Source organism: Psychrobacillus syltrankelensis (genome assembly GCF_055454035.1).
Window position 1 is genome coordinate 807,403 of the sequence record NZ_CM144227.1, and the last position, 57,163, is coordinate 864,565.

General features: G+C 33.5%; 68 protein-coding genes (2 of these 68 running past the window's edge). 8 read left to right on the plus strand and 60 right to left on the minus strand.

The genetic code is table 11. The features are described 5' to 3' along the window. The 4 genes from ACTSKG_RS04165 to ACTSKG_RS04180 form a co-directional block, all read right to left on the minus strand. Positions 1-2,056: the 5' portion of a 2-oxoglutarate dehydrogenase E1 component gene (locus tag ACTSKG_RS04165; protein ID WP_464756886.1), read on the minus strand. 749 nt of this gene lie to the left of the window's left edge; the window shows 2,056 of its 2,805 coding nt (coding positions 1-2,056); the start codon lies at positions 2,054-2,056; the stop codon falls past the left edge of the window. Positions 2,057-2,333: 277 nt separating this feature from the next. Continuing rightward, positions 2,334-3,698: a sensor histidine kinase gene (locus ACTSKG_RS04170; RefSeq protein ID WP_464756887.1), complete on the minus strand. Its 1,365-nt coding sequence runs from the start codon at positions 3,696-3,698 to the stop codon at positions 2,334-2,336. Further along, positions 3,695-4,366 (minus strand): response regulator transcription factor, encoded by a 672-nt coding sequence (locus ACTSKG_RS04175; RefSeq protein WP_464756888.1) that lies wholly within the window; start codon positions 4,364-4,366, stop codon positions 3,695-3,697. Before ACTSKG_RS04175 ends, ACTSKG_RS04170 begins: the two co-directional genes overlap by 4 nt. Before the next feature lie 34 nt (positions 4,367-4,400). After that, entirely contained in the window at positions 4,401-6,071 is a 1,671-nt protein-coding gene (locus ACTSKG_RS04180) for a diguanylate cyclase domain-containing protein (RefSeq protein WP_464756889.1), read from the minus strand. 355 nt (positions 6,072-6,426) lie between these two features. Between ACTSKG_RS04180 and ACTSKG_RS04185 the strand changes: the two genes are divergently transcribed. After that, entirely contained in the window at positions 6,427-6,972 is a 546-nt protein-coding gene (locus ACTSKG_RS04185) for a GNAT family N-acetyltransferase (RefSeq protein WP_464756890.1), read from the plus strand. A gap of 45 nt (positions 6,973-7,017) precedes the next feature. Here ACTSKG_RS04185 and ACTSKG_RS04190 read toward each other — a convergent pair whose 3' ends face one another. Beyond that, positions 7,018-8,094: an undecaprenyldiphospho-muramoylpentapeptide beta-N-acetylglucosaminyltransferase gene (locus ACTSKG_RS04190; RefSeq protein WP_464756891.1), complete on the minus strand. Its 1,077-nt coding sequence runs from the start codon at positions 8,092-8,094 to the stop codon at positions 7,018-7,020. Positions 8,095-8,140: 46 nt separating this feature from the next. On the opposite strand from ACTSKG_RS04190, the gene ACTSKG_RS04195 reads away from it, so the two are divergent. Next, on the plus strand, positions 8,141-9,502 hold the full coding sequence (locus ACTSKG_RS04195; protein WP_464756892.1) for an MATE family efflux transporter: 1,362 nt from the start codon (positions 8,141-8,143) through the stop codon (positions 9,500-9,502). A gap of 113 nt (positions 9,503-9,615) precedes the next feature. Here ACTSKG_RS04195 and ACTSKG_RS04200 read toward each other — a convergent pair whose 3' ends face one another. The 10 genes from ACTSKG_RS04200 to ACTSKG_RS04245 all read right to left on the minus strand — a co-directional run bounded on the left by ACTSKG_RS04200 (position 9,616) and on the right by ACTSKG_RS04245 (position 19,462). Further along, a complete protein-coding gene (locus ACTSKG_RS04200; protein WP_464756893.1) occupies positions 9,616-10,680 on the minus strand; it encodes a Ger(x)C family spore germination protein in 1,065 nt (354 codons plus the stop codon). Then, complete coding sequence (locus ACTSKG_RS04205; RefSeq protein ID WP_464756894.1) at positions 10,673-11,698, minus strand: GerAB/ArcD/ProY family transporter; 1,026 nt, start codon at positions 11,696-11,698, stop codon at positions 10,673-10,675. Before ACTSKG_RS04205 ends, ACTSKG_RS04200 begins: the two co-directional genes overlap by 8 nt. Then, positions 11,691-13,109 (minus strand): spore germination protein, encoded by a 1,419-nt coding sequence (locus ACTSKG_RS04210; RefSeq protein ID WP_464756895.1) that lies wholly within the window; start codon positions 13,107-13,109, stop codon positions 11,691-11,693. The genes ACTSKG_RS04205 and ACTSKG_RS04210 overlap by 8 nt, the downstream gene beginning before the upstream one ends. Before the next feature lie 829 nt (positions 13,110-13,938). Then, positions 13,939-14,097, minus strand: coding sequence for a hypothetical protein (locus ACTSKG_RS04215; RefSeq protein WP_464756896.1), 159 nt, complete (start codon positions 14,095-14,097; stop codon positions 13,939-13,941). A gap of 396 nt (positions 14,098-14,493) precedes the next feature. Further along, positions 14,494-15,348, minus strand: coding sequence for a CAP domain-containing protein (locus tag ACTSKG_RS04220; RefSeq protein WP_464756897.1), 855 nt, complete (start codon positions 15,346-15,348; stop codon positions 14,494-14,496). A 159-nt stretch (positions 15,349-15,507) separates the two neighbouring features. Next, the gene (locus tag ACTSKG_RS04225; protein ID WP_464756898.1) at positions 15,508-15,768 is read right to left on the minus strand and encodes a hypothetical protein; all 261 of its coding nucleotides are present in this window, start codon (positions 15,766-15,768) and stop codon (positions 15,508-15,510) included. Beyond that, the gene (locus ACTSKG_RS04230; RefSeq protein ID WP_464756899.1) at positions 15,761-16,666 is read right to left on the minus strand and encodes a CobW family GTP-binding protein; all 906 of its coding nucleotides are present in this window, start codon (positions 16,664-16,666) and stop codon (positions 15,761-15,763) included. Before ACTSKG_RS04230 ends, ACTSKG_RS04225 begins: the two co-directional genes overlap by 8 nt. 181 nt (positions 16,667-16,847) lie before the next feature. Next, positions 16,848-18,329 carry a lmo1851 family serine protease gene (locus tag ACTSKG_RS04235; protein ID WP_464756900.1) on the minus strand — a complete coding sequence of 494 codons (1,482 nt, stop codon included), beginning with the start codon at positions 18,327-18,329 and terminating at the stop codon, positions 16,848-16,850. 135 nt (positions 18,330-18,464) lie between these two features. Next, positions 18,465-19,169, minus strand: coding sequence for a purine-nucleoside phosphorylase (gene deoD, locus ACTSKG_RS04240; RefSeq protein WP_464756901.1), 705 nt, complete (start codon positions 19,167-19,169; stop codon positions 18,465-18,467). A gap of 71 nt (positions 19,170-19,240) precedes the next feature. After that, positions 19,241-19,462 carry a YozE family protein gene (locus tag ACTSKG_RS04245; protein WP_464756902.1) on the minus strand — a complete coding sequence of 74 codons (222 nt, stop codon included), beginning with the start codon at positions 19,460-19,462 and terminating at the stop codon, positions 19,241-19,243. 121 nt (positions 19,463-19,583) lie between these two features. Here ACTSKG_RS04245 and ACTSKG_RS04250 point away from each other — a divergent pair, with 121 nt between their 5' ends. Continuing rightward, positions 19,584-21,443, plus strand: a complete 1,860-nt coding sequence (locus tag ACTSKG_RS04250; protein ID WP_464756903.1) for a methyl-accepting chemotaxis protein — start codon at positions 19,584-19,586, stop codon at positions 21,441-21,443. Positions 21,444-21,949: 506 nt separating this feature from the next. Here ACTSKG_RS04250 and msrB read toward each other — a convergent pair. The 30 genes from msrB to ACTSKG_RS04400 all read right to left on the minus strand — a co-directional run bounded on the left by msrB (position 21,950) and on the right by ACTSKG_RS04400 (position 40,970). Continuing rightward, positions 21,950-22,360 carry a peptide-methionine (R)-S-oxide reductase MsrB gene (gene msrB / locus ACTSKG_RS04255; protein WP_464756904.1) on the minus strand — a complete coding sequence of 137 codons (411 nt, stop codon included), beginning with the start codon at positions 22,358-22,360 and terminating at the stop codon, positions 21,950-21,952. Further along, positions 22,357-22,842, minus strand: a complete 486-nt coding sequence (gene msrA / locus ACTSKG_RS04260; protein ID WP_464757968.1) for a peptide-methionine (S)-S-oxide reductase MsrA — start codon at positions 22,840-22,842, stop codon at positions 22,357-22,359. Before msrA ends, msrB begins: the two co-directional genes overlap by 4 nt. Before the next feature lie 51 nt (positions 22,843-22,893). Further along, the gene (locus ACTSKG_RS04265; protein WP_464756905.1) at positions 22,894-23,466 is read right to left on the minus strand and encodes a YpmS family protein; all 573 of its coding nucleotides are present in this window, start codon (positions 23,464-23,466) and stop codon (positions 22,894-22,896) included. A gap of 12 nt (positions 23,467-23,478) precedes the next feature. Then, entirely contained in the window at positions 23,479-24,285 is an 807-nt protein-coding gene (locus ACTSKG_RS04270; protein ID WP_464756906.1) for a GDSL-type esterase/lipase family protein, read from the minus strand. Positions 24,286-24,788: 503 nt separating this feature from the next. After that, positions 24,789-25,628 carry a DegV family protein gene (locus tag ACTSKG_RS04275; protein WP_464756907.1) on the minus strand — a complete coding sequence of 280 codons (840 nt, stop codon included), beginning with the start codon at positions 25,626-25,628 and terminating at the stop codon, positions 24,789-24,791. 216 nt (positions 25,629-25,844) lie between these two features. Then, positions 25,845-26,333 (minus strand): dihydrofolate reductase, encoded by a 489-nt coding sequence (locus ACTSKG_RS04280; RefSeq protein ID WP_464756908.1) that lies wholly within the window; start codon positions 26,331-26,333, stop codon positions 25,845-25,847. A 22-nt stretch (positions 26,334-26,355) separates the two neighbouring features. Beyond that, a complete protein-coding gene (locus ACTSKG_RS04285; RefSeq protein ID WP_464756909.1) occupies positions 26,356-27,300 on the minus strand; it encodes a thymidylate synthase in 945 nt (314 codons plus the stop codon). An 83-nt stretch (positions 27,301-27,383) separates the two neighbouring features. After that, on the minus strand, positions 27,384-27,959 hold the full coding sequence (locus ACTSKG_RS04290) for a YpjP family protein (RefSeq protein ID WP_464756910.1): 576 nt from the start codon (positions 27,957-27,959) through the stop codon (positions 27,384-27,386). A 277-nt stretch (positions 27,960-28,236) separates the two neighbouring features. After that, positions 28,237-29,019, minus strand: coding sequence for a class I SAM-dependent methyltransferase (locus ACTSKG_RS04295; RefSeq protein ID WP_464756911.1), 783 nt, complete (start codon positions 29,017-29,019; stop codon positions 28,237-28,239). After that, on the minus strand, positions 29,016-29,453 hold the full coding sequence (locus tag ACTSKG_RS04300) for a BrxA/BrxB family bacilliredoxin (RefSeq protein ID WP_464756912.1): 438 nt from the start codon (positions 29,451-29,453) through the stop codon (positions 29,016-29,018). The genes ACTSKG_RS04295 and ACTSKG_RS04300 overlap by 4 nt, the downstream gene beginning before the upstream one ends. 249 nt (positions 29,454-29,702) lie before the next feature. Continuing rightward, on the minus strand, positions 29,703-30,077 hold the full coding sequence (locus ACTSKG_RS04305) for a YolD-like family protein (protein WP_464756913.1): 375 nt from the start codon (positions 30,075-30,077) through the stop codon (positions 29,703-29,705). Beyond that, positions 30,077-30,298 carry a transcriptional regulator gene (locus ACTSKG_RS04310; RefSeq protein WP_464756915.1) on the minus strand — a complete coding sequence of 74 codons (222 nt, stop codon included), beginning with the start codon at positions 30,296-30,298 and terminating at the stop codon, positions 30,077-30,079. Before ACTSKG_RS04310 ends, ACTSKG_RS04305 begins: the two co-directional genes overlap by 1 nt. 109 nt (positions 30,299-30,407) lie before the next feature. After that, positions 30,408-30,920 (minus strand): hypothetical protein, encoded by a 513-nt coding sequence (locus tag ACTSKG_RS04315; RefSeq protein ID WP_464756916.1) that lies wholly within the window; start codon positions 30,918-30,920, stop codon positions 30,408-30,410. 10 nt (positions 30,921-30,930) lie between these two features. Next, a complete protein-coding gene (locus ACTSKG_RS04320) occupies positions 30,931-31,839 on the minus strand; it encodes a DUF6731 family protein (protein WP_464756917.1) in 909 nt (302 codons plus the stop codon). A 172-nt stretch (positions 31,840-32,011) separates the two neighbouring features. Next, on the minus strand, positions 32,012-32,221 hold the full coding sequence (locus tag ACTSKG_RS04325) for a hypothetical protein (RefSeq protein ID WP_464756918.1): 210 nt from the start codon (positions 32,219-32,221) through the stop codon (positions 32,012-32,014). A 113-nt stretch (positions 32,222-32,334) separates the two neighbouring features. Beyond that, positions 32,335-33,102: a peptidoglycan recognition protein family protein gene (locus ACTSKG_RS04330; protein ID WP_464756919.1), complete on the minus strand. Its 768-nt coding sequence runs from the start codon at positions 33,100-33,102 to the stop codon at positions 32,335-32,337. Continuing rightward, on the minus strand, positions 33,102-33,275 hold the full coding sequence (locus ACTSKG_RS04335) for a phage holin family protein (RefSeq protein WP_464757969.1): 174 nt from the start codon (positions 33,273-33,275) through the stop codon (positions 33,102-33,104). Before ACTSKG_RS04335 ends, ACTSKG_RS04330 begins: the two co-directional genes overlap by 1 nt. Positions 33,276-33,279: 4 nt before the next feature. Further along, positions 33,280-33,486: a phage holin family protein gene (locus ACTSKG_RS04340; RefSeq protein WP_464756920.1), complete on the minus strand. Its 207-nt coding sequence runs from the start codon at positions 33,484-33,486 to the stop codon at positions 33,280-33,282. An 84-nt stretch (positions 33,487-33,570) separates the two neighbouring features. Further along, a complete protein-coding gene (locus ACTSKG_RS04345; RefSeq protein WP_464756921.1) occupies positions 33,571-34,221 on the minus strand; it encodes a hypothetical protein in 651 nt (216 codons plus the stop codon). Between the two features lie 453 nt (positions 34,222-34,674). Further along, positions 34,675-35,400: a hypothetical protein gene (locus ACTSKG_RS04350; RefSeq protein ID WP_464756922.1), complete on the minus strand. Its 726-nt coding sequence runs from the start codon at positions 35,398-35,400 to the stop codon at positions 34,675-34,677. 54 nt (positions 35,401-35,454) lie between these two features. Further along, positions 35,455-36,387: a hypothetical protein gene (locus tag ACTSKG_RS04355; protein ID WP_464756923.1), complete on the minus strand. Its 933-nt coding sequence runs from the start codon at positions 36,385-36,387 to the stop codon at positions 35,455-35,457. Further along, positions 36,308-36,661: a hypothetical protein gene (locus tag ACTSKG_RS04360; protein WP_464756924.1), complete on the minus strand. Its 354-nt coding sequence runs from the start codon at positions 36,659-36,661 to the stop codon at positions 36,308-36,310. The genes ACTSKG_RS04355 and ACTSKG_RS04360 overlap by 80 nt, the downstream gene beginning before the upstream one ends. Next, on the minus strand, positions 36,654-37,490 hold the full coding sequence (locus ACTSKG_RS04365; RefSeq protein ID WP_464756926.1) for a terminase small subunit: 837 nt from the start codon (positions 37,488-37,490) through the stop codon (positions 36,654-36,656). The genes ACTSKG_RS04360 and ACTSKG_RS04365 overlap by 8 nt, the downstream gene beginning before the upstream one ends. A 100-nt stretch (positions 37,491-37,590) precedes the next feature. After that, positions 37,591-38,106, minus strand: coding sequence for a hypothetical protein (locus ACTSKG_RS04370; RefSeq protein WP_464756927.1), 516 nt, complete (start codon positions 38,104-38,106; stop codon positions 37,591-37,593). A gap of 169 nt (positions 38,107-38,275) precedes the next feature. Then, positions 38,276-38,749: a sigma-70 family RNA polymerase sigma factor gene (locus ACTSKG_RS04375; protein ID WP_464756928.1), complete on the minus strand. Its 474-nt coding sequence runs from the start codon at positions 38,747-38,749 to the stop codon at positions 38,276-38,278. An 84-nt stretch (positions 38,750-38,833) separates the two neighbouring features. Further along, on the minus strand, positions 38,834-39,016 hold the full coding sequence (locus ACTSKG_RS04380) for a hypothetical protein (protein WP_464756930.1): 183 nt from the start codon (positions 39,014-39,016) through the stop codon (positions 38,834-38,836). 44 nt (positions 39,017-39,060) lie between these two features. Next, positions 39,061-39,246, minus strand: coding sequence for a hypothetical protein (locus ACTSKG_RS04385; protein ID WP_464756931.1), 186 nt, complete (start codon positions 39,244-39,246; stop codon positions 39,061-39,063). Positions 39,247-39,277: 31 nt separating this feature from the next. Beyond that, on the minus strand, positions 39,278-39,916 hold the full coding sequence (locus ACTSKG_RS04390; protein WP_464756932.1) for a hypothetical protein: 639 nt from the start codon (positions 39,914-39,916) through the stop codon (positions 39,278-39,280). 179 nt (positions 39,917-40,095) lie between these two features. Continuing rightward, entirely contained in the window at positions 40,096-40,779 is a 684-nt protein-coding gene (locus ACTSKG_RS04395; RefSeq protein WP_464756933.1) for a hypothetical protein, read from the minus strand. After that, entirely contained in the window at positions 40,776-40,970 is a 195-nt protein-coding gene (locus tag ACTSKG_RS04400) for an XtrA/YqaO family protein (protein WP_464756934.1), read from the minus strand. The genes ACTSKG_RS04395 and ACTSKG_RS04400 overlap by 4 nt, the downstream gene beginning before the upstream one ends. Before the next feature lie 771 nt (positions 40,971-41,741). Here ACTSKG_RS04400 and ACTSKG_RS04405 point away from each other — a divergent pair. Both ACTSKG_RS04405 and ACTSKG_RS04410 read left to right on the plus strand, forming a co-directional pair. After that, a complete protein-coding gene (locus tag ACTSKG_RS04405) occupies positions 41,742-41,879 on the plus strand; it encodes a hypothetical protein (protein WP_464756935.1) in 138 nt (45 codons plus the stop codon). A 313-nt stretch (positions 41,880-42,192) separates the two neighbouring features. Then, entirely contained in the window at positions 42,193-42,516 is a 324-nt protein-coding gene (locus ACTSKG_RS04410; protein WP_464757970.1) for a tyrosine-type recombinase/integrase, read from the plus strand. 235 nt (positions 42,517-42,751) lie between these two features. Here ACTSKG_RS04410 and ACTSKG_RS04415 read toward each other — a convergent pair whose 3' ends face one another. From ACTSKG_RS04415 to ACTSKG_RS04435, 5 genes are all read right to left on the minus strand, one after another. Then, positions 42,752-43,177, minus strand: coding sequence for a hypothetical protein (locus tag ACTSKG_RS04415; RefSeq protein WP_464756936.1), 426 nt, complete (start codon positions 43,175-43,177; stop codon positions 42,752-42,754). Positions 43,178-43,805: 628 nt separating this feature from the next. After that, positions 43,806-44,057, minus strand: a complete 252-nt coding sequence (locus tag ACTSKG_RS04420) for a hypothetical protein (RefSeq protein WP_464756937.1) — start codon at positions 44,055-44,057, stop codon at positions 43,806-43,808. A 284-nt stretch (positions 44,058-44,341) separates the two neighbouring features. Then, positions 44,342-45,454 carry a conserved virulence factor C family protein gene (locus tag ACTSKG_RS04425; RefSeq protein WP_464756938.1) on the minus strand — a complete coding sequence of 371 codons (1,113 nt, stop codon included), beginning with the start codon at positions 45,452-45,454 and terminating at the stop codon, positions 44,342-44,344. A gap of 27 nt (positions 45,455-45,481) precedes the next feature. Further along, entirely contained in the window at positions 45,482-47,362 is a 1,881-nt protein-coding gene (locus tag ACTSKG_RS04430; protein WP_464756939.1) for an ABC-F family ATP-binding cassette domain-containing protein, read from the minus strand. Further along, the gene (locus tag ACTSKG_RS04435; RefSeq protein WP_464756940.1) at positions 47,359-47,994 is read right to left on the minus strand and encodes an HD domain-containing protein; all 636 of its coding nucleotides are present in this window, start codon (positions 47,992-47,994) and stop codon (positions 47,359-47,361) included. The genes ACTSKG_RS04430 and ACTSKG_RS04435 overlap by 4 nt, the downstream gene beginning before the upstream one ends. Positions 47,995-48,281: 287 nt before the next feature. On the opposite strand from ACTSKG_RS04435, the gene cspD reads away from it, so the two are divergent. Then, positions 48,282-48,485, plus strand: a complete 204-nt coding sequence (cspD, locus tag ACTSKG_RS04440) for a cold-shock protein CspD (RefSeq protein ID WP_387580464.1) — start codon at positions 48,282-48,284, stop codon at positions 48,483-48,485. A gap of 38 nt (positions 48,486-48,523) precedes the next feature. On the opposite strand, the gene ACTSKG_RS04445 is transcribed toward cspD, so the two are convergent. Continuing rightward, the gene (locus ACTSKG_RS04445; RefSeq protein WP_464756941.1) at positions 48,524-48,706 is read right to left on the minus strand and encodes a zinc-finger domain-containing protein; all 183 of its coding nucleotides are present in this window, start codon (positions 48,704-48,706) and stop codon (positions 48,524-48,526) included. A 421-nt stretch (positions 48,707-49,127) separates the two neighbouring features. On the opposite strand from ACTSKG_RS04445, the gene ACTSKG_RS04450 reads away from it, so the two are divergent. Beyond that, positions 49,128-49,520 (plus strand): reverse transcriptase-like protein, encoded by a 393-nt coding sequence (locus ACTSKG_RS04450; protein ID WP_464756942.1) that lies wholly within the window; start codon positions 49,128-49,130, stop codon positions 49,518-49,520. A gap of 59 nt (positions 49,521-49,579) precedes the next feature. Here the strand turns inward: ACTSKG_RS04450 and ACTSKG_RS04455 are convergent, their stop codons facing one another. The 7 genes from ACTSKG_RS04455 to ACTSKG_RS04485 all read right to left on the minus strand — a co-directional run bounded on the left by ACTSKG_RS04455 (position 49,580) and on the right by ACTSKG_RS04485 (position 54,120). Next, positions 49,580-50,056, minus strand: a complete 477-nt coding sequence (locus ACTSKG_RS04455) for an SRPBCC family protein (protein ID WP_464756944.1) — start codon at positions 50,054-50,056, stop codon at positions 49,580-49,582. A gap of 107 nt (positions 50,057-50,163) precedes the next feature. Further along, the gene (locus ACTSKG_RS04460) at positions 50,164-50,364 is read right to left on the minus strand and encodes a cold-shock protein (protein ID WP_053589685.1); all 201 of its coding nucleotides are present in this window, start codon (positions 50,362-50,364) and stop codon (positions 50,164-50,166) included. A 162-nt stretch (positions 50,365-50,526) separates the two neighbouring features. Next, positions 50,527-51,348, minus strand: coding sequence for a type II pantothenate kinase (coaW, locus tag ACTSKG_RS04465; RefSeq protein WP_464756945.1), 822 nt, complete (start codon positions 51,346-51,348; stop codon positions 50,527-50,529). Positions 51,349-51,361: 13 nt separating this feature from the next. Beyond that, positions 51,362-51,670 carry a magnetosome magnetite crystal formation protein family gene (locus tag ACTSKG_RS04470; RefSeq protein WP_464756946.1) on the minus strand — a complete coding sequence of 103 codons (309 nt, stop codon included), beginning with the start codon at positions 51,668-51,670 and terminating at the stop codon, positions 51,362-51,364. A gap of 61 nt (positions 51,671-51,731) precedes the next feature. After that, a complete protein-coding gene (locus ACTSKG_RS04475) occupies positions 51,732-53,258 on the minus strand; it encodes an amidohydrolase (protein WP_464756947.1) in 1,527 nt (508 codons plus the stop codon). A gap of 121 nt (positions 53,259-53,379) precedes the next feature. Continuing rightward, on the minus strand, positions 53,380-53,610 hold the full coding sequence (locus ACTSKG_RS04480) for a hypothetical protein (protein WP_464756948.1): 231 nt from the start codon (positions 53,608-53,610) through the stop codon (positions 53,380-53,382). 66 nt (positions 53,611-53,676) lie between these two features. After that, positions 53,677-54,120 carry an OsmC family protein gene (locus tag ACTSKG_RS04485; RefSeq protein ID WP_464756949.1) on the minus strand — a complete coding sequence of 148 codons (444 nt, stop codon included), beginning with the start codon at positions 54,118-54,120 and terminating at the stop codon, positions 53,677-53,679. Positions 54,121-54,202: 82 nt separating this feature from the next. On the opposite strand from ACTSKG_RS04485, the gene ACTSKG_RS04490 reads away from it, so the two are divergent. Beyond that, positions 54,203-54,571, plus strand: a complete 369-nt coding sequence (locus ACTSKG_RS04490) for a hypothetical protein (protein WP_464756951.1) — start codon at positions 54,203-54,205, stop codon at positions 54,569-54,571. A gap of 861 nt (positions 54,572-55,432) precedes the next feature. On the opposite strand, the gene ACTSKG_RS04495 is transcribed toward ACTSKG_RS04490, so the two are convergent. Both ACTSKG_RS04495 and ACTSKG_RS04500 read right to left on the minus strand, forming a co-directional pair. Then, positions 55,433-55,687: a hypothetical protein gene (locus ACTSKG_RS04495; protein ID WP_464756952.1), complete on the minus strand. Its 255-nt coding sequence runs from the start codon at positions 55,685-55,687 to the stop codon at positions 55,433-55,435. A gap of 59 nt (positions 55,688-55,746) precedes the next feature. After that, on the minus strand, positions 55,747-57,163 hold the 3' portion of the coding sequence (locus ACTSKG_RS04500) for a sensor domain-containing diguanylate cyclase (protein ID WP_464756953.1). It continues 125 nt past the right edge of the window; only the last 1,417 of its 1,542 coding nucleotides appear in the window; its start codon lies off the right edge, out of view; its stop codon occupies positions 55,747-55,749.

Genomic DNA, 57,163 nt, shown 5'->3' on the forward strand with positions numbered 1-57,163 from the left:
AATCACCATATTGTGCTTCCCAAATTGATAAGGAATTACTATCCTCTAAATTGTATCCAAACTCATAACCTAATATTGCTGCTTCGGTTAAAGGACTATTGTAAACGACAAATGAAGCTTTTGCATCACTTATATTATGCATAGGAGTCAATTCTGCCCCATTAGTTTCGTCATGCAACACTAAGTGTCTATGAGAGAAAGTTCCACGTTGTGCATCTTGACCTGTTAAACGAACGGATGTTCCATCTTGTAAAATAGTAGCAAATGCGAGTGTTTCGGCATGTCCCCAATCCACTTTACCTTTACCATTAAACGGTTCTTCACGTCGTTTTAAAATTTTCCCTAACTTTTTAAAGACCGTAAAGTCTTTTGGCCACGTTAGTAATTCTTCATTTATTTTTGCTAATTGTGGCTTAGCAACACCTGTTTGAATTTCCGGCATACCATTTAATACTGCCTCAGGAATAATAATTTCATGGGCTGTTGATTGTGGAAGTTCTTTTACTCTGTCATATGCTTTTTGCATACCATTAAAAATAGTTTCATCTAAAGATTTTATTTCCTTAGAATCAATTAAATTTTCCTTAACTAATTGTTGACCGTATATTTCTCTAACAGTTGGATGTTTATGAACTAGATGATACATAGTAGGGTTTGTCACTAATGGTTCATCCATTTCATTATGGCCATAACGACGATATCCTAGTAGATCAATAACAATATCCTTACCAAACTGTTTACGGTATTCATAAGCAAATTTAGCAACACCTAATACAGATTCAGGATCGTCTGCATTTACATGAATTATAGGAACTTCATAACCCTTAGCTGGATCAGAAGAATAATAAGTAGAACGGGAATCATAAGCCTCTGTTGTAAATCCAATCATATTATTGGCAATAATATGAATTGAACCACCGGTTTGGAATCCACGAACACGACTATAGTTTAATACTTCCGTTACGATACCTTGACCTGGAAATGCTGCATCTCCATGAATTAATATCGCGAATGCTGCATTTTTATCTTGTACTGGAAATCCTGGCTCACTAGTTGACTCTTGTGCAGCACGAGTTTGACCTGTAACAATCGGACTTACAACTTCTAAATGGGATGGATTATATGCTAACTTGACAGTTAATCCAGATTTTGAATGATAAGATGCACCTTTATGGTATTTTACATCCCCATAATATCCTTCCGAAAATTCAAGTGACCCATCTTTTGGTATAAACGATTCGTTTGGAACATGTGCAAATTCAGCAAACATCATCTCATAAGGTTTATTTAATACATGAGTTAATACATTTAGACGTCCACGGTGGGCCATTCCAATATTAACTTGTTTAGTTTGTGTTTTATCCGATTGACGTACCAACTCATCGATTAGTACTACTAAAGTGTCTAAACCTTCAATGGAGAAGCGTTTCGCGCCAACAAAAGTACGGTGTATAAACTTCTCGAAGCCTTCAATTTGTGTTAAACGTAATAATAACTTTTTCTTATCATCAGCTGATAGGTTTTCTTTAATCACGCCGTTTTCGATTCGATTTTGTAACCATGCACGTTCTTCTGGCTCAACAATATGAGCAATTTCAAAAGCAATATTATTTGTATAAACTGCTTTTAAGTGTTCAATTGCTTGCAATCCATTTGAAATATTTTTCGGTGCATTAGTTATAAGAAAAGAAACTGGCACTTCTATTAAATCTTGTTCTGTTAAATTATAAGTTTTAATATCAATTTTTGATTCGTTTTTTGGTCCATCATTGAGAGGATATATATTAGCAGCAAGATGACCAGATGAACGAATAGCATCCGCGAGCTTAATAGCTCGAACGATTTTATCGAAATCATTCGAAGATACTGCTGAGTTAGATGGATTTGTACTTAAATCAGAAGAAGTTACGATGGACGGAGCACCATATTGTTGAAATAGGCTAACTAATTCATTATCCACTTCTTCCGGAGACTGTAGATATAAATCATACTGCTCCATTACATAACCAAGGTTAGGACCAGAAAAAGCTGACCAAGGTGATTGATTGTTCGACATTTAAAAAAACCTCCAACATTTTGTGCCTTTTAGGCATTGATGATAAAAATGCAATAATAAAATAATTTGTATAAAAACAAGGATATCTGTGTAAAACATACAACTTTACACACATTTACAGTTTACCACTATTTCAAGAGTACTTAAAGAACCTTTTGAAAGAACGATTTTTCCATTACCATCTTACTACTATCGAAAAAAATTACAATGCTTTTTTGTAAATTAAATAAGGATTTTTGTAAAAACTTTTTTCATTTGTCTAAAACATCATCTACTTCTATTTATATGGAAGATGAACCCGGAAAGTTGTACCTTCTCCCAAATTACTTTCTACATCAATTTCCCCTCCATATTCCAATACCAACATTTTTACAATACTTAAACCTAAACCAGTTCCACCTTTTGATTTTGTTCTAGCTTCATCTACCGTATAAAATCTTTCAAAAATCTTTGAAATTTGATGACTGGATATTCCTATTCCATTATCAGTTATGGCAATTATAATATTCTTAGAATCTCGATTTACTGAAATAAATATATTTGGATCATTTTCGTTATAACGAATTGAATTGTCTATCAGGTTTCTAATAATTTGAAGTAATGCGACTTGTTGGATGTTAACACAATAAACAGGATCGATCTCCGTCGAAATGGTTACTTTAGGATTTAACAATTTATATTCTTTTTGTAAAAGCAAGACTACTTTTAATATATTTGTTTGACTAATTTCTTTAGCATGTTCCCTTTTCGCAAGATTCAACATTTCTTCCATGAGTTTTTTCATTTTTTGAATCTCTTCTAACGATATATTTAATGACTCTTCTAAAACTTCACGCTCATTTTTCCCCCAACGATTTAGAAGAGACAAGTGTCCCTCAACTACTTGAATCGGCGTTCTCAATTCATGTGAAATATTATAAATAAATTCATCCTGTCTTTTAATCGTTTCGGATACTTCATTCATAAGTTCTTTGTATATTAATAACAATTCACCAAGTTCATCTTTAGATGAATAATGAAAACTTACTTCCTTGGAAAACTTATTCTGACTTGCTCTCTGCATTTCATCTCTAAGTTCTTTAATAGGTTTTAGCAAAATAGATGAAAGGGAAAACCCAATAAGAGCAGATATTAAAAGAGAAATTAATGCGAAAATTACCATTGCGATTAAAATATAATTCATTAGTTGAGAAAAATTTTCTAAGCTATGCGAAATTTCAACATAACCCGAAAAAGTTCCAAAATTAAGTTCTTCCATTTTAAAATATACACGCTGATTGTTTACTACTTCTTGAGAAAAATCTGATGGAGTTTCCTTTGTGAAATTAGGAAAATTACTTGCATCATTTATTCGAAGTAGTTCTATCCCATCTTTGTTTAATAGTCGAATAGATTGTTTTTGATTGACTATTTGGTTTAACAACGTATGATTCCTACTTATATCCTGAATAGTAATGAACGGACCTTTCGATTGTAGAAAAAGCACAACTTCGTTCAATGTATTTTGAGCAATCTTCTTCTCGGATATAAGCATCCAATTAAAAATTGAAAAGTAAAGTATGACACACATTATGAGAAAGCTAAAAAAAATTGAAATAGCGGAGCTGTATGTCCACTTTTTTTGGAGTGACCAGTTTTTCATTGACGCATCACATACCCAACCCCTCTTACAGTTTCAATCAAATGAGAGGCACCTAATAACTTTTTCCTTAAATGTCTGATATAAACATCTACAACATTTGTTTCCGTTTCAGCATCATAACCCCAAATTGATTCTAAAATCACATCTCTAGAAAGAACTTTATTTTTATTTTCCATTAATAAAACCAACATATCATACTCAGTTTTTGTTAGTTCAATCTCATTGTCTTGATAAAAAACTTGATGAGCATGTTTATCAACGGATAAATCGGACATTTCCAATTTAGAATTCATTTTCCCTTCCCCATCAACTCTACGCAAAACTGCTCGAATTCTTGCAAGCAATTCCTCAATTGCGAAAGGTTTTACTACATAGTCATCTGCACCTGCTTCTAACCCTGAGACTCGATCAATTATGGCATCCCGTGCGGTGATTAAAATAATTGGTGTATTTTTTTGTTTCCTAACTCTTCTGCAAATCTCAAGTCCATTTAAACTTGGCAGCATAAGATCAACTAATAACAAATCATAATTATTTTTAAGTGCATGATCCATACCTTCTCTACCATCATGAGAAACAGTAACTTCAAAGTTTTCATGCTTAAGTTCTAATTCTACAAATTTAGCAATATTTACTTCGTCTTCAATTAATAATATATGGCGTTTCATACTACTAACCACCTTTTAAAATAGCCGTTCAATTTTAATTTTGAACGGCATACGTGTAGATAAAATTATTTTTCCCTAGTTTCTTTGCAGTATATAATGCTTGATCTGCATTGTCTAACAATTTAGCCATACTGGTTCCATCATTAGGAAACACAGATATTCCAATAGAAGAAGTGGGTGTGAATATGTGTTCATTGATAGTCCACCCTTGCTTTAAAGAGTTTTGAATAGAATGAACAATTGCTTGTACCTTTTCACTTGATCCATCTGTATAATCATTCATTCGATCAACGATTAGTACGAATTCATCTCCGCCAATTCGATATACCTTATATTCGAAGTTAACACTTTGCTTTAATTTTTCTGCAAAATGAACTAAGAATTGGTCTCCAACATCATGTCCAAACTTGTCATTAACTGCTTTGAAATCATCTCCATCAATGTAAATTAGTGCGATATGTGGATTAAGAGGCGATACGGTTTGTATAACTTTCGAGAAATCCTCGTGAAAAGAACGGCGATTTGGTAATCCAGTCAAGCTGTCATGATATGCCATAAACTTAAGCCTATCTTCCATTTCTCTTTTCTCCGTTATTTCTCTAGAAACAAATACAAACCACTTTTCGGAATCCCCGTCCAAATTCCTCTTAACTGAAGTGATGGAAGTATCTGTCCAAATTGGTTTACCATTTTTCTTTTTAAGTAATAATTCTTTTCGAACAGCAGACTGTTCGTCAATCGATGCTATTATTCTTTCTTTTAAAAGTTTAAGTTGATCTTTATCTTTCGCTATTTGCTCTAAATAGTTTGTTCCTAACAACTCTTCTTTATCATATTGTAAAATAGTTTCATGACTTGGTGAGGAATATAGCAGGCACCCCTCCTCATCCGTAATGGCAATAAGGTCATTTGAATACTCTGTAATGAGTGTAAAAGTTCGTTCAATATTTCTTAACTCGTCAATAATTCTTTTCTTTTCGGTAATATCAAATTGAATGGTTAAATACTTTTCAATCTCTCCTTTTTCATTGTGAATAGGAATTATATTGGCATCAACCCAATAAAAAGAACCAAATTTAGTCCGATTCCTAATCTCTCCTCGCCAAATATTACCTGATTCAACTTTTTTCCACATTTCCTCAAAAAAAGACTCATCATGAAAGTTAGAGTTTACTATCCGAAAAGATTTACCCAATATTTCTTGCTGTTCAAACTGGCAAGTCGTTTCAAAAAGTTGATTTGCCATTTCAATAATTCCTTCTTTGTTTGTCATTGCAACTAAAGCAGCTCCATTTATACCTTTCTTAAAACTTTCCAATATATATGTGGAACTTTTAAGTTCTTCGGTACGTGAAATTTCTTTAGTCATCGCTAAAATATATTGATCTTCACCATCGTAAATAGGAATAGCTGAAGTTTCGTTGACATAAGTTATGTTCATAAGACAATAATGATCTTGATAAAAAATAGACTTTCGCTCTAAAATAGCACGATTATAATTTTTTATAATAGTTTTATAGTGGAATTCGTCTAAACATTCTTCAAGTTTCTTATTCAATGGATTTACAGAAAAAATTTCTTCTGCTTTTCGATTGATACATTCATAAACATATGAATTATGTTTTTTCTTCATAAGAAACACATAGTCAGCAGATAAATCATACAATAACTTAAATTGAGTTGGTGTAATTATTCTTTGAGTCATTTTATCAAACGATCTCCAATCAGTGTTGATTCTTATCCTTCCATCATATGTATTTCGAAAAAAAGATACAAGTATTTAAATTGGTTTCGAAAAAAATTTCTTCACAAAAAATTAATATTTTTTTTATGAGTTTTTTCTATGCAAATGGATTAAAACTTAGTATATTATAAAAGCAAATAATTTTATAAGACAAAGTTCGCTTTGTCGTGGGAAGGCAAATGGTGCGCCACCAGTTTTGAGCTGGTCCTAGTAGGTTCGATTCCTACCCCGAAATTTTTTATGCAATTCGAAATGAAAAATTTCAGGGACCTAGGATGATAATGCTCATTTACGGTTCTTTTGGGGGGCGCTTTTTTTGATTAGAAAACGTGATTTACATGAATGTACAGCACTTTATGATTTAATGTCTGAACCAACCGTTCTTGCTTATGTTCGCCAAAAAGCAAGTTCAGCGGATGAATATTGGTTCATGACTAAACAGTTAATGGAAGAAGAAGAAAACGGATCCGCTATCTCAAGAACAATTGTGAGCGATTTTGGTCAACCGATCGGTACAATTAATTTGTTTGACATAGACAATGGAGCAGGATTCCTTGGCACATGGATAGGCAAACCTTTTCAAGGACTTGGGTATAATAAAAAAGCCAAAGAACAGTTTTTGCAAGAAATGTTTTTTGAAACAGAAATCCACACAATATTTTTGCGTATACGAAAAAATAATTTAAAAAGTATTCGTGCTACCGAAAAACTTCCTTATGCATTAAAAGCAAATTCTACACATCCTGCCATTTATGAAGAAATTAATAAAGAGAATGATATATTCGATTTATACTATATTCCGAAGGATCTATTCCATCTAGTTATGCTTCAGGATAATACCGAAGAAGAACAAGCGATGTGACGAAAAGTATAAACTCCCGTCAAATATTTATTTGACGGGAGTTCTTTATTTTTTATAAGTTAGTAGTGCTTCTACAAATTGTGAAGGCGTTTTGGAATTTGTTGCTTCGTTTTGATTGGCAATAATTTTCTCAGCTTGCTGAACTAACAATGCAAAAGACTCTAAAAAAGTACCCGGAGTTAAATTCTCTTCTTCCAAAACAATACCAAAACCTTTTTTTTCAAAGTAATTTGCATTTAACAATTGATCCCCTCTACTTGCATGAATGGATAGAGGTATTAAAAGCATTGGTTTTTTTAACTCTAAAAATTCAAATATTGAGTTTGATCCCGCTCTAGTTATAACGTAATCTGATATTTTTAACAAATGAGGTAACTCGTTAGTTACATATTCAAAGGCAATATAATTTGTCTTACCTATTAAAGAAGTATTTAAGTTTCCTTTACCGCAAAGATGAATTATTTGATACTTCTTAGTTAAAACGTCTATATTTTCATAAATAGCTTCATTAATTTTTGCGGCACCTTGGCTACCGCCCATAATTATAATAGTTTCTTTTTCCGCCTTGAAACCTGTTAATTCCTCTGCAGTAAACTTATTTCCACTTAACAAATCAGGGCGAATAATTGCACCAATAGAAGAAGCCTTTTCTGCAGGCAAGTACTTCAATGTTGCTTCAAAAACTGTAAATATATGCTTTGCAAAAGAACTAGCAATCTTATTTGCCAGCCCTGGGGTTATATCAGACTCATGAATAATTACAGGGATATTTGCAAGTTTTGCTGCTATTACTACAGGAACAGAAACAAAACCGCCTTTAGAAAAAACAAGAGATGGCTTAACCTTTTTAAGTACTCTTGCTGCCTGCATTGTGCCATAAAGAACTTTAAAAGGATCAGAAAAGTTCTTTAAGGAAAAATATCGTCGTAGCTTACCATTTGAAATCTCGTAATATGGAAGCGAAGGAAAGCTTTGTGTTATTATTGATTTTTCAATTCCATCAGAAGAACCGATATAATGTAACTCATAACCTTTTTCGATTAAATCTGGAATAATTGCTTGGTTTAATGAAACATGTCCTGCAGTTCCTCCACCTGTTAAAACAATTGTGTTATTATTCATTAATAATCTCCTAACTATCTTATAACTTTAAAGGATGTATGCAAAAATGAAAGAAACGAAAACATTATCAGAAAAAAGTTTTCAAATGATCAAGATAGTCGTTCCTATACTAGTCACACAAGTCGCCCTCTACTTAATGACATTTTTTGATGTTTTAATGACTAGTAAATATAGTATTAACCATTTAGCAGGTGTTTCCATCGGCTCATCCCTTTGGGTTCCTGTTTATACCGGACTAACCGGTATATTACTAGGCATTACGCCAATTGTAGCACAATTAATAGGTGGGAAAAAGAAGAAAGATGTACGTACCTTTGTACAACAAGGATTTTATATTGCCATTGTGTTAGCACTCATTATATTTGTAGGCATTTTCTTATGCATTGATCCTGTTCTTCAACGTATCCCACTTGAGAATAGTGTACGCCTCGTTGCCAAGAATTATTTATATATGATGAGTATTGGACTTATTCCTTTGTTTCTTTATAGTGTGCTTCGTTCTTTTATTGATGCATTAGGAAAAACGCGCGTATCGATGATTATTACATTGTTATCTGCTCCTATTAATATTGCTTTAAACTATGTATTCATTTATGGGAAATTAGGTTTTCCTGCTCTCGGAGGTGTTGGGGCAGGATTAGGATCGGCACTAACATATTGGTTAATATTGTTAATCGCGATTATTATCGTGTATCGGAACAAACCTTTCGCAGAATTAAAGATATTTCAAGGTTGGAGTAAACCATCCTTTCTAAAAATTGGAACATTAACTAAAATAGGTATTCCTATAGGGTTATCCATATTTGCTGAGACAACCATTTTTTCGGCTGTAACTATACTTATGAGTACATATTCTACCGCTGTCATATCTGCACATCAAATTGCCATGAACTTTACCTCCCTTCTTTATATGGTTCCATTAAGTATTGCGATGGGAGCAACCATTTTAGTTGGTCATGAAGTTGGTGCAAATCGATTTAAAGATGCAAAAACGTATAGTTGGTTGGCAGTAGGTACAGCGATTTTATTTAGCTTTATCTCTGCGTCGATTTTACTTATATTTAGAGAACAAATTGCATCGATTTATACGAGTGATCAATCAGTTATTACTTTGACTGTTCAATTTTTCTTCTTTGCAGCATTGTTTCAGCTCTCTGACTCCATTCAAGCACCAGTACAAGGTGCCCTTCGTGGATATAAAGATGTTACCATTACCTTCATAATGGCAATTGTTTCCTATTGGATCATTGGGTTACCAACTGGATATGTTTTAGCAAATTATACTTCTTTTGAAAGATTCGGGTATTGGATTGGACTTATTGTTGGATTAACATTTGGTGCCATCACTCTTGGTACAAGACTTATTTATTTACAAAGGAAAATAAATAAAACACCAAGTGACCTATAAGACTTAGCTCTTCGTAATTACCAAAATGCTTTGAAATACCCTCAACGTTGTAGAGTCTTGACAGCAATGATAGATTTTTTCCAGTCAAAAAACGACGCGTATTAGCGTCGTTTTTAATCTGTTATGCCCGTTTCACTTATTTTTACTTTCACACTAGGAGTTATCGTTAACGTTGAATATATCCCATGCCATTTATCTTTCACAAATAAATCTGGATGGAATGCCCTAGCATAGCGACCAATTCCAATTGCGTCACAATTTGTATCATGTAATACTTTTAAAATCTCTTCCATTTTTTTAGTTAATTTACCTTCTAAAAATTTTTCTAATTCTTGACGCTCTTTTTTCTCTAGCAGATGATTTTTGTAATATTCCATTATCCCTACTTTCATTTTATAATGGATTTCAATATGCTTACCGTCCCATTTCATTTTCCTTTGTAAATTGTCCACTTTAATCGTAATAGGGACTCCTTTATGTGTATAAGTCAAATAAGGATACTTCCCTTTCTTCTTTTTCATTAATTGCAGAATGATGGATTGGTCTTTATTTAACGTTTTCCCAGAAAATTTTTTCTCATTAAATAGTGCGAGTCCACCTAATTCTGGAATATCTCCTTTTGACATTTTGATATATGGCAAAGTTAGATCAACTGCTTCATCCTTTAAATCGGAAATAGACTGCTGAATATCCGCTTTCGATAAAACTGATTGTAGTTTAAATCCTTCTACAAATTCGCTATAATAATTATTTATATCACTCCCCATTTTGTCCCCATATTGAATGAATGGAGCTGCACTACCTTCTGTGATTATTAGAACAGTATTTAACCGGCTATGAGAATTTCGATAATACGAATCAAGGTATTGATTTAAATCGCTTTTTACTGTTTCATCAGATAATAAAATACTTGTTAATTTTGACAAATCCAATCTTTGATTTACTTTTTGATCAACTTTTTGAGCTACATCTTGTACAGACACACCTTTAGCTGTTAACATTTCGAATTCCTCACTTTGATGTTGCTCTCCTGGCAATCCAAAATAACCCGTTAAATTACCTAAATCGCCATCAAAGCCAATCATAGGTACACTTGCAAAATCCTTGTTTAGCCGTTCATCCCAGCATCCACTTAATAAGATTAAAACTATTATTAATATACTTATCTTTTTACTCACGCAATGAATTCCTCCATCCCTTTAGAAGAATAAATAATGGTAATAATATCCCAAAAATCAAGTGACCGTATACTAGTAAATCATTTGCTTTCTTTAATATATCTCGAGACAATAAAAATAAAGGGCAAATAAATATGATCAGATGTATGATTACTGTAAATTTCAAATGCTGTTTATGCATTGTTTTATATAGGTGAATGCCTAAAAACATAAATAACGAAACCGTTATTATACTCCACATCATCCAAATATAAGTAAAAAACAAATCTAATCTTTCTACAAAGGTTACGTCTTGTGACTTTAATAAAAACATTATTGCAACTGGAATTACTTTTAATTCTTCCAAAGGAAAAAATAATATGGTGAAAAAGATAGTAATTAAAAAAAATAGAGTTAGAGTAAGCTGGTAATATAAAATCTGTTTTGTCTTTATTTCTCTTTTGTCTTGCACAAATGGGCGTAATAACAAGAAAGCTTCCAAACCGAGAAAGGCATTTAGAGATTCTTTTATCCCAGCTATCCACTGGTCTTTATCAATATGACCTATAGGGAACAGATTAGTCCATATTAAATCAGGAACAGCAAGACATAATACTCCCAAAAACAATATTATGAATGGAATTAAAATAACGGAGATATTTAAAGGAACAGCATATTTGCTTATATTTGTATAAAAAGAAATAAAAACTATTATACCAATAACAATAAAGTGTGGCGTTAAAGGAAAAACCCAAACAGTCAGCAAAAAATCTATTGTTCCCAAAAAAATAATAACTACTACATACCAATAAATTTGATAAAGCCACTTTTCGAATTTATTTAATTGAAAGTACTTATAATATTTATTAAAAATCATGAACAATATAAAATGTAGGAAACTAACTAGGGTGAATACAATCCAAGCGTTTTGTCCTACAGCTTTTATAATTCGAGTTTGGAGTGTTATAAAAATCGTACCTGTTTGAATTATAAATAAAAATAAAAACAATTGGTTATTAGACATAGTCCACTTATTCATTTTTCTTCAATCCTTTTTTGAAATAAAAACTCTTTTGCCCCTTGTTCGACTTATAATAAGGAGGTCGGAAAAAGACCGCAAACAGCTTTTTAGGTTCAAACGGGATTATAGGGGACAAATATGGCCGATTTAAAGACTGTAAATTTAACAGATGAATGAAAAGAAGTAGAGAACCAATAGCAAGTCCAAAAAATCCGAATATCGATGCAGCGATCATAAATGGGAATCTTAAAATACGAATTGATGTACTTAACTCAACTGATGGAATCACAAAGCTAGCAAGAGCAGTCAATGCGACAACTATCACCATTAAATTAGAAGCAAGTCCTGCAGAAACAATTGCATCCCCAATTACTAATCCCCCTACTACCCCGATAGTTTGACCTACAGGACTTGGTAATCGAATACTCGCTTCCCGTATTAATTCAATTGTTATCTCTAAAAGAAACGCCTCGAATATTGGTCGAAAAGGAACATGACTGACAGAACTCTTCACTTCTTCCCCCAAATCTATTGGTACTATTTCAAAATGAAAGCTAGCTACCGCAATGTAAATAGCCGGTAAAAAGATAGCTATAAAAAAACTGGCTAAACGAACTAATCGATAAAAAGAGCCTACTAATAACCTTCCATTATAATCATCCGGTGATTCATAAAAAGTAATTAAACTAGTTGGAGCTATAAGTGCAGTAGGATCCGAATCTGAGAGAATTGCAATTCTACCTTCTAATATATTTGCAACCACTCGATCTGGTCTTTCTGTGTTTAGAAATTGAGGAAAAGGTGACCAAATCTTATCCTCTAAATAGTCTTCTAATTGTCCAGAACTATATAACATTTCTAACTCTATTTTAGATATCCTTTCTTTCAATACTTCCAATGCTCCTTGATCTACTTTTGTACTCAAATATATAATGGAGACATTTGTATTAGTTGTAGAACCAATTACCAATCTTTCTATTTTCAAATCCGGTGTACTCATTCTTTTTCTTATTAAATTTATATTTACTTCAACATTTTCTACAAAGCCATCATGGGATCCCCTTACCACATATTCATTTTGAGGTGGTGAAGGTACCCTAGAAGCAATTTTAGGAATTATTATTCGAAGCATCGTATTTGATTTCGGAAATATTAGAACTGTCTCTCCTGTAGGAATACTTATCTCTAGTTGTTCTATCGTAAATTCTGTTTCCTCCGAAAACGGAGTAATTCTCCAATTCGGATCATTTGTTTCGTATAATAGTTGTATATGATTAATTTGTTTCAGAACGATTTCTGTATCAATCATTGTTGCATAATAGCATAGTATTACAGGATCCTCATTCCATCGTAATTCTTTTGTTATAAAATCATAAGAATGGGAAAACGAACTTTTAAGTAATTCAATTGTTTCTTTATATACAACCACTAGATCACCCCTTCACTTCGAAGTATGTGCTCTATGGTTTGAATATAAACGTAAAAAAACGGGCAAAAGACGCCCGATCTTTTCAGAACAAAAACCTTGATATGCCATTGATTTCCGCTCCGGTCGGACGCTTTCCGTGGGCACGGCTCGAGCCTGTAGTCTCTCCCTCGTGCTGTCCCACTGGAGTCGCCGACCTGCGCTACAATCAACAATAAGCCCTTTATATAGGAAAGTTGTATACAATATCGCATAAATAATCAGTCATTCTCTAGCTTAGTGGAAAGCATTTATAATTCAAAAAAGATTACAAGTAATTTAAGTTAATCACTAAAAATTAGTCCAATCTTCTTATCTTATCGATAAGCTATGCTAAATCTTTTAGTGTAGTACTACACATTAATTGATTGGAGTGCAAGGTGGCGTCTCCTGCGGGGAAAAGCGTTAGGCGAAGGCCCCGCAGCGAAGACATTGGCAAAACTTTGTTTGGGCAACGTCTTTGCGACGAGTAACCGCAGGAGCATATGTTTTCCGAGCGAGGAGGCTGAGACAACGCCCGCGGAAAGCGCCAACCCGAAACGGAAATCATAGGATTAATCATCCTTTCAAGTCCCTTAAACCCAGTGTTCACAGGACATTTTTATATACTTTCTTTTAAGAAAAACCGGACAAAAAGATGCCCGGCCCATTCAAGAAGAGTAGCATATGAATGCCGTTACTTTCCGCTATGGCGGACGCTTTTCGCGGGCATGGCTTCAGTCTCTCAGGTGAACAGGATGTTAGTCATGAAGGCGTTGCCTTAGGGAAGAGGAGTCTTTAGCCTTCCTTCCCTCTAATGCGTTCCTGCGGGACCTGCCGCTTCTCTTTCGGTGCAGAAAACATCTGCTATTCCCGCAGAAGTCGCCGCTTGCACTTCAATCAACAAGTAAGTATGTGAATAATTATTATTTGCTTCGTAAGATGATAGATGACATTTATAACCTATGAACATTAGTTAGAGAACTCATTTTATCTGGATTCACAATATTGCACCAAAATTTTAAAAAGCAATAGCATCTCTAATTCGGATTACAGGATGGCATGATCACTACGTTTACTTAATCTATTTTTATCCTCTTAGCAATAGCTCGGCTTAATCTTCTTGTTAGGTATACTCACTACATGGATTGTAGAGTGAAAGGTGGTGACTCCAGCGGGATGAGTGAGACAAATGAGCTATCACAACGAACGCGTAGCGGCGGTGATGGCTCATCACTCACCCCGCGGAAAGCGTCCACCTAAAGCGGAAATCCACGGTATTATTTAATTATTTATAGTACAATGAACACTGGTATCGCAGAACGTTAAAAAGCCTACCAAGTGTAAAACTTGGTAGGCCCTGAATATATTATTTACCTATAAATTGTTGTGTCCAATAGAAGCCACTATCTGATAATCCAACTCCGATATGTGTAAATGAAGGATTCATAATGTTTTCTCTATGTCCTGGTGATTTCATCCATCCATCTACTACTTCAGCAGCGCTACGTTGTCCCATAGCAATATTTTCACCTGCTGATTTATATGTGATGCCAAGTGATTTCATTTGATCAAATGGAGAACCATAAGTTGGACTAGTATGATCAAAATAGTTTTTGTTTTTCATATCTTGTGATTTTGCTTGTGCTGATTGAGTAAGTTTTACATCAATTTGTAATGCTTTTAGTCCTTCTTTTGCACGTTCTTTGTTTGTTAAATCAACAACTTCTTGAACTGCTGCTGGAACTTTTACTTCTTGATTGTTATTTGTTGGCGTTTGTTGATTTACAGGTTTCTGTACCGGAGTAACTGGTTTGTCAGCTACTGGTTTTTTTACTGGTGTAACTGGTGTTTCAGCTACTGGTTTTTTTACTGGTGTAACTGGTGTTTCCGCTACTGGTTTCTTTTCTGGAGTAGCTGGTTTGTCAGCTACTGGTTTTTTTACCGGAGTAACTGGTGTTGTATCCCCTGGTTGTTGGTTTACTTCAGGTTTATCTAATATCTGATTTGACTGGACAAAATAGTTAAAATCAAAGTTCTCTAAATTTTTCCAATTATACTTAGTTATAAATTCAAACGGAGAATTCCATTGATATATTACAACTGCTTTTGCCTCGGAAGTAGTATTTGAATTTCCAGTTGTCATCGCTGCATCTGCTGTATTTGTTGAAAACAATAAGCCACCTGCAAGTAATCCAACAATGATAGAATGTTTCTTATTCATTTTCATTTCCTCCTTCTTTTGTGCACCCCTATTGTAAACATAGGATTGGAGGAAATTTTTAAATAATATTTGCCAACACGTCCAGTTGGATAAAAGATATTGGTCAGAATAGCAAACTATAAGACTACTATTGGTTAACTTGACCAACTAGAACAAAATTTACACTTCGTAACCTGTTGACAGTTTTAGATATTCTTCTTTATACACCTCTTCTAGTCTGAGTTTTTCTTCTAAAGAGAGTGTACTCATTTGAATTCGAGAAATAGCAAGTTCATATTTTTTATCTACTGATTGCCTTGTTCTTGGGTGAGTAAATTCATCTTTCAACTCACTTTGAATTATCATTCGAATTTCTTCTTCAGTTTGTATTTTTTCCAATGCTATTCTCCCTTTATATAACCGTTGAAAAGCATTAATCATTCGAATTTTCTCCTAAAATATCTATTTTATCTACTTGATCACCTATTATAACAATTTGAGGCTGCATTTTAACAAATTCGGGCATCCACTGTACCATTCCATATGCATATTGAAATAAGAAGGGGTATTTATGACCCTTCAATGGTATATAACCTTTCATTCGATAAATGCTATCAGGAAGTCCTCTTACCCATTCTTCAAATATATCTTTATCAACCGATTCTTTAAAAATGTGCAATCGAGAAGAAAGAAAAAGCTGCATTCCAAGAGCTGTTTTGTTTATATCTTTTTCATGAAAAGTTGCTTCCATTTTCCTTACTAGTGATAAAGGAATTTTACTATTCGCTGTTTGTATAAGTGGGGCAGAATTGTTTAAGGCTTGGATTTGCATTGTAACTAATGCAATTTCAGACTCAGTAAGTAAATCAGTTTTATTTGCTACAATTAAATGTGCATGTCTTATTTGTTCAAGAAAAAGCATTCTCGTTTGCGGAGTCATTTTATCTCGATCTAGCCACCTTTTACAATCTGCTACAGTTATAATACCTTTCATATTTAACCTACTAGCAAATAGAGGAGAAAAAACTGCATCCATTGCCTCAACGGGATGGGCGGCTCCAGTTGTCTCGATTAATAATACATCGAAGCTTTCCCCCTCAAGAAGCATTTGAAGCTGTGCCTCCATTTTTTCCGAACCAGTACAACAAATGCACCCTTCCAACATCTCTTTTAATGGAACATCATTATCGACGGCTCTACTGTCAAAAGCAAATTTGCCTAACTCATTCATGATTACTGCAGGCTTTAAACCTTCAGATTTAAATTGTGCAATTAAATGAGATAATAAAGAAGTCTTTCCACTTCCCAAAAAACCACTTAACAAATATACATCTCTCAAAGATTTTTTCCCCCTTCTTCATATATAAAAAGCTGACCAATAAGGCCAGCTTTTTATTTTATTAAACTCAAATTTTCCAATAGTTTTATATGGAACGATTAATACACGCCGCAGAGTACAGTTTTAAAAGGAGTGATAGGAAGCAATCTCTATTTAAAATCTGTGAGGAGCATCCAGACCTTTATTTTTTTAGAAGCTCTAATACTACTTCTTTAGCTTTTTGTAACTGAGGATCATCTTTTACTATTTTTTCACGAAGTTTATCCATTAAAATAAACGAGGTTTCTCCCGTTAACTCGCCTGTCGATGCAATATTATTATCCGTCTGAAATTTTTTCACAGATTTAGCAAATTGCGCATCGAAATTTTCATTCACTTCTCCGACTTCATATCCAATTGCCTTCATCATTTCTTTAGCATTCTGAATAGCTTCAGAAGACTGATTTTCTTTTAATATTACAGACGGGTCTAGTGGTGCAAGCATTGCATAAGAAGGATAATCTACTTCATAATCCGGAGCAATCCCTTTCTCATGTATCCAATTACCTTTAGGTGTTAACCATTTTGCTGTAGTAATTTTAATGTTAGATCCATCTGGAAGATCATTTACAGTTTGAACTGTCCCTTTACCAAATGAATTTAATCCAACCAATGGAACTTTAGCGGATTCACTCAAAGCGCCAGCTAAAATTTCGGATGCAGATGCACTACCACCATCAATTATTAAAGAAACAGGCACTTTTAATTTCTTTCCAGGCGATGCAGTTGTTACATCAGTACTCCCCTTATCTTCAATTTGAAGAATTGGTTTTCCATCTTCAACGAATAAATTAGAAATATCAATAGCTCTATTAAGAAGTCCTCCTGGATTTTGGCGCACATCTAGGACTAGTGCTTTCATTCCTTGTTTATTCATCTCATCAATAGCTTTAAGTAGTTCATCATACGTATTCAATGAAAAGCTTGAAATAATGATATGAGCAACATTATCTCCAACCATTTCAGCATAAACAGTTTCTATTGGGATATTATCACGGACGATTTTTATATCCATGGTAGCATTTTCACCACGATTAACGGTCAGATTAACCTCGGTTCCCTTTTTACCACGAATTAGTAGTACTGCTTCAGAAGCAGTAAATCCTTTAATATCTTTTCCATCAACCGCCAAAATTTTGTCATTTGGTAATAAACCCGCTTTTTCAGCAGGAGAATTTTTAATAGGAGAAACGATTGTTATTACTCCGTCTCTCTCTTGAATTTCTGCACCGATTCCTTGAAAACTTGAAGATATACTCTCATTAAATTGAGATGCCTCTTCTTTATTCATGTAATCAGAGTATGGGTCATCTAATGCATCTATCATTCCATTAATCGCGCCATTAACAATAGCATCTTGATCAATATCTTTATAGTATTCTTCTTTTAATTTGTCATAAGCAAGATATAACTTAGAGAACTCTGCTCGCTCCGATTGAGGTTTTAGTTCACCCACAAGTTTATCCTTCCCTATGGTAAGAGAAAACATTGTAATCGCTGTAGTCGCTATTATTAAGGCAAAAATCATCATTAGAAAAACAAATGGTTTCATCTTTATATAACGAGATACTGATTTTATTTCTGATGATTCTAATTCTTCGTTTGATTTCTTTTGTTCGTCCAAATTTTTCACCCTTTTCCAAAAAAACTTAAAGAGATTTTAAAAATAGACTGTCATCAAAATGACAGTCTATTTATGAAGATAAGATCTATCATAGAAGAAATCTTTGTAAGACATTCAAACAAATAGCTGAAAGTCTTAGTCTAGAATAGCCGCTTCTAATGCAACTACAATCATGTCATTGAAAGTTGTTTGACGCTCTTCAGAAGTAGTTGCTTCCCCTGTAATTATATGGTCACTTACAGTTAATACAGAAAGAGCTTGACGACCGAATTTAGCAGCTAAAGTATATAGTGCTGCAGATTCCATTTCAACTGCAAGTACACCATAATCAGCCCATTTTTCGTTTTGAGCATTCTCATTGTAGAATAAATCCGCAGTGAATACATTACCTACCTTTAGACTCAAACCAGCTTCTTTACCAACATTATATGCTTTATATAATAAATCAAAATCCGCTGTTGGCGCATAACTAACATCATTTAATAACACTTTGTTCAAAGTAGAATCTGTTGAAGCACTTTGAGCAAGAATTACGTCACGTACTTTTACATCTTTTTGGATTGCTCCACAAGTACCAACACGTATTAATTTTTGTACATCATATTCATTCATTAATTCATGTACGTAAATAGAAATAGAAGGAACGCCCATACCAGTACCTTGAACGGAAATTCTTTTTCCTTTATATGTACCTGTATATCCAAACATATTCCGAACTTCGTTATATTGAACAACATCTTCTAAAAATGTTTCAGCAATATATTTCGCGCGAAGTGGATCGCCTGGCAGTAAAATTGTATCCGCAATTTCACCTTTTTTTGCACTAATGTGTATACTCATTTATTTGACCTCATTTCTATTACTTATCGGATTAATGATACATTTTTTCAGATGGAAATGCAATTATATTGCTAGTTAATAGCTTCAATATACAGTTCCCAAAGTTCATCAAAAACAGTTGCGCTCATATTCGAATGTGCAAGTTCTTCAATATACTTAGATAAGGAATCAAAATCAGTTTCAGCTTTAGGGAAATCATGTTGATTGAACATGATTTCAGCAAACATTGCTTTTTTATCCTTCTTTTGTCCCCCCCGGAATTTTAAAGCAAATAAATAAAACGATTGTTTCATAATTTTTTTCCACCTTTAGTCATGAAGTCATAGAAAATTCAAAAATATATAGATAATTTAATCTAAAAGAAGTAAACTTAAAAATATTAATAAGTATTTCTAGTAGAAAGGGTTGATATGGTTGTTTAAGGGGATAAGTAAAAAAATTAAACCATTGAAGTTACCGAAAGTAAATAAGCAGAAAAAGAAAAGAGACAAGGAGAAAAGAAAACCTATCTTTACTTTTTTAAAAAACACGAAACAGATAGAAAAAAAGTTTCCTGCTTCATCTAAAACTAACATTTTAAATTCTATTAGAGGTCGAGTAATTCTCATCTTTTCTGTTCTTATTATAATCTTAATTTCAATGCTTGTCTTAACTTCAACTAAAATGTATTCATCTCAGAAAGCATTAGAGAAGTTTACTAGTGTTGATATTAAAGAGCAAATGATGGTAAACCAAATATCAACAGAAATAAATCAACTGGCCTACGCAGAACAAAGCTATATTATTACTGGTAAATCAAATTATATGGGAAGTCATAAAAAATATAAAGATGCAATTATTACACATTTAAAAGAATTAAATGAAACCTATAAAGATAGACCAGAAGAATTACAAAAAATACAATCTATTCAACAATTTTTTAATACTTATCTTCAATATTCAGAACGAGTAATTAAAATACGAGATGAATCTGGAATTGAATCAGCGCAAAAGCTGGTAAATGCCGGAAATGGTAAAACCGCAATGAATTATGTAGATGTACATATCGAATCGATGAATGAAATTTTAGCTAAAAACAATGCAGAACAAATAGCCCTTTTAAAGAAAGGGAATAATACTTCTTTATTCTTATTCATTGCATTAACTATTTTTTCAGTTGCATTAACAATTTCTTTCGGAATATATTTATTTCTTTCCATAAAGAAAAGCACATATGCGATTAACCGTTCAATTTTAGATATCGCCCAGGCGGGTGGTGACTTAACTCGTCGCGTTAAAGTACGATCAAAAGATGAGTTTGGTGAAATCGCTGAAAGTACAAATATTTTAATCGGCTCTATTGCAAATCTTGTTAAAAGAGTTAGTTTACTTACCGAAAATGTTTCAGCTAGTGGACAAGAACTAATGGCTTCATCAGATGAAACAGCAATTACTATACAATCTATAGCAGACTCAACTAATGAAATCGCTGCTGGAAGTGAACAAACCATGAGAAGTATGAATATCGCCATTCAAAAGATGAACTCTCTCGAAGAGGCAACTAGGTATTTAAATAATGATGCCCAGGCGGTAAAAGAGGCTACTGATCATATGATGATTGCTGCTCGTAGAGGTGCAGAATCGGTACACCACTCTGGTGATGTTATGATGAGAATTGAGGAAACAATGGCAAACACTTCTCAAACCGTTGAAGCACTGGGAACAAAATCATATGAAATTACTTCAATTATTAAAACTATTACTGCAATTGCAGAACAAACAAATTTACTTGCATTAAACGCTGCGATTGAGGCTGCAAGAGCTGGTGAACACGGCCGTGGATTTGCAGTGGTAGCAGATGAAGTTCGTAAACTTGCTGAGCAATCTCAAAAAGCAGCTAAAGAAGTAACTAGTATTGTGACATCAATTCAAACAGAAGTTACTTCAATCGTAAAACAAAATCATGAGGGTGTAGAAAATGTGATTCGTGGAGTAGAAGTTGCAAATGAAACAAATACATCTTTAGAACAAATTATGAACCAAACTAATGAAACAATTACTATAATCGACAAAATGGTAAATCAAATCGAAGAAACACTTAGCTTTAGTCAAGAAGTTGCTGCTTCTTTTATTGAGGTTAACCAAATTGCAGAAAATACTGCTACAAATACAGAAACATCTGCTGCGGCTGCACAAGAGGGCTCTGCTGCAATGGAAGAAATCAACGCTTCCGCTGTTGAATTATCTAACCAAGCAGACGAACTTCGAAAAGTAGTGAATGAATTTAAACTGTAAATAACAAAAGCGTAGTCCATTAAGTCACCAAGTCTATCCTATTTCTCGAGTGCTTTGGACTAAACCTTAGGTACACTATTATCATTGTAATTTGGCTCTTGAAGTGACTGCGTCACTTCAAGAGCCATTTTTTGGTAATATTGTGGCTAGTGTTTGTCCGTCGCCCTCTTGAAATAGATAGAGACATGGTACATAAGCTTTGGATAATGAGAGAATAAATCCTATTCTACTCTTTAAAAAGCGGACGAAGATGAAATTTCGTCCGCTTAGCGCTTCTCTATCAACAAATACTACCTATTTTGCTTGAGTTCAGCTTACTTCCCATCTGTCGGCTATGTAGGCATCATTTAACTGTTACGACCTTTAAAAAAAATACCTCATACACTTTATACAATTAAGTGTAGGAGGTATTATTGGTTCTCAAGCATCTTGAGTTGTAGTCTCTTATCAATTTAGTGTAGAAACGTTCTGACAACAGCTACTCTGTTCTTTATGCCATTCTGCTTTTAGAACAATTTCAAATAATCTTCATAACCTTCTTCTTCAAGCTGGGTCTTTGGTATAAATCGCAAAGAAGCAGAATTAATACAATAACGTAATCCTGTTTCTTCAGGGGGACCGTCTGGAAACACATGTCCTAAATGCGAATCTGCGGTCTTGCTTCTTACTTCTACTCTTCTCATCCCATGACTATCATCAATATGTTCGACCACTTCTAGAGATTCGATTGGTCTTGTAAAACTTGGCCAACCACAACCTGCATCGTATTTATCTTTCGAATGAAATAATGGTTTCCCTGATACGATATCTACATAAATCCCCTCTTCAAAATGCTTATCATACTCGTTTTGAAAAGGTGGCTCAGTTCCATTTTGCTGTGTCACATAATACTGCATATCTGTTAATTTGTTTTTCATTTGGAATCCCTCCACGTTTTCTCTATAAATGCCGCTCTTCCGGAACCGACATAATACCGATTATAATGAGTCGCATTTTTCTTATAGTAGTCTTGATGGTAGGTTTCAGCTGGGTAAAACTCTTTTGCAGGCAATATTTTAGTAGCTATTTTTGAATGAAATTTTTTTGATGCTTCCAAATCTTCTTTTGATTTTTCAGCTTTTTCTCGTTGTTCATCTGAATGATAAAATATTGCTGTTTGATAAGAACTCCCCTTATCAAAAAACTGACCTTCTTCATCAGTAGGATCTATATTCATCCAGAAGATTTCTAATAGCTGATCATACGAGAAAATCTCTGGATTATAAGTAATTTGAACAGCCTCATAATGACCTGTATTATTAGAACAAACTTGTTCATAAGTTGGATTCTTAACAAGACCACCTGTATAGCCAGATATCACACTTTCAATACCTTCAAAAGTATCAAAAGGTTTAACCATACACCAAAAACACCCACCTGCAAATGTTGCTTTTTCCAAGTTATTTCCTCCTCACTCTTCTGGGATTACTATTTCTAAAATAATTATATCTTCAGCTAAATTTAATTCTTTTGCACGTACATGTACTCCGGAAGACATTGGAATACTCGCTAGTTGTATTAAAACTTCTTTGTCAGAAGGCTTAACAATCATCCAATCAGGAAGTTGAATGGAGTCTTTTAATACCTTTAATACTGTTTCTGGTGGAAGTTTTATTTTACCAATTTCTAAAGAAGATTGCACTAAACGAATATCTCCGTTTTCTTCAACAAAAGGTTCGAAATACATTTTAACAGGAACAATACTCCTAAAAAAGATTAATTCAGAAGTTAAAATTACTTGTTCTTTTAGTTCCAAATTTAAAGGTAAAGTCTTCCCACCCATCGCTTTTTTCATAAACGTATTAGCAATACCCTCAAAATCCTCTTTCGTAGAATTTACTGTTAGCACATTCCCTGTATAGTTAGTTGTTTCTAACTGTTCTTCGGATGAATCAGATGGAGCCGATATCCAATAAAATAATCCAACCACTAACCCTATAATCATTAGTACAAGTAAAAAGAATGCTATCTTCCATTTGTTCATCTCATCAACTCCTTAAAACAACAATTCCCTATTTTGCTCATCTATAAAACCACAATCTACTAAGTAGCTTATAATTGTTTCTTCCATTAATTGATACCCTTTGCTATTCGGATGAAAAAAATCTGTGTGATATACTAGATCTGCATTTGTATCAAAAAGTTTTTCTATAGGTACAAAGCAAGCATTTTCATCGTCTTTAGCAATATTTTCTATGGCTTCGTTCCATTCATTAATAATTTTATCAAACTCTCTAGAATCTTCGGTCACAGTTGATAAAGGATTATAAAGACCAATTAACACTATTTTTCCGTTACTATTAATCTTACGAATCTTATCAATAATTTTCATATAATTATTTTCAAACGAAACTAAACCTTTCTCAAAGGATTCTACTTTTAAGTTAAATAAATCTTTTTTCACAATTTTCATCAAGTCATTTCCACCAATTGTCACCATCATAATATCTGCATTTCGAATTGCATAATCAATATCACCATTTTTAAGAAGTTTTAATAATTGGTCACTTCTTCTACCTCTTAATGCAGTATTGGTTAAAATAACATCTTCTATTCCATTAAATTGTAAAAATTCTTTTTTTACTCTTCCTATATAGCCTTCCTTTTTTAACTCATCCCCTACACCTTTTGTTAGGGAGTCGCCAATTCCAACCAACCGTAATGTTCTTGGAAAAAAAGAATAAGGGATAACATATTCTTCAAAAGAAATAGATTCCTTTTTCGTAAAGTCTAATGCAAAAGTATCATGATTTTCACAACCTGCTAATAAGATAATACTTAATAAGTAAAAAATGTACTTCATTTCTAACTCCTTTCATTAAGAAAAGCCCCAGCACCCTCAGGCAATCTTCGTACTCCGCTCAGTTGCTTTCCGAAGCTTATCGCTTTGCTCCTTTGGGGTCTCTATTACTCAACTTCCCAGTTGGAATCGGGCGGACGCTACTCCAAACAACTAATAGAAAGGGCCATCCGGATCCTTATAGACTGATTAGCAGGATAGAGACTACACAACGCTAAATAGATTTTCTGGGATTTCATCACTATATAGATTCCTATACATAAGGAATTAGCTCAGTGGTATGAGACTCCTGCGGGATCAGCGAAACAGACGAGACCCCGAGAAAAGCGAATACCAGAGCGCTAAATTCGGGGAAGACGCTATCTATATGGAAAATCGTTCATAAATGAGCCACCATTAAAAAAACTCTTCAAGTCATTGTAAAGACTAGTTTCCTAGATAATAAATTCATATAGTTTCTTATCTTTAAAAATAAAAGCAGGGATAAACCCCTGCTTTCCAACTACCTACTCTGTCATATACATAAACCCAATAGCACCTGGCCCCGTATGCGTACTAATAATAGGAGAAGTAAAAGAGACTTGAATTTGCTTAAAGCCAGATTCTTCAATTAGCTTCATTAATGGTGTTGCCATGGCTAAACCATTTGCATGAGAGATTCCAACTGCTTTTACTATTTTTCCTTTTGTATCTTCAGAAAATTGTTTAAATAAAAAACTAACTACTTGTTTATGACTTCTTACTTTCGTTATTGGCGTATAAACACCACCAGCTAAACTAGCAATTGGTTTAATCGATAACAACGAGCCTAATATGGCAGATCCTTTACCGATTCTCCCACCTTTTACTAAATTATCGAGGGTATCCACTACTACATACAAATTAGTATTAATTTGAATTTTATTTAACCTTTTCAAAATTGCCTCTAATGTTTCTCCCCTATCAGCCATTCTCGCTGCTTCCTCTACCTGGAAGGATAATGCAAAAGAAATAAATTTTGAATCAATGACTGTTACATCAGAATCAGACATTTCAGCCGCAGCTTCCGCCGACTTCACCGTTCCACTCATGCCACCAGTCATATGAATAGATAATATTTGATCTCCATTTTCTCCAAGTTTATCATACAATTCCTTAAAGACACCTGCCGCTGGCTGAGATGATTTAGGTAATTCTTTTGATGAACCCATTTTTTCTAAAAACTCTTCTGGTTGAATATTTACTCCGTCAACAAATGATTCTCCGTCTATTTGTAGTGTCAATGGAACAACATGAATTTGAAAGGTTTCTATCAACTCTTTTGATAAATCCGCCGTTGAATCCGTTACAATATGAATTTTAGACACAAAAACCCTTCTTTCCTCTAAACACCAATTATAAGAAGAATTGCTATTTCGATTTTTTGTATATTAGACAGTTTACTTTTTTCATAAAGTATTTGATTTTGAATTTAGTGTCAATACCTTGGATTCTATTTTCAATATATGACTGTAAAATCAATATTTGAACTTTTTTATATCTAATTTTAATGAAATATTTTCAGCAATTTCACGATAATGGAGTTATTTCTTTTTTTTATCATAAATTAAATAGGCATATGTTATCCCATCAACAGTCTTCATTTCTTCCGTTGTATCGACAAGCATCCATTCATCACTATTATAAGTAGGAAAGAATGTGTCTCCCTCAAAAACATTTTGAATATAAGTAATATAAAGACGATTCGCTTTTGGTAGTACTTCTTTAAAAATTTGTTCTCCGCCGATAATCATTACTTCTTCGTGAAAACTTTCTGCAATTTTAAGTGCTTCTTCAATCGAATTAACTACTTCAGCACCCTCCACTTTATAGGAAGGATTTCTTGTAATAATTATATTTTTTCGCCCAGGAAGGACTCTTCCAATGGATTCATACGTTTTTCGACCCATAACAATGGCCTTACTCATCGTTTTATCTTTAAAATAAGCTAAATCACCTGGTATATACCAAGGCATTTTGTTGTTTAGTCCCATTACCCTATTTGGATCATGTGCTACTATTAATGATATCATTTTTACTTCCTCCTATCATATTTTAAACAGCAATGGGTGCCTTTATACGAGGATGTGGGTCGTAGCCCTCTAGGAAAATATCTTCTAATTCAAAATCAAATATAGATTTTTTATCCGAAGAAAGTATTAATGTTGGCAGTGGTTTTGGATTACGGTTTAATTGAGTATCCATTTGTTCCATATGGTTAGAATATAAATGTGCATCACCAAGAGTATGGACAAATTCTCCAACCTCCAGATCACATTCCTTCGCTATTAAATGTGTTAATAACGCATAAGATGCAATGTTAAATGGCACTCCTAAGAAAACATCTGCACTACGTTGATACAATTGACATGAAAGCTTTCCTTTCGCTACGTAAAATTGCATGAAGGAGTGACAAGGTGGAAGAGCCATCTCATCAATTTCGGCTGGATTCCATGCTGTAATGATATGTCTACGCGAATCTGGATTATTTTTTATTTGGTCAATTAGGTTCTTTAGTTGATCAATTGTTTCTCCGTTATGTCCTGGCCAAGAACGCCATTGTTTTCCATAAACCGGTCCTAAATCACCAAATTTCTCAGCAAATTGTTCGTCTGATATTATTTTTGCACAAAATAATTCCATTTGGTCATCGAAAATGGTTTTAAATGCAGGATCATTAGCAGCTCTAACTCCAAAATTAGTCATATCCGGTCCTTCATAACTTTTACTTTTCACCCATTTTTCAAAAGCCCATTCATTCCAAATATGATTATTAGCTTCTATTAAAGTTTTGACATTTGTATCTCCTTTAATAAACCATAATAACTCACTTACTACTAAACGAAATGCTATCTTTTTTGTAGTACATAATGGAAAACCTTTCTCCAAATCAAAACGCATTTGATAACCAAATACACTTTTAGTACCAGTTCCCGTCCTATCTTCTTTCATTACGCCATAGTCTTTTATATGTCTACATAAATTTAAATACTGCTCCATTTGTAAAGCCCCTTTTTACCTTCTAGTATAGAATCCATTATAACTAAAAAATGCCCTCTTTACGACAAGAGGGCATTAAATGTTTAGGAAAGCCATTTAGGAGGAGTGTTTTTTGACCAATAAATTTCACCTAATGCATAATGTTTTGCATAATTATCTTTAGCGAGATGATAATGGAAATTAAAATAATAACCTTCTTGAGGTTTTTTATCTGTTCTTACATGAAATCGTATTAAATCTTTTCTAGTATCGTTGTTATAAATGTGAAAAATCTTTTCGTGATATTCACCAGATGGTTGCTCAGTTATTGCTAAGTTTACGACCTTTTCTGGTTCCGTATTAGAAACGGTTGTGTTAATAACTTCTTGAATACGTGGAAAAATTACATCATCGAACTCATTTCTGATTACTGGACCGATACGTTCACCAAATTTTATGTATGCTTGTTCTCTTGCTGTAATTGAAATTGAATCTTTAAAATCCTGTTCCTTTAATAAAGAAACTTGCTCATGTCTTAAAGACTCTGTATCCGAAAATAATGACTTCTCGGGATTTTTTGGATCTAATAATTGCTCCCAAATGAGATGATCAGGAGAAATAAGACCAAATGTTAATAATGCTACTGTTATTATTATGGATTTTTTAAACCATTTCTTCATTTTACATCACCTTCTATTTTTGACCAATTTTAAAACACTCATTATGATATAATACGTTTTTAGGAACAAAAGGTTTCAACTTCTTATTATTCATTGTACAATAAATAATGTAAACATACAGCACGTTTTTTTGAAGGAGGAGAATTTATAATGGATACAAGCATAGTAATTGGAATCGGTTTTTTATTCTTTTTAGGATATTTAATTTCTCTTAACTTTACTGACTAATTTTAAAACAAGAACGCTTTGCAATTTGATGCAAAGCGTTTTTATATAGTTATGTTATTTCTATAATACCGTAATGAAATTTGGAAGATTGTCTTTCTAATTGGTTAAATCCAAATTTTTGAAATAATTCAGATCTAAAGTGAGCTTTTAAAACAACTCGTTTCTTAGCCACTCTTTTCGCTTCTTCCACCCATTCCTCTGTTAATAGATTATGCTCTCCAACTTTACGAAGAGCTTCAAAGTTAGAAGATTCTTCAATTATTTCTTCAAACATAGGATCCACATAAACAACATCATAGGAGTTAGACTCTGCCAATTTTAATACTTCTAATGCATCTTGAGAATATAAATTTACATTATGCATACATGATTGAAGCTCACAAAAATCCGTTTTGTAACTTTTTAAACCAGTAGCGACTATGTATGCTATCAGTCTATTTACTTCACAAGCATGGACGATTCCTGTATCTCCTACAGCATGTGCAGCAATAATACTATCAGAGCAGAGTCCCGCTGTTGTATCCAAGAAACGATCCCCTTTTTGCAAGTTAGTTGCTTGCAAGAAAAGGTCTTGTTGACCTTTAAGTAATCTTTTCAAGCGAAAAGCAGCGGAGTTTGGATGGAAGAAAAAAGGAGTCTTAACCCCATAAGGGTATAACTCTAATCTTTCCTTACTTACTACTAACACATCAGATTGAAACTTTACTTGCATAACTTCTACGGATTTCTTTTCCCTATTCAAATAGGGCAATGAAAGGTCAATTGCTATTTGTTTTGCTAATTCAATAAACTTTTCATTCGTTCTTCCGGCAGTAGTTACAATAGCGCTCATGAAGTAACAATTTGTGAAAGCACACCAAATAAATGATCCTTAATTGTTTCCATTGAATTGCTTTCTATTTGTTCACGTGGGATGAAATATGCTAATTGATCTTCTTTCCAAATTGCGATGGAAGGTGAGCTTGGTGGGACTTCTTCAAAATAACCTCTCATCGTAGCTGTAGCTTCTTGATCTTGTCCAGCAAATACTGTTACCAAATTGTTTGGTTTAATTTCTAGTTCATTTAAAGCAGCTACTACTGCTGGTCTTGCTAAACCTGCTGCACAGCCACACACTGAGTTAATAACGATTAAAGATACTCCTTCAGCTTTTGCCATATAATCTTGCACATCATCAGCAGTTACTAGTTCTTTAAAACCTGCATTTGTTAGCTCACTTCTCATTGGTTTTACAACTTGCTTCATATACTCATCGTACGCGTTCATGGTTTCTCCCACTTTCGTTTATGTTCATTATCCCTTTATTTAAAGGGATTTCTATAATACATTCTACTTCTCTTTTCATATTTTTTCACTTGTTTTCACTTTTAATGTTATTTTTTTGTTACTTTTTGTTGTTACTTTTATTTAATCGAAAGTTATAGTTAAAGTAAATTAATATGCCTCTATATTGAAATTTATGAATCATGTATTTTCTATTTCCTGCTATTGGAGTGATAGATACACTCCTAAAAGTTATTCCAATACAGTCACATCTACTATATCATCTAGCTGTAGCACAAACGATTTAAATACATCTTCCATTTCGATTTTTCTTTTCTTTAAATCCACCCAAGTAAATTTTCCGATATGGAAAACAAAAGCTCCGTCTTTCCAAGTCTTTATTTCTACCTCAACATTTCGTTTCATTGCAATTTGGATGTTCTCTTGAATAATATCTAGATCCCATTCATTTAATTGTGGACGTGGCTCTTTCTTTTGTTCGTCGATGTATTCACGAACGAGTTTCAGGTGTTCTGGAAGCATCATAGCAACCCACTTTTTAGAGCCTCTATCTCGCACTTTTGATAAATCCAATTTATGATCCATCATTTCATCGAAATATGCCATTAGATAACATCCCTTTCATATTTCTTAACAGGAACAAGTGCCAGCATGTTATCGATTAGAAAAGTACGTTTAGCATTCCGTTTAAAACAATATGCTTGGAATGTTTCACCTTGAACATTAATTACTTTCACTCTTCGTTTACTGATTTCACCTGATTTTGAAAGATACATTAACTCAACAAACTGACCACGACTGAGATACTTTTCTAATAATATACGCACATTTGTTCCCTCCTTTTTATTAAGTATATGCGAACATATGTTTTTTTATGCAACAAGAAATTTATTCTATTTTTGGGCAAATAAAAAAGCATCTCGTGTGAGAAGCTTTTTAATCTTTATTAATTTGTGGAGTAAAGACTTTTTTTGCTTTAGCAGAACTTGCTTTTGCATCTTCTTTACCTTCCTTTAAGATTGATTCTAATATTCCTGAGAACACCTTAATTATTCTATAAGAAGATAAAACAAAATATAATACCAATCCAACAAAAATGCATAGTAATATCCTTGATATTAGACCTTCATATCCCTCGAAAACATTTAACATCATAGAATACACTGCAAGAATAAAACCCGAAATAACCGCTAGTTTAATATAGGATGTTAAGTCTCCTTCTGCGTCTTCACTTTTTATCCTGTTCATAACTTCAGAATTTGTAACAGTAATGAGTATGGAGAGCATTGTCCCCAAAAAAGCAATTACAATAGCGCTCAAGGTGACTGTAGCATTTAAAATAGAAGCAAAATTTTTTACGCTACCAACGTCCCATTTTAAAAAAAATATTGCTATAGCGCTTAACACAGCGAGTATCAGAGGGTAATATAGTTCCCAACCCCTGCGCATAATTTACACCTCATTCATAAATATTATTTATATCATTATTCCTAGTTCTAAATAATCTATGCATTCGGGATACAACAGTTGTATGTCTTATATTTCTTGATTCCACATCAATGTCCTCGTCTGAAAATAGCTCGTAATCCACTAATCGATTTTGTATTAAATCCATTTTTTCAACTCTTGCATCTTCGTCTGCTTTAATCTTCACAATCGCCCTTTTTACATTTTCGTCTGTAGCAAACCCTTCAATTTCTTCATATATAGGTAATTTACTATGTTTTCTCGATCCTTTTTGTTCTATTCCAATTTTGAATACTACACTAACAGATTCATCTATTTCTTCAGCACTACTTACAATCCTCCCAAGAGCCCTTTTAGTTCTAGGTGATGCATTTTTAACATCTGCAACACCCACTTCAATACTTCTTATCAAATGATCTCTTTGGAGTAATTCTAAAGACCTAGGATGTAGGAGTGGTTTAAAAATGATAGTAAAACCAATTTGATTTATCAATTTGGTAAAGTAATTCGCAATAGCTGATGGTGATAGGCTAAGTCCGTTTCTTCTAATCATTATAACATGATTCTCAGTATTATAAATTGCGGATACTTCTTCTCCAAATCCTTCCTCGTCTCCGAAATCGGTAAAAAAATCAATAGTGCCATCATCATTTGCTATTACTGGAAAGTTATCTTTCCTTATTCTGAGAAAATGCAACTCCCACATATTGTTGTTATATGAAATCTCTTGGAGTCTAGCTAGATCATTCCCTACACCAAAAACTCTGTCCGTAGTAGCTACGCCTTGTGCATTTTGTAACACAACTGACAAATCGCAAAGCCTTTCTTCCATATTATTTGTTTGTTGATTTAGCGACATTGCATAAACTTTAAAGTAATCAAACCGAACACTTTTCGCCATATTTATTCCCCCTTATACTCCCTATTTCTACAAATAATGAGTAAAATCCTCCTAATCATATAAAATGAGTCAAAAGTAATTGGTAAAAGTATTTATTGAAATAGAGATAGGGTGACGTAGCTAATAAATATAGGTGTTGAAATTGGAGATATCTAGTGAAACCACCTCTTTTTTATTGCCCAAATATAGGTCCCCAAGAATAATAAAAGACCAAGAGCATTGCCATCAATCCAATGAATTTAGCGAATTGGTGCGATCTACTAAATGCTTTTACGATAAAATAAACAACTACGAAACCAACTACTCCGCAAATTGCAAACACGAGCATTTGCATAGCCATCTTATTAAATGTTTCTGCAATTATATTAGCTATATCAGTCATACATTGACCTCCTTTATACTTTACTAATATAGTACAATTTGGAAGTTTAGATGTCTATATAATTATCAGAAAATATAAAAAAACCCACTCAAATTAATGAGCGGGGCTAATAGTTATTTATTATTTAATTGTGCTAACATCGCTTTAGATGGAGTTTCGTATTTAATGTATCCATCCAATTTAGTAACCCACATACCGCCACCTACATTATATTGCCCTCCGTGATCTTCACGATAACCGTAAACTCGATACTCTTCAGTAGGATTTAGTACTCTTACCTCTTCCAATTTACCGTCCTTTTCCGTCCACAAGTTAATCTGTTTAAGAATTGTAAGCTTAACAATTTGACCTGGTTTTAATTCTGTCTTACCCCACATGATTTTATTGTCAGTAACATTAGTTACTCCACCAACTTGGTTAGGTACTAATAAAGCTTTTAAACGATTACGTACACTATCCATATTAATACCAGGACAATCTGTTGCCGTTCCCTTAAATTCATTATGTCCAAGAACATCATCCACACATAAATCGAAAAGTTTCATAGCTAACAAGCAGCGCTCTTCAAAAACTCGTTCTTGTGCTGCAGTAAATTTACCATTACCGACTACGCATATATGATAAACATATGAATTATGGTTAGCTATTCCATTAGTCGGATAAATGGCATCATAGCAAAGTTGTACAGTACCGTCCGTCAAAATGATTTCGTGGTAGCCGCCTTTTCCCCAGCCAAGACCTTTCCATCTGTTGTTCCAAAAGGCAAAATAGTCACCACTCGGTGTAGCGGAGTGATGACGTGCAATTTTCTTAATGTCCGATTCTTTTCGTTTTGTTAGCGACGGTGCAGTTTTATATCTTATATCATTAATCACTACCATTATTCTTTCCCTATACTCTCTTGTTCAATTACTTTCAATTTATCTTGAATAATTTTTGGTACAGGTAATCCTAGTTCTGCACTGTTTTCCAATATAGATGTTATCTCATAAAACGCATAAAAAAAGAGCGTAGCGTTAGCTAACATCCCATTTAGATTTAACATTTGATCCATTAAGTTAGATGTAATAATCACGCCGAAGATTGTTATTTTTTTTTAGATATCCTATGAACGCCGTTTTGCTAAATAACCGCTTGTTTTTGACTGCTTTAGCAATGCCAGTTATAATATCGATAAGCATTAGGATTAGTAAAAAGTCTAAAAATTTAATGCTCCCAAACAGATAAAACCTTACTATTTCAAAATTTTCTAACGTAATCACCATGGTGACCACCTTCCTATATTTAATTTTGGCAAAACAAAAAGAACGCCAGGTTGGACGTTCTTCAATTAATATAATTAGTTAATTCTATGCTGATTCATACGCTTCTTGGAATTCATTAATCTTAGTATCAATCAAACTCCCTACAATTTTTTTAATAAAAAAAGGTGCTGTACTGTCATTAATTTTAACTAATACTCGATGCCCCATGTTAATAATATTCTGATAGTGATTAAAGTTATCATTTTTTGATATGATATCAGTTATTTTTAAGCATTCACAAATACTTTCATGCCAAATTCCCTTTGGAAATAAAAAAAGATGAGTATTAGTATCCCCTTTGAAGTAACCTTTTTTACAATAATAATAATAAGCTTTAATTTCTTTTTCGCCATAATCTTCAATAAGGTTTTTATGATTTTCTAATTCTACTTTAAACCTTTTTATTTTCAAGTCTTTAGTTTGTATGCTTTCATGAATAATGACTGCATTTGGCATTACCCTCTGACCTATTGATTCTTCTGTATTAAATTCTTCTAAAATGGTTTCAATATAGGATTCAATTTCCATAATACTATTTTCCAAATCGAAAAATTTATCCTCAAGATCTCCAAATTGCTCTATCAAATCTTCTAACCCTTCCCCATAAAACGTTTGTATATCATTATCTAATACTTTTTCGAGTCTCTTATATTCTTTAATATCAATTAAATTAACCGAATCATAATTCCTGTGCATTAAAACCCCTCCTCTCTCATCCACAATTCGACAAAGGAGGAAGGAATCCTTCTTATAAGTAAAAATACATTAATTCACCAAAACCTAAAAGTTCTATTAGAATAAAGATAATATTGTTATGTGTCGAATTATTACATTTGGTCCACACAAAATTTAAAAAGGAGGGGTTTAGTATGACCAATGTAAATATTAAATTTATTGAACTAAATAAAAAGAGCACAGAGGAAAGATCCGTCGATGGTAAAAAGGTATCACCTCCATTGACTCCAAAACCTCGTAAATAAAATCTTAAAGTAAATATTAGCATGGTAGATTGGAGTATTGAAATGACTAAAGAAAATTCACAAGCAAAACCACCCAGTAAAAATAGCAGTAAATCTTCGTCTGCCCGAAAGCTATTCGCAGTAGAAGGTAGAAAAGTGTCTCCGCCACCTAAGAAAAAATAAATTGGTCTTAAAGATCAGGAATGGGTTTGTTTTTTGGATTTTTAAAGTCTATTTCTTTTACAACCATTCCTGATTTGGTATCAATATACACCCTAAGTATGTCAAATTCGAAATCATTTTTAGTCGATTCCATCCATTGTGAAGTGTCTTCTAAAACCAGTGCTTTATCAACTTCTATAGGTCTCGATGCTTTAGTCATTGAGCCTATAATGAATTCTTCTGGCTTATCAATCTTATGGACAATATAGACTGCCTCTTTAGCAATAGAGTTATCATCCTGATCTTTATCCTCATTATTAATTTTAATAAAAAATTCTTCCCAAACTGAAGAACTTGAAGATAGTGGTGCTATCTTTCTCGTTTTCCTCACCTTGTTTATCATTTCCCTTATAAACTCATGCCCCCAAAGAGTCCAGAACCAACAAATAAAGAAACTCATTATGAAACTTACTAATAGGAACAAAACCAAATACCTAATATCTGAAGTTGCATCATTTAAAGCTTCAAGAGACCAAACTCTTTCTACGGAAAAATATTTGCTATTAATAAAATATCCCCACATGTTTAAAACTAATAATGTAGCAAAACTAACTGGCAGCCATAATAATGCAGCTATTCCTGTAAACTCTGGTGGCGTGTGTTTAACGGATGGATTTAGACCAAAAACTTGTAACCAGAAATATGCCATTACACCTGGTAACAAGAATACAAAAGTGCTCAAAAATTCAGACATTGTTTCACCTCATTTATCATATTCAACATGTGCTTAGTAAATCCTTCTTTTTGATTAACCTAAAACAGCAATAGTCCGATTAGCAATCTCAATTTCTACTTCACTTCGAATCGGTAATTCTACACCACCGATTTTCTTAACTTCTGGAACTTCTTCAATATCGTAAGATGGAACCACCTGAATGTGAATCCCTCTGCGTTGCAATTCATTCGCTAGTGCTTGTCTGAAAAGCTTATCAGCTGACTCCGCAAAGATATGAGCAGACGCAAAAAAAGCCGGATAGGTATCCGACCACTCTTCAATCTTATCGACTATTTCTTTTGCATACTGATCATGCGTGTAACCAGATTCTTTGCCTTGTTTGTGGTAATAGCCATCTAACAATATAGTTTCTGCATAGTTTGGAGTGAAAGCAGTTAGCGTCGCCACTGTAGCATCCGTACCACCAACGTCTACACCAATAGAGAATTGAATAAACTTCTTATCTAAAAGGTATTCACGTGTTTTAACCACATCTTTATATGTGTAGCCAGTGTAAATCCTACCCGTTGCAGCGGTTCTCTTTCCTAAAATGTCAGCCTGATACCAAAGGGATGATTTATCATAAGTAAGTAAAACTTCACGTAGACGTTCATCTGGAATCGACATGTTTTCCATAATCGTGAAGTGGCCATAGTTGTAACCAGGATTCTCCCCACGTTTTTTAAGTAAGTCTTGATGATCTAATATATCCCGATAAAACCAATGCGATGGAGGAAAAGGGTTTAGGTCAAAGAATAACTTTCGCTTACTACTGGCAAGTGTACGGTCAAATACTTCTTGAACGAACGTTTGATGACACTCATTTACTTCTGTAATGTAAACTGTTCCGTATGAGTTACCTTTGATTCGTGCAGCGTCGTTCGCTTTACCGCCACCTACAACAATGACAAATTTTCTCTCCTGTCTTGGTTTGAATGTACAAGGCATCCCTATTTTTATACTCACCCTCACGACAACGTCCTGCAAATAGATGTTGCAGACCGAATCCATTTGAATCAATCGCGTTCATTTTGGCGGCACCTAATGAAACTCCTGCAACCAAATGTAGTTTATCTGGATGGATCTCTAAACACATAGCGTAAGCAATCAAGTTAATAATGTTCTTTCCTGCACGCTTTCCACCCTCTGCAACATTCAGCCAACTATCTTGCGATTGCTTGATATATTCAGCTTGATTTGCTGTCAATGGAGCGTATGGAATTAAACCGTTATCAATCATCATCTATCACCCTTTTCGGTGCAGGATTGTTGATTAGATCCGCAAGGGCAACAATTTGCTTATTCATATCTACTGTGTTTTGGTTAGGTACCTTAGATTTCAATAAGTCCACTCGTGCTTTCTGTTCCTCACTCATGAAACCGACGTACTTTTCAAGTGCTTCTAATGCCTTCATTTTGTCAGCAAGTTTCACTGTAATACCATCACGACCTTGCTTAACCTCAGTCAATATCGTTCCATCTATCTCACTAGAATCATTCAGATGGACGTAGTTGTAAGCTTGCGTTTTAACATTGCTATTGGCATCAAGCTCAGGTTCTCCACGTTCGTTATAAACGATTTCTTCTTCTCTGCCGAACTTCAAGTAATCTGTAATATCGGCAAAAGCAATATCGATATACTTCTGAATCACATCTTTAATATCGAGCTTCAACTCATTCGTTTGTTCTTCTTTCATCCTATCAATCTCTTTGGATATCTTAGGATTTCTTAGATGTCTATGTCCTTCAACCATCGCTGTTGTATAAGCACATTCATAAGCTTTTTGATAAGCCTTTGTTGCGTTGTAGTACTTAATGTAGTAGATGCAAAAAAGCCGTTGTTTATCAGTCAGTGCATCCGACTCAACAACAGGCTCTATTACTTCTTTTTTTGTATGCACCCTTTTTGTTTTTGTGTGCACACTTTTTTTAGTTGTATCTTTCGACCATTTATGTCGAGTTTTCCAAGACTTAACTGTGTTTATTGATACATCGTATTTCTCCGCTATGTCTTTATATTTCATGCCAGCCAAGTAATCTTTTTCGGCTAGCTCATACTTTTCAACCATCTACCATAACACCACCTCCGAAATCTTCATTATTTTCAATCACCCCATTATGCTATTTGCTTTTTAGATATAAAAAAAGCACCTGCATTATACCAAGTGCTTACTGTTTGTACTTATAATTTTTTATCTGTTTTGAGATTGCATTTTTATGTACATTAAAATCAGTTAATTTTATCTTTAATACTTCTTCAATACTAACCCATTCACCAGTAAAATCGTGTTTCAATGAGACAACTATTCCTGCTATTAAGATCAGTATTTCAATATTATCACTATCAGTGCTACCTAGTTTAGTATAATTATATTGTTGAAATTCCGCTAACCGTTTGCATGTTTCTGGTGAGGAATATAAATATGTATTGTTCAACAAACTTTTCAGATGTTTTCCATCGTCCATTTTTTTCTTAACCTTTGGATCATCCATCAAAAACAACATTTCTGTCCAGAATTCTATTATTCTGTGCATCTCCTTACCACTCGACTCGCGGTAATAATTACTGATTTGCATATACTTAGCATTTTTAAACGAACTTTTATTTTCATAAAATTTCCACCCAATATTAATTATCGCTGTACTTACTGTGCTAGTCAGTATTACTATCCATACTTCATTCATTTATAATCTCCTCCCAGTGACAATATTCGCCAAAGAAAGTGAAAATCCTCCAATAAAGTATAAACTCGTACACTGGGATAGAAAGAAGAATGCGCTACTCGAACGCAGCCCCTCTTTTTCTCCCCCTCATTAATAATTAAATCGTAAGACAATCGTAAGACAAAGCATTTTATGCAACTCTTTCTCTTACCTTTTCTTTCGCTCTTTTTATATACATTTGAACTGTCCCTTTACTAAGTCCTATTTCTTCAGCAATCTTACTCATGCTTAGCCCTTGTGAGACATACATAATATAGCAATACCTTTCCCGATGAGATAAAGCCGCCAGTATATCCGCAAGAATGATTTTTTCTTCTCTTGTCATATACAGTTGCTTTGGTTCTGTTTCAAGTTGCTCAGTTATGTCTGGTATACATTCTATAGATTGGATAAATTGACGTTGATAGATACCTTTTTTATCTACTTCTCTATATGTACCCGGTTGTCGTCCTGTGGTCATCCATTCGATAGAGTAGGACATGCTATCTACCATGCTGTTGATCTGTTTAATATCAAGAGCATCTATCGACTTTTCTTTCAATGCATTCAATTCCTTTTTACCCTCGCTATATTCATGTATTAATCTATCTGCCCAGTTATCCATGATGAATCCCCCTATCGTCTTTTGACTGCACCACGTACTCTTTTGTAGGTATCTCGATTGCACCCCATTAATTCTTCAATTTCCCTACGAGAATAGCTTTCTTTTTGCTTTTTGCTTGTTCTTCGTATTCGGATTGACTAACTCACCCCTAATAGCCTGTTTTAGCCCTTTTTCAATTAGCTCCGTTTGAATCGTTCTCATTCCCATCTCTCCCTTAGATAAAATAAAAAAGAGGACAACAAATGACACAGCGATCGCTGTAATCAAAAGTTGTCCTCCAGTTGGCTGGGGCAGACTTATTTGGCTTTTATTTACAATTCCCTCATACTTATTACTTTGATATTCCTACCATATTCTTTATACATGATTTCATCTATCTGTTTTTCGACTTCTAATAAATTCGACTCATCTTTTTTTAACTCAGGTCCATCTATTATTGCTACCTTTTTTACCATCTTCCCAAATTCATTTTTCATATAATTTACTGAGTATCTCAAAACTCTTCTCCCACTTCCCTCTGTATCAGCTTCATCTTGCCTTCTTGCCTGTTTCTTCTTCTATTTCTTCAATACATAAAGAAATTATAGCTATAATAAGACCAGTTCTTTTTTTGTTACTTCCAAATTTCATCCCTATTGCTGCAATAGTAACAAAAATGAAAATCAACAACATTAATCGTGTCGAGAATTGATTAATTTCAAAAATAGAATCACTAAATATTAGGGTTACAATTGGAATTAGTGAAACAATTATAGTTTTTAAGTAAACATTTTCTCCAGATTCTTTTAATTGTTGATCATAAAAAGCTCTATACATTTTTAGTGTAGATATCTTTTTATTTGTAATCTTCATAATCATGTTCTTAATATGTGTTAAGTTATCAATAGTACTGTATTTTATATTATAATTTTTTAAAGAATACATTAGGTATTCATCAAAATCCGTCAAATCGTCCATCCATTGATATAAAGATATATTTTTCTTAAACCTATTTTTCTTTGGTTCAGTCGGAAATAATAATGTTAATAAAAAAATAAAAAATACTAAAAATGCCGCAATAACTATTATTTCTAAAGCCAAACCAGTAATCCTTAATAATGAAGCAATCATTATCACAATAATCGGTAATACAATTCCCTTAAACATATTTTTGAAAAGCATACTCATGAATTAATATTTCTCCACTTCTATAGAACAAGTACATTTACACATAATTACCTAGTTCCATTATACCTATTAAGAGGTTAGTATTTCCATCATTATTTTGCTATTTATTATAAAAAAAGACAACAAATGACTCAGTAGTTACTGTAATCGTTTGTTGTCCTCCAGTTGGCTGGTGTTTCTTATTTTTCGTCAAACTCAGAAAATAATTTTTCGTATAATAATAAGCTCTTATCAAAATTAAATATAATAGCGTCGTATTCCTTTTTTATATTACTTTGATGTAATATGGTATCTCCTGTAATACTTCCACTCAATAGATTACGATCATAATTAATCAAATTAACGCCTAATATAGACAATTTTTGTATAGTGTTTAAACTAACATAGAGATTATGAATATCTCCAATTTCATTTATATCCAAAAAAATTGATTCAGCATTCTTAAGTATATATTCAATTTCTTTAATTTCTTCCACTGATGAATTTAGTATTACCTCTGAAAAAGACAATTTATTACTAAAATAGTATTCAAATTGTTTTTTAAAACTTCTAGATGCTTCAAGACCAATTTTCAACTTAGTAAATATTTTAAATAAATATTTGATCTTATTTTTATGATTTTCTTGCTGTTCCTTGTTATATTGTTGTTCGATTTGAAGTTTTGCAATATTTGTTGCATTTCTTCCCGCTATCTTGGCTCCGAAAAAAGCCCCAAACAATGTTCCTAAAACAGTAAGTATTGTTTTAACATCCAAAAAATCTGACAAACAAAATTCTTTTTCATAAAAATAGTAGATTAATATAAAACTAAATATTAAAGAGAAAATACTAAAATAGAAATAAAAATTATCTCTCCTTTTCAAAACTCTTCCCCTTCTTCCCTCCGCATCCGCTTAACTTTTCCCTGATGCGTAACAATCTTATACTCCCCATGCGGAGGAAGCTCTCTGAGTTTTGCCTTTCCATCACAGATCACGATCACACAACTGGTAGGTATATTCATTATATCGACTGTTAGCAGCATTGTATTAGTGTCTATTTCTAAATTTTCCATATTCACCAAGTCCCCTCCAATGTGTTATTATTGATTTGAGCGAGACAGGAGGAGTCCTGTCTTTTTATTTGTATCTTGCATCTATATTGGTGTTATCTCATATACTAGTGTTAAGCCAAAGGCCATAGGCTAAGCCATTGAATAAATTCACCTTTCAAAAATTTGATGAGGTGATTAATACAAAGGTTATCTTATATAATTTCTTAATGGGAGTCAGTGCAGGGTTGTTTGTTTTTCTTTTAGATTTTGTTGAGAGAAAGATCATCAATTTGTTTAAAAAAGTAAAAAGAAATAAGTGATTAAGTAAATAAGTGAATTTATTTATGGCTTAGGAGGCTTACTTAGCTCCTAGTCATAAATAAACTATTAAAATAAATAATTATTACAACAAAATGCTGTTTTCTCATCTATTTTTAGATGTGAGATGGCATTTTTTCTTTGTAATTAGCTTTTAATTATTTGTTACTTCTCAGGTTTTACTACATTAATAAACTATTAAAATAATTTAAGACGTATTATGTGTCGAACTAAGATATAAAAGCAAAGTAAATCTAATAGATAATACCCAGATGGGAAGACATTCTTATTATTTATCTTAATGTATCCGTTACACCGTCGAATTTTTTCATTGAAATCCTCCTTAATTAACATTTTTACTCTTGTATTTCTCAATTATCTGTAGAATATTGTCGTAATTTTACGAATAATAAAAATTGAGTCTTGTGAAATCGATTGATATACTTTAAACATGTTTGAAAGGTGGTGAAAAAAATGAAGAAAAAAATTTTTTCGAGTCTAAGTGCATTTATTCTTCTTTTTGGTCTTACAACATCCGCTTTGGCTTCACCAGTTACCCCTGATCAAAATTGTGGTCCTGGAACATTTAAACCATGCTTAGATAGGGGTTAATTTCCCAGTTTAATAGCGCTTGTTTACTTTCAGGCGCTATTATATTTTAAATTACAAACTCAACCTTTTGTTTAATAAGAAACTGCTGGTTTAAATCTGTTATGAACCAAACAATATTCCGGAAGATTTGCCCTCACTAGAACATCTGCAATGCTTCAAATACAAACTTACTAATCTCTTCTTTTTTACATCTTACTTTAAGAACACCTTCAAACCAATTAGGCATATATGTTCCCTTTAGACTTCTCCGGAATGTGCTTCATGTCCTCTAAGCAGTCCATATTATAAATCGTGTTTAATTTGATATTCATTGTTGTTTCCCCTCTCAGTATGGTATATCAATAAGGGGAACGTTAGGGATGGCCATCCTCCAACGGTAAAATATTTACGGCAAACGGTTTACAGAATTGGTCTGAAAACAACAATTCCCAAAAGTCTCCATACTTATATGCTTCGTCATACACATATTAGTTTACTTGCGGAAGCTGGTGCTGAATTAAGTTATATAATGGACAGAGTAGGTCATAAAGATTCGAGAACAACTACTGACATCTATTTACATGTTACTAAGGGAATGCGAGAAAATGCGATGAAGAAAATGCATGATAAGTTTAGTTATTTGATGAAAAAAAGATAAAAATAAAATAAATGTTAGCAAAATGTTATTTTTTCTTCATTTGCTAACATTTATTCACTCTAAAACGTTGAGATATCAAGGGTTTGAGAAATAATGAAGGCATATACTCATCGTACGCGTTCATGGTTTCTCCCACTTTCGTTTATGTTCATTATCCCTTTATTTAAAGGGATTTCTATAATACATTCTACTTGCATTTTCATATTTTTTCACGTTTTTCTACTTATACACAAGATTATTTTGATAATTCCTTATAAGCTAGAACTTTTAGGGCTAACATTTCTTCATCTGTTAGTTTATTTTGGAGCTTATTGAAAATTTCTTGTTTCTCTTCAGCTGTCATTCCATTTTGTGTTTTTGATTGGATTTCTTTTATTTCACTTAGATTAAACTTTTTCATTAATACTCTAGTCGCTTCTTCTTTCGTTTGAAAAGGAAGCTTACTACTATCTATATTTTTCCCTTCCTCAATAAATGCTTGTAATTGAGGATCATTATTGATCTCTTCTTTAATATTTTTTAGTTGGCCGCTATTTTGTAGTTCGACAGCCACCTTATCCATTACTTGATCAGCAACTATTTTGGGTACAAAATAGTATGCCGCTAACCCTATTAATACAACAATTACGATTAATGTTAAAAGTACTTTTAAGAATTTCATGTTAATACCACCTCTACAGGATATATTATTAAGAATACTACACTAGATACCTACTTGAGAACCATTACGCAATACTTCAATATCACAGAAATCAAATTATGTAAAAATAAAGTAGAGAAACCATTCTCATGGCTTCCCCCATTTCAAACCGCACGTGCTCTATTTAGGCATACGGCTTGCCAATATGTTACCAATTATTTCTAGTGTTATGCATTCCAGGCATTTTGCATCTTTTGAAGGCGAAGAGGTGAGAAAAAGTCTTCCCCTTTCCTTTTGGCTCGAAGTTTATCTATCTCGTACTTTCGCTTGGATTTCATTTTCTTATCCATTGCGAATTCTTCCAGTGATTTATCGTATGCTTTGTTGAGATAGAGCCATAAACTAGGGACTAGCTTAATCGCTATAAAGAATCCGTTGTTCGGAAGCTCTATCCTTCTTTATCGGTAGACATTTTCTTTTTCCTCTGTTTCATATTGTATTACGAATGAGTCATGGTAAGTACCAGTTCATGGATAAGACTAAGCCTATTCTTTCTCCGGGATTAATGATTAGAGCAAATGGCAACTGCTCTAAGAGAAATAATACAGCGAAGAGTCGGAGAAAATGGTTGTTATTTAGTTATCACTTTTTATACCAGTTCTACCACGTCTACATTGCTAGATCTTTGGTAGGCCCTATAAGCTACAACTGACGCAATCAACGCACCAATTAGAATTAACATAGTTCCTCCAACCGAAAAAAGTGTTCCAATAAATATGTCCTTGGTTTCAATTCTTAAAGTTTGACTGGTTTGACCCGTTTGACTCTTTTGATTCGTTTGATTCGTTTGATTCAATTGATTCAATTGATTCAATTGATTCAATTGATTAACATGATTCATTTATAACCCACCTCTCTACATATTTATTATATTCTTCTCCTTGCTCATTTTGTTCATCATTCAATTTTACAAAAACAAATGCCATGTTTGTGTATTCTACCACTCTATTAACAATATATGCCTCTTTACACCAATCCCGCAGTATTTCACCTACTTATCGATAAATGCTATCCTCTCTTATTTAGCTTTTCCGTAAGTATAAGAAAAAAATGGATTGCGAGGTGACTCAGTCACTTCACAATCCACAAAAACCGCCTCGTTAATCCATTGTTTACTTTTACCTATTATTTTCTAGCTTCGTTCATTTGCTTCCAGACAGAACCTTTTGCTTCTTCACCATCTTCAATTCGAGCGATGGCCATTCGAACTTGTAATTTAACTTCATATTCTTTATCATTCATTGCTTCTTTTAATATATGCAGAGCATCTGTTGTTCCAACTTCATAGAAATACATAGCAGCTCGCCAACGGACAAGCTTGTTTTTATCAAAGAGAGCAACTTTCATCGCTTGGGCAAATTGGGCAAACCCAAGATCACTCATGGCATCTCCAGCAGTTCTTCTAACGGCAGCACTTTTATCCTTTAAAGCAATTTCTAACAAAGGAACAACTGCCTCGTCTTCTATTAATCCTAAATAGACAGTCGCAAGACGACGTATAGACACTTGCTCATCTTGAACTGCTTTTGCTAAAATCGGTAAGTCTTCCATTTCTGGATTAATTAAATTATTCAGTAATTGAAATCTTTCTTCCCAATCACTAACCATAAATTGTTCTAGTTTAAAAGGGACGCGAATTGGTGATTTATCTTCTGTGGAAATGTCTCTATCCTCTATTAATTTATTTAGTTTACTTTCTGGAAATGTTGCTTCCAGCTCTTTTACTAATTGTTCCCCTATTTCTTTTTGGTCTCCATAGCGAACACCAAAATCTACCCACTTACGAAGCAGTAAATAGTTTTCTTTGTCACCTTCCATTGCAACGTCTAAAGCATTAATAAATCGCTCGGATAATCCATATCTCGACTCTGATTCACTGTCAAAAACCTTTACTTGAAGAGGAATTCCCTTATACTGCTGAACATGAACAAATACTTCTCCATAATGATCTACAGGTTTTTCATTCAAAACTCCATCATTTTTTGCCCCGAAAACATTTTCTACTGAAGCTAAAATGGATTCCCATGAAAACTTAGCATTTCGCTCAATTGCTAAAAAGTCTGCTACATGATATACCCCTTTTACACCTTCTATTCCTAAAATGTCTTTTATTTCATTAGGAGCACCTTCCAAGTTATCTTTTTTATAATTATGACTTTTGCCAAAAGGAAGCTCTACATCTATAATTATTTTCATTGTATTTGGACTAGGTGTTGGCTCAATTGTTACGATTTTCATCGTTATCCCCTCCAGAAAAATCAATTATTAAAATGAAGTAATTTCTTCTAAATACGACCAGCGTTCGATTAATTGCTCATATTTTTCATTTTCTATATCTAATTGTGCAGTTAGCTCTTGAAGTAAAGTAAAATCGGAACCTACTTTAGATAACTTTTCTTCTAATTCATTAATACGGAGTTCTGTTTTATCTATATGATCACCAATCGTTTCCCACTCACGTTGTTCTTTATAAGAGAGTTTTTTCTTTTCTTTTACTGGTTTTACTTGGATTTCTTCTACTTTTAAATCATCTACTTTTGATGGGCTTATCTTTTGCTCCTCTAGATAATCCGAGTATATACCTAGCCATTCTTTTACAGATCCATCACCATTTAACACCCAAAGCTTTTTCGCTATACGATCTAAGAAAAAGCGATCATGGGAAATAGTAATAATGACACCAGGAAAAGTTTCCATGAAGTCTTCTAGAACCGATAATGTTTGAATATCTAAGTCATTTGTTGGTTCATCAAGTAACAAGACATTCGGCTGTTCCATAAGCATTTTTAATAAAACAAGTCGTTTTTTCTCACCACCAGATAATTTACCTATTTGTGTTCCATGAGTATTCAAAGGGAATAAAAAGCGTTCTAACATTTGAGCTGCAGAAAATTTCTCTCCAGAACCTGTTTCAATTAGATTAGAAGATTCACGGACATATTCAATCATTCTAGTTTGCTCATTCATATCAGGTAACTGTTGTGTAAAATGCATGAGCTTTACTGTTGAACCAACAATAATTTCACCAGAATCCATATCAAGTTCTCCTGCTAGCATTTTTAGTATCGTACTTTTCCCTACTCCATTAGGACCTACAATACCAATTCGATCGCCAGCTTGTAAAAGGAAATTGAAATCATTTACTATTTTTTTCGTTCCAAACCCTTTAGAAATTGATTTACCTTCAAGCACTTGCTTACCTAGTCGAGTGGTAGCTAGTTCCATTTCCAAGTTCTGATTGGAATTATTACGATCAATTTTAGAATCGATTTCTTCAAAACGATCTTTTCGGGCTTTCTGTTTTGTAGATCTTGCTTTCGCCCCTCTACGTATCCATTTCAATTCATTTCGAAACAAGTTTTGTAATTTTTGTTGAGAAGATGCATTCATTTCTTCGCGAATTGCTTTTGACTCTAAATAATCTGCGTAATTTCCAGAATGGGTATAAAGTGTTTTATCCGCAAGTTCATAAATATGTGTAGCGACTGCATCCAAAAAGTAGCGGTCATGTGTAACGAAGATGATGGCTCCCTCTACACGTTGTAACATTTCCTGTAACCAATCTGTAGACTCTTTGTCTAAGTGGTTAGTAGGTTCATCTAATAGAAGTAAATCGGCAGGTTCAATTAACACCTTTGCAAGGGCAACCCTTTTTTGTTGGCCACCAGATAAATGTAAGACAGAGTCTTCAAATTGGGTGATACCTAATTTCGTTAAAGCTGTTTTTGCAAGTGCATTTACGTCCCAAGCTTGTAAGTCATCCATTTGTGATTGTAGGTTCATCAACTTATCTTGTAATTCAGTTGAATTGGAATCCTCCATTAATGCTAATAATGCTTCTTCATATTCTCTATTTATCTTTAAAATCGGAGAATCTCCACTAAATACCGCTTGAAGAACAGTCTCTTCTTTCTCAAAAGTCGGTTGTTGTTCTAAATAGGCAATTCGATATTTGTTTGGATGATCACGGTCAATTGAGTCAGCTTCGAGCTGCTCAGCAATAATGGAAAGAAAAGTTGATTTTCCTGTACCATTGATACCTATTAAACCCGCTCTGTTTTGATTATTGATTGTAAATGAAATATTATCAAACAGCGTTTTTTCTCCAACTGTTTTCGTTAAATTTGAAATAATTAAATGACTCATATTAATTCCCCAGTTTCTTTTCGTAAGTTTTGTAAAAAAAGTTCCATAAATGCATGCCTTTCTTTTGCAAGTGCTTTTCCTTTTTCAGTCATCATACCATTTGAAAGTAGTAATAGTTTTTCATAGAAGTGCGTAACAGAGGCTGTATCTTTTGAACGGTACTCTTCCACAGTCATTTTTGCCCGAGGGGTTTCACTTACCTCATACAGTTTTCTACCTTTTGCCCCTCCATATGCAAATGTACGTGCTATTCCAACTGCTCCGATTGCGTCAAGACGATCTGCATCTCGAACAATTTTTGCTTCGATTGTTTTAGGTTCTTCTTCATTTCCACCATTAAAAGACACTGATTTTATCACATCGTTTATATGATTTACTTTTGATTGAGGTAGCTTCAACTGTTGGATTATACGTGTTTGTTCAGACTTTGTTTGTTCTATTGCATATTTTGGATCACTTACATCATGAAGTAGAACAGCAAGTTCCACAACTTCTTTATCAGCATTATCCACCGCTTCTAATATTTCTAATGCATTTTTTCTCACTCTCTCAATATGTTGAAAGTCGTGACTTGCATCAAAATGCTTGTACACTTCTATTACCAATTGTTCGCATTGCTCTATTGTATTCATACTATCTATCTCCTTAAACGGATTCATCTTTTTCATTATATACAATATCATAGAAAAAGACCGCTAATTGATTGGTGAACAACCTTAAAGATGCTAAATGTATCCTTTTCTCAAAATAAATTGATTTTGTTTTTGAATTTATGGGAATACTTATATAGGAAAATGCATTTTTAGTGATAACAGAAAATATAAATGATATTCGACACATTATTGACGATTACTGTCATTTAATGTATGATTTAACTATCCATTATCCGAATATTTAGTGGATTGAGGGAGGAACGTTTATGCAACAGGGGAAAGTAAAGTGGTTTAATAATGAAAAAGGCTATGGGTTTATCGAATACAATGATGGAGAAGATGTATTCGTCCATTTTACCGGTATTCAAGGAGATGGATACCGAGCATTGGAAGAAGGACAAGAAGTTTCTTTTGAAATTGTGGAAGGTAACCGCGGACCTCAAGCTGCAAACGTACTGAAAAATAGTTAGGAATAGTTCTTCCCGCGACGAAAGGTCGTGGGTCTTTTTTATTTGGAGTGAAGCTTTTCCCCAATTTCTCGAATCTCCTCTCCAACTGTACATGTATAAATGCAGAAATTATGAGCTACTGACTTCCCTTTTTCTTTACGTAAAAGACTTTTTATAAAACAATCCTCACAATAGGTATCTAATAAATGGTCAATTTCAGTAATCAATTGAGTATTTTTCATATTAAATCTCCTCACCATAATAAGTATGATTTTACTACTACATGTATTTTGTTTGCAAGAGTGCAATTTTTAGTTCAAACTAAGAATTAAAGAATGAAAATAAAATAAATAAAATAAATTATAAATGAGTTAATTTCATAAATAGCATTTAATTATTAAACCACGAACAATACTTAATTTGTTGATTGGAGCGACAGGCGGCGACTCCAGCGGGATGAGTGAGACAGATGAGCCATTACAAACGACGCGAATGCGGCGGTAATGGCTCATCGCCCACCCCGCGGAAAGCGTCCGCCTATAGCGGAAATCATGCTGCTTTATGAAGTGAATATTATACATATCCATATATTTCACTTTAATATTGATCGTGTTTTATGAGCTAAATCTGATTTTTGAAATTGATTCAAATAGGTGGTTTATAATGATTGAAGTATATATTGATGGTTCAACAACAGGAAATCCGGGTCCAAGTGGTATAGGAGTATTTATTAAAGGCGAAGGACAGCATATTAAAATTAGCGAATATATCGGAATTTATGATAATCACACTACAGAATTCTTAGCACTTCTAAAAGGACTAGAAGAAGTGCAAAAATTAACAACATCAATTGTATCAGCAAGGACTGATTCACAAATAGTGTGTGCAGCAGTTGAAAAAAGATATGCAAAAAATTCTGATTTTGCTGCTATTTTAGAAAAAATATTAAAGATAAGCGATTCATTTGACTTCTTTTTTATAAAATGGATTCCAGACGATCAAAATAAAGCAGCCCACGCATTAGCAAGAGAAGCTGTACTAAAAAAACTACCTTAATCCAAAGGCAGTTTTTTCTCACTTAAATTGTGTCTAATCTTCTTGACAACTACATCCAATCAATAAATGTCACTTTGAAATTCTTCTTTATATGCTGCTTCAATCGACTCTTTTGTACGTTCCATAAAACGTTGTACTACCTCATCGCTACCGAACAATTGAAAGATGGATAATAAAGGATTCTTAGGTTTATTTATCGATGTATATATAAATTTTGTAGTAGTATCATTCTTACTTTCTAATTCATAGTCAATTGTCATACGAAAACGATTGTTTAACAGAAAATTCTCTTGGAGCTTTTTATAATTTTGTTCATCTGTGTATTTTTTTATTGTGATTTCGTATTGTTCCGTTAGAGAACCAATTTGATATGTTTGTATAATAATAGTGCCAACTACCTGTTCTGTTTGATGGATAAATTCTTCGTTAATTACTTTCGGAAAAATTATTTTCTTTTTTTCTAAACTACCATAAAAAAATGACCAAACGTATTCAATTGGTGCATGAATAAGTATTTCTTTTTTCCATTTTTTCATTTTTTCAACTCCTTAAACTTAATCACCACTCTACCGAATGATATAACATATCATAACACAAAAAAACAGACTCTCTAATGAGAGCCTGTTAAAGTTTAGGTTTAAAATTAAGCTTTAACTACGTTAGTAGCTTGAAGACCACGTTGGCCTTGCTCGATTTCAAAAGTTACTTCTTGACCTTCGTCAAGAGATTTGAAACCTTCGCTTTGAATAGCTGAGAAATGTACGAATACGTCGTCTCCGCCTTCGCGTTCGATAAATCCGAATCCTTTTTCTGAGTTAAACCATTTTACTTTACCTTGTTCCATGTGTATTTCCTCCTCGTATGCGATTGTGCATACATTGTGTTACTATCCTTGCTCAACACTGTTAAGTAAAAGTGTTGCCACCTACTAACTAACCGAACAAAAATAATCCTCTTTAAATATAGCATGCATTTATTATTAATGCAACAGTTTTACTTAAACATTTTAAATACTTTCCAATAATGCACCAATTGCTCCACTATACCCATGTTTTTCTAAAAAGATAGGTTCTTTTTCTTTTAAATTCGTATAACTTTGGATAATTTTCATGAGCAAATCATTATTTTCTAATGTTGAACCAATATAAATAACCTGATTTACGTTATGGGCATCAGCTGCTTGGATACATAAAGAAGCGACAACCTCACCAATTATACCTTGTAAACCAGATAAGTAGTCTGCATGACTTTTATTTTCATCTGATTTTAAAGCTACTCCACCAAAATTACTGGCAGTAAGTGATCCATTTAACGGCAGTTTATTACTTTTATAAATATCACTCACCAAGATGTCTATGGAATCTCTACTTCCTAATTTTGAAAGATTTATCATCTCTTCATAACTGGTTACCCCAGTTAATACTTGCCCCAAGCCTATTAATGTTCCACCGCCAATTCCAGTTCCACCAAGTCGGCGATGTGATTCTCCATTCATCAGATGAATAGACGTCCCTGTGCCAATATTTGCGATAATTGCTTTTTCGCAATGAATATTTTCTTGTTTTAGTTGATACATTACACCAGCCATTGTAGCGTCAAATTCCACTATATATGGAATATCATTTTGCGAAGTCAGATATTTCTTTAACTGCTCCGCACGACCACCAGTAAGGCAAATGGATGCTAACGAATGATTAGATTCAATCCAATCCTTTACCGCTTTAAAGTTAGATGAAAGAAAGTTTAGTAAATGTAATTCCATTTTTTCATCCCAATAAGCTATTTTCGTTAACGTTCCACCTGCATCAATACCGATTTTTGTAGCCATAAAAATTCCCCTTTTATCTAATCCAAGAACCTACAATTGGATAATTAAATGTGCTTCCAGTAATCGCTTTAACTATTCCTATAATCGGAACAACAAATGCCATTATACCAAAAATAATAATCATAGGGATACCGATTAAGAAAATTATTAATAGCGCAGAAATAAAAATCAAAGCACCGATTACCAATTGGAATAGAACTGCTTGAATCGAAAGCTTTTTAATTTCTTCGTCGTCAACAACCAAATATAAGATAAATGGCACCAAAAAAGGGGCAAACCATGTGCTTGCATGTAGTAATACCTTTAAACCCGTGTTTTCCATTTGTGTCATACTCCTCTCCGTAAGTTAATACTTTATACGTATTATATTATAATTCGTTTCACTATTCTCTAAAGTTTTTATTCTCATAAACTGTTTTACCTGCAACAATCGTTTCTAGTATATTAGCTTTTAAAAGACTTGATTCATTTAATTCTCTATCAACTACTGTGAAATCCGCATCAAAACCTCGAGCAATTTTTCCACGTTCTTTTTCTTTTCCGATTGCTTTTGCACTCCCAGATGTAAATAAAGATATTGCTTCAAATACTGTTAAAGCCTGGTCAGGTAGAAATCTATTATTTACTGCGGCATCCATTCCTATAAGAGGGTCCGCCATTTCTACAGGAGAATCAGAGCCTCCTGAGCAGTCAAAACCGTAATCCAGTAGGGTTTTCCAGGCATATGCCCATTTTAATCGATTTTTTCCTAGTCTTTCAATTGCCCATGGAAAATCCGAAGGTACAAAAATTGGTTGGAGATCAAGTACAACAGGTAATTTCCTCATTCTTTCCACTAAATCTTTTCGTAAAACATTTACATGAATTAATCTATCTTTTTTCCCAGCTGGTACAGGATACTTCTCGATTAAGCTAATTATGATTTCAGTAGCTTTATCTCCAATTACATGTACGGCAATTGTTTCATTATATCTCCTAGCTATTTGTACTAATCGTTCTAATTTTTCTGGTTCATGAACAGAAACACCTTTATTTCCTATATCATCTGAATAGTCTTCCGACAATAAGGCTGTTCGTCCCCCTAAGGATCCATCCACAAATATTTTCATTGCTCCAAATTCAATAAAGTCAGTCGGTTCCTCCCCCTGCATTTTCTCAAAGGCTTCATGATGTCTTAATAGATGAGTACGGAAGCTTTGACCTATGACCTCTCGATAAGCTTGTAAAGGTACTGTATACGGTCCATAATATGCCATATCTTCTGTATGTACGCCCGTTAATCCCTTCGATTGTAAATCAGCAACACTCTTCTTAATTACTTCTACTAAATACTCTGTAGTTGCAGCAGGTATTTTACTTGTAATTAACCGTTGTGCCTCATCATAAAATAATCCATTCAAATTTCCTTCACTGTCTTTTCCGATGACTCCTCCTATTGGATTAGGAGTTTCGTTCGTTATTCCAGCTAGCTCGATTGCTTTAGAATTAGCTACTAGTACATGTCTACATACCCTTTTTAAAACAATAGGTGTCTCATTTAAATGATCTAAATCTAAAAGAGTAATTGGTCTTTCCTCCATTAATTTATTATCATTCCATCCTTCGGCAACGAACCATTCTCCTTTTATCACCCGATCCTCAACTTTATCCACTATCTCTTTAATGGAATAAATCATTGATAAATCAAGATATGCTAACTTTTCACCATGACCAATGAGATGAATATGACTATCAACAAAACCCGGATACATAGCAGTACCATTTAAAGAATTTACTTTATCTGCAAATGGCAATAATGCCGCTTTAGAGCCCGTTTGAATGACTTTTCCATCCTCTACTAAAATTGCTTCTACTTTGTCTCCTGCTGTTTCCATTGTAAAAATATTACCATCCGTCCATAATGTCTTCATATTTCCTCATCCTTTTCCTAATCAGTTTCAACTAAATCATCCACAAGTATTTCGGCGATATGCATTGTGTTTTTGACAATTTTTATAAACATATAACCGCCCAATTTCTTGGGCGGTTTTGTTATTTCAATAAGTTACTAATTTCTTGAGATGGCGATTCTAGTCTCATTTGTTCTAGTTGGAGTTTCATTTTTTCCGTTTCAATTACGAAATTTTCGTATTTTAACTTCTCAAGTTCTAGTTCGGATTTCACCCTTTCTCCTTTCATTAGTTCTTTGTTCTCAAAATGCTTGGTTAATACCTTAATAATCGGGACTGAAAAAATTAGAATAACTGCGATCATACCAGTCATATTGGTGTCCTCACTTTATAAATATTTGAATATTTTAAGTATACAATAAATAACACGTGGTAGAAACTATTCATTCGCTAACAATATAGTAGGTGCAAGTTCAATTTCTACGTTACCTCTTAACGCTTTACTAATCATACATGTTTTTTCTGCTTTTATAACCAATTTGTCCATTAAAGCCATATCCTTAATATTAGTCAATTTAATCGTTGGTCTATGGATGATTTTTTTATATGTAAATACTCCATCTGTCACATCCACTACTGCTGTGGATTCCATATTTAATTGATCTTTTGAAATGTTACTTCTTTCCATCATTGCAGCAAGTGTAATAATATAACAGGTAGCAGCAGCACCTAGGAGCATTTCGTCAGGATTAGTACCTATTCCTGGCCCATCCATTTCTTTAGGAATCGACACCTTAGTATACAAATTATCAGCTTGAATCTCACCTATATCATTGCGATTTCCAGGCCAGTTTGCTTTTAAATGAAAATAATGCTCTGTCATTTTAGTATCCCCTTTGAATTTTACTATATTGGAATATCCCTTTATTTCCTTTATGATAAATATAAGAAAGTAGGCGATTATTTTGGAGAAAAATTATGGAAAAATTGCAGGAATCACTATTATTATATCATTATTCCTACTTATTCTTGGTGTTAAATATGTGTTGGGTCAAGATTTAGTCATTAGAAATTTCATTGCATTTGCGATCATTTCTGTACTAGTTGGGACAATTACAGGTGCTTTGTTATTTTATAAACTAAAAGTTGCATATTTTATATTTACAGCAGGATTGCTACTCGGTTTTATAGAACTATTTCGATCCTTTATTTCAGGGAAAGATGGGTGGGGCGACTTAGTTGGAATTTTATCCTTGTTCATATATACTTCATTTGGATTTGTCATCGGAATTATAATAGAAGGTGTTCTGTTTATCTTGAAAAAAAACAAGTAAGAAAAGCGCAAGCGCCTTTTAAATGAATCTTGTCTTCACTAATTCATGAGTGCTTTGGACGAAACATTGGCTACATTATTACCGTTAGAATTATGTAGCTGGAAGTGACTGCGTCACTTCTAGCTACACTTTTTTCGGTATTCTTGTGGCATATGTTTGTCCGTCGCCCTCTTGGAATTTGTGAGGACATGATGCTTTTTGTTTGGATAATTAGGGAAGACATACTTTCCTACTCTTTTAAAAGCTTCCGAAGATAACATTTCGGAAGCTCTCCGCTTCTTTATCGGTGGATGCTACATATTGTTTAGAGCCGATTTCGCAAGGCAACGAGTAATCGCAGGAGCAAAGTCTTTTTTGCGACAAGCTTGCGCAGGAGGAAGTGAAGCAGCTTGATGCTTACCCTCCCGCTTGCAGCGGCAAACAACAACGATTACAGGATGGCATGACCACTACGTTTACTTAAACTACTTCTATCCTCTTAGCTATAGCCGGGCTAAATCTTCTTCTTGTTAGGTACTACTCACTTAATGGATTGTAGTGAAAGGTGGCGACTCCAGCCGGAGGCCAACAGGATGTTGGTCACGAAGGCGTTGCCACACGATGTGGCGCTCTTAGCCTTTGTTCCTCTGTGAGACTGATGAGGCACTGGTTTCGCAGACGATAATCCATATACTTTCCATGTTCCCTTTATTTGAACTGTTGATTAAAGCGGAAGGCGGCGACTTATAGGGGATTAGCAAACAAATCAAGAAAAGAAGTTTTTCCGCGTTTGAATGCGAGAAAAACTTCTTTTTTATTTCTTCCGGAAAAGGTTCCACATTTAAAGACACAAATTAATAACATTTGTGGGATAATCGTTTCTTATGTTGGATAAAAGCCAAGTGAACTAAAGACAGGTAAATAATCTACCGTGGTCATTGGAACTACACTTGTTAACTGTAAAGTATGCACACTAACTCCAATAATTTTGAATGCCAATAGATAAATTAGAACCGTCGCTACTATAAAGAATCGATGAATAGGGATTTTTACGCTTACTTTTATTAATACAAGAGCAAAGACCATTAAAATAAATAAAGCAATGAGAATACCAAGACTCAATTCTAAAGTTGACATTTTAGGGGCAATCCCTTTAGCTTTTATACTAAAACCATTTAAATAAATAGTGTTTATAGTTACTTAGAAATAACTGTTCTATTTCTACCCCCGGATTTTGCTGCATATAAAGCTTCGTCAACTCGATGCATTAAGCTACTTATACTTTCTTGATTTAATTTATATTCACCTACACCTGTAGATATAGTAATTTTTCTATTTATAGGTGGCATGCTTATTTCTACATCTTTTCTTAATTTTTCAGCCAAATCATAGGTGTCTTTAGCTTGAGTATTTGGAATTACAATAAGAAACTCCTCTCCACCAAGTCTAATACATACACCTTTTTCATATGAAGCTGATGTCATATGATTTGCCAAAAATTTTAATACCTCATCTCCAGCTTGGTGTCCAAACTCGTCATTTACTTTTTTAAAATGGTCAATATCAATCATAATGATAGAAAATACTTTATTTTGTTCTATTAAATCTGTAAAAAGTAAATCTAGGTATCTTCTATTTCTTAACCCAGTCAATGAATCGGTTAATGATTGCTGTTTAAAATCAGCTAATGTTTCTTCTTGCATCTTACGATATTTTTCTATCGTTTCTGTAAGCTGTTTTGCTTCAAAATACCAAGTCGAAATCTTAGAATTTTCATAGGTTTCTTCCGAATTAGAGTTCATCGTAAATAAAGCTAAATTTTTCAAAGGAGAGGCAAGCTTTTCTGATAACAAGAAAGCCAAAATATAAAATACAATGACAAAGGGCATTGTATAGAAAAACATTTTTTGCATTATACCACTTAAAGGATTTAAGCTACTCTTGTATGGCGTTTGTGATACAACTCCCCATTCACTAGCATCTATATACGAAAATCCTGCAAGTACATGTTGCCCTTTTGAATTGAAAATTTCTTTCGCTCCACTTTGTTTTTCCATTAAACTTTGAACTACTTTGTTTTCTCTTACACTTTCCCCAATTCTGTTTTTTTCAGGATGGTAAATTAAAGTTCCTTCTTTGTCTACTACAAATACATATGAGCCATCTTCACTAAAATGCTCTGCTAAAATATCTTTTATAAAATTATCTTCTTCCAAATAAATAGTTCCATTTAACATGCCTATGTATTTATTATGAGCATCGAATAATGGTGTTGAAATCAGTATTAGTAGCCGACCAGTAATTGCTCTATAGGGACTTGAAATAATATTAGTTTTTTTGCTGAGCGCTTCAAGTACCCCTGGTGATTCAATTTTGTTTCCTGCAATTCCTATATTTGGTGAAGTAGCTATTGCTATAGCATCGCTTCCTATTACAGACAGAGAGTTAAAGTTTTTTCCACTGATCAATAATTGATCTAGAATTCTAGTAAGCTCAATCGGATCATCCATATTTTCAATTACATCTGGTTTTCTTGCTTCTAAATTAGCTTGCATTGACTTAAAAACTTCTTGGGTTAGCTGCGCAAGTTTTAATGAGTATACTTCGTTCTGT

Excerpts from the sequence above, each read along its gene's own strand:
- ACTSKG_RS04170 (WP_464756887.1), bottom strand. The coding sequence starts at position 3,698 with ATGAAAAACTGGTCACTCCAAAAAAAGTGGACATACAGCTCCGCTATT.
- ACTSKG_RS04175 (WP_464756888.1), bottom strand. The coding sequence starts at position 4,366 with ATGAAACGCCATATATTATTAATTGAAGACGAAGTAAATATTGCTAAA.
- ACTSKG_RS04180 (WP_464756889.1), bottom strand. The coding sequence starts at position 6,071 with ATGACTCAAAGAATAATTACACCAACTCAATTTAAGTTATTGTATGAT.
- ACTSKG_RS04190 (WP_464756891.1), bottom strand. The coding sequence starts at position 8,094 with ATGAATAATAACACAATTGTTTTAACAGGTGGAGGAACTGCAGGACAT.
- ACTSKG_RS04195 (WP_464756892.1), top strand. The coding sequence starts at position 8,141 with ATGAAAGAAACGAAAACATTATCAGAAAAAAGTTTTCAAATGATCAAG.
- ACTSKG_RS04205 (WP_464756894.1), bottom strand. The coding sequence starts at position 11,698 with ATGAATAAGTGGACTATGTCTAATAACCAATTGTTTTTATTTTTATTT.
- ACTSKG_RS04215 (WP_464756896.1), bottom strand. The coding sequence starts at position 14,097 with ATGTTCATAGGTTATAAATGTCATCTATCATCTTACGAAGCAAATAAT.
- ACTSKG_RS04220 (WP_464756897.1), bottom strand. The coding sequence starts at position 15,348 with ATGAATAAGAAACATTCTATCATTGTTGGATTACTTGCAGGTGGCTTA.
- ACTSKG_RS04225 (WP_464756898.1), bottom strand. The coding sequence starts at position 15,768 with ATGATTAATGCTTTTCAACGGTTATATAAAGGGAGAATAGCATTGGAA.
- deoD (WP_464756901.1), bottom strand. The coding sequence starts at position 19,169 with ATGAGTATACACATTAGTGCAAAAAAAGGTGAAATTGCGGATACAATT.
- ACTSKG_RS04245 (WP_464756902.1), bottom strand. The coding sequence starts at position 19,462 with ATGAAACAATCGTTTTATTTATTTGCTTTAAAATTCCGGGGGGGACAA.
- msrB (WP_464756904.1), bottom strand. The coding sequence starts at position 22,360 with ATGAAAAACAAATTAACAGATATGCAGTATTATGTGACACAGCAAAAT.
- msrA (WP_464757968.1), bottom strand. The coding sequence starts at position 22,842 with ATGGTTAAACCTTTTGATACTTTTGAAGGTATTGAAAGTGTGATATCT.
- ACTSKG_RS04265 (WP_464756905.1), bottom strand. The coding sequence starts at position 23,466 with ATGAACAAATGGAAGATAGCATTCTTTTTACTTGTACTAATGATTATA.
- ACTSKG_RS04270 (WP_464756906.1), bottom strand. The coding sequence starts at position 24,285 with ATGAAGTACATTTTTTACTTATTAAGTATTATCTTATTAGCAGGTTGT.
- ACTSKG_RS04280 (WP_464756908.1), bottom strand. The coding sequence starts at position 26,333 with ATGATATCATTAATAGTAGCACATGATCCAAATAGGGTAATGGGACTA.
- ACTSKG_RS04285 (WP_464756909.1), bottom strand. The coding sequence starts at position 27,300 with ATGGAGCAGTATTTAAATTTATGTAGACATATAAAAGACTATGGCGTA.
- ACTSKG_RS04290 (WP_464756910.1), bottom strand. The coding sequence starts at position 27,959 with ATGAAGAAATGGTTTAAAAAATCCATAATAATAACAGTAGCATTATTA.
- ACTSKG_RS04295 (WP_464756911.1), bottom strand. The coding sequence starts at position 29,019 with ATGAGCGCTATTGTAACTACTGCCGGAAGAACGAATGAAAAGTTTATT.
- ACTSKG_RS04300 (WP_464756912.1), bottom strand. The coding sequence starts at position 29,453 with ATGAACGCGTACGATGAGTATATGAAGCAAGTTGTAAAACCAATGAGA.
- ACTSKG_RS04305 (WP_464756913.1), bottom strand. The coding sequence starts at position 30,077 with ATGGCATATTTCGATGAAATGATGGATCATAAATTGGATTTATCAAAA.
- ACTSKG_RS04315 (WP_464756916.1), bottom strand. The coding sequence starts at position 30,920 with ATGCGCAGGGGTTGGGAACTATATTACCCTCTGATACTCGCTGTGTTA.
- ACTSKG_RS04320 (WP_464756917.1), bottom strand. The coding sequence starts at position 31,839 with ATGGCGAAAAGTGTTCGGTTTGATTACTTTAAAGTTTATGCAATGTCG.
- ACTSKG_RS04325 (WP_464756918.1), bottom strand. The coding sequence starts at position 32,221 with ATGACTGATATAGCTAATATAATTGCAGAAACATTTAATAAGATGGCT.
- ACTSKG_RS04330 (WP_464756919.1), bottom strand. The coding sequence starts at position 33,102 with ATGGTAGTGATTAATGATATAAGATATAAAACTGCACCGTCGCTAACA.
- ACTSKG_RS04335 (WP_464757969.1), bottom strand. The coding sequence starts at position 33,275 with ATGGATCAAATGTTAAATCTAAATGGGATGTTAGCTAACGCTACGCTC.
- ACTSKG_RS04340 (WP_464756920.1), bottom strand. The coding sequence starts at position 33,486 with ATGGTGATTACGTTAGAAAATTTTGAAATAGTAAGGTTTTATCTGTTT.
- ACTSKG_RS04345 (WP_464756921.1), bottom strand. The coding sequence starts at position 34,221 with ATGCACAGGAATTATGATTCGGTTAATTTAATTGATATTAAAGAATAT.
- ACTSKG_RS04350 (WP_464756922.1), bottom strand. The coding sequence starts at position 35,400 with ATGTCTGAATTTTTGAGCACTTTTGTATTCTTGTTACCAGGTGTAATG.
- ACTSKG_RS04360 (WP_464756924.1), bottom strand. The coding sequence starts at position 36,661 with ATGATTGATAACGGTTTAATTCCATACGCTCCATTGACAGCAAATCAA.
- ACTSKG_RS04365 (WP_464756926.1), bottom strand. The coding sequence starts at position 37,490 with ATGGTTGAAAAGTATGAGCTAGCCGAAAAAGATTACTTGGCTGGCATG.
- ACTSKG_RS04370 (WP_464756927.1), bottom strand. The coding sequence starts at position 38,106 with ATGAATGAAGTATGGATAGTAATACTGACTAGCACAGTAAGTACAGCG.
- ACTSKG_RS04375 (WP_464756928.1), bottom strand. The coding sequence starts at position 38,749 with ATGGATAACTGGGCAGATAGATTAATACATGAATATAGCGAGGGTAAA.
- ACTSKG_RS04390 (WP_464756932.1), bottom strand. The coding sequence starts at position 39,916 with ATGAGTATGCTTTTCAAAAATATGTTTAAGGGAATTGTATTACCGATT.
- ACTSKG_RS04400 (WP_464756934.1), bottom strand. The coding sequence starts at position 40,970 with ATGGAAAATTTAGAAATAGACACTAATACAATGCTGCTAACAGTCGAT.
- ACTSKG_RS04405 (WP_464756935.1), top strand. The coding sequence starts at position 41,742 with ATGAAGAAAAAAATTTTTTCGAGTCTAAGTGCATTTATTCTTCTTTTT.
- ACTSKG_RS04415 (WP_464756936.1), bottom strand. The coding sequence starts at position 43,177 with ATGAAATTCTTAAAAGTACTTTTAACATTAATCGTAATTGTTGTATTA.
- ACTSKG_RS04420 (WP_464756937.1), bottom strand. The coding sequence starts at position 44,057 with ATGAATCATGTTAATCAATTGAATCAATTGAATCAATTGAATCAATTG.
- ACTSKG_RS04425 (WP_464756938.1), bottom strand. The coding sequence starts at position 45,454 with ATGAAAATCGTAACAATTGAGCCAACACCTAGTCCAAATACAATGAAA.
- ACTSKG_RS04430 (WP_464756939.1), bottom strand. The coding sequence starts at position 47,362 with ATGAGTCATTTAATTATTTCAAATTTAACGAAAACAGTTGGAGAAAAA.
- ACTSKG_RS04435 (WP_464756940.1), bottom strand. The coding sequence starts at position 47,994 with ATGAATACAATAGAGCAATGCGAACAATTGGTAATAGAAGTGTACAAG.
- cspD (WP_387580464.1), top strand. The coding sequence starts at position 48,282 with ATGCAACAGGGGAAAGTAAAGTGGTTTAATAATGAAAAAGGCTATGGG.
- ACTSKG_RS04445 (WP_464756941.1), bottom strand. The coding sequence starts at position 48,706 with ATGAAAAATACTCAATTGATTACTGAAATTGACCATTTATTAGATACC.
- ACTSKG_RS04450 (WP_464756942.1), top strand. The coding sequence starts at position 49,128 with ATGATTGAAGTATATATTGATGGTTCAACAACAGGAAATCCGGGTCCA.
- ACTSKG_RS04455 (WP_464756944.1), bottom strand. The coding sequence starts at position 50,056 with ATGAAAAAATGGAAAAAAGAAATACTTATTCATGCACCAATTGAATAC.
- ACTSKG_RS04460 (WP_053589685.1), bottom strand. The coding sequence starts at position 50,364 with ATGGAACAAGGTAAAGTAAAATGGTTTAACTCAGAAAAAGGATTCGGA.
- coaW (WP_464756945.1), bottom strand. The coding sequence starts at position 51,348 with ATGGCTACAAAAATCGGTATTGATGCAGGTGGAACGTTAACGAAAATA.
- ACTSKG_RS04470 (WP_464756946.1), bottom strand. The coding sequence starts at position 51,670 with ATGGAAAACACGGGTTTAAAGGTATTACTACATGCAAGCACATGGTTT.
- ACTSKG_RS04475 (WP_464756947.1), bottom strand. The coding sequence starts at position 53,258 with ATGAAGACATTATGGACGGATGGTAATATTTTTACAATGGAAACAGCA.
- ACTSKG_RS04480 (WP_464756948.1), bottom strand. The coding sequence starts at position 53,610 with ATGACTGGTATGATCGCAGTTATTCTAATTTTTTCAGTCCCGATTATT.
- ACTSKG_RS04485 (WP_464756949.1), bottom strand. The coding sequence starts at position 54,120 with ATGACAGAGCATTATTTTCATTTAAAAGCAAACTGGCCTGGAAATCGC.
- ACTSKG_RS04495 (WP_464756952.1), bottom strand. The coding sequence starts at position 55,687 with ATGTCAACTTTAGAATTGAGTCTTGGTATTCTCATTGCTTTATTTATT.